48 protein-coding genes (1 of these 48 cut by a window edge) are annotated in these 56,593 nt (G+C 71.3%); 19 read left to right on the top strand and 29 right to left on the bottom strand.

Annotated elements, in window-relative coordinates:
- From SZ60_RS06655 to SZ60_RS06610, 10 genes are all read right to left on the bottom strand, one after another.
- Positions 1 to 422: the 5' end (the start) of an alpha-hydroxy acid oxidase gene (locus SZ60_RS06655; RefSeq protein WP_043594750.1), read on the bottom strand. The gene continues 817 nt to the left of window position 1, outside the view; only the first 422 of its 1,239 coding nucleotides appear in the window; its start codon is at positions 420 to 422; its stop codon lies beyond the left edge, outside the window.
- Positions 423 to 459: 37 nt separating this feature from the next.
- Positions 460 to 1,998: a rhamnulokinase family protein gene (locus SZ60_RS06650; protein WP_043594749.1), complete on the bottom strand. Its 1,539-nt coding sequence runs from the start codon at positions 1,996 to 1,998 to the stop codon at positions 460 to 462.
- Between the two features lie 26 nt (positions 1,999 to 2,024).
- Positions 2,025 to 4,070 (bottom strand): bifunctional rhamnulose-1-phosphate aldolase/short-chain dehydrogenase, encoded by a 2,046-nt coding sequence (locus SZ60_RS06645; protein WP_043594748.1) that lies wholly within the window; start codon positions 4,068 to 4,070, stop codon positions 2,025 to 2,027.
- Positions 4,071 to 4,117: 47 nt separating this feature from the next.
- Positions 4,118 to 5,281: an L-rhamnose isomerase gene (gene rhaI / locus SZ60_RS06640; protein WP_043594746.1), complete on the bottom strand. Its 1,164-nt coding sequence runs from the start codon at positions 5,279 to 5,281 to the stop codon at positions 4,118 to 4,120.
- Positions 5,278 to 5,688, bottom strand: coding sequence for an L-rhamnose mutarotase (locus tag SZ60_RS06635; protein ID WP_043594745.1), 411 nt, complete (start codon positions 5,686 to 5,688; stop codon positions 5,278 to 5,280). Before SZ60_RS06635 ends, rhaI begins: the two co-directional genes overlap by 4 nt.
- Positions 5,685 to 7,190, bottom strand: a complete 1,506-nt coding sequence (locus SZ60_RS06630) for an L-fucose/L-arabinose isomerase family protein (RefSeq protein ID WP_082059928.1) — start codon at positions 7,188 to 7,190, stop codon at positions 5,685 to 5,687. The genes SZ60_RS06635 and SZ60_RS06630 overlap by 4 nt, the downstream gene beginning before the upstream one ends.
- A gap of 113 nt (positions 7,191 to 7,303) precedes the next feature.
- Entirely contained in the window at positions 7,304 to 8,368 is a 1,065-nt protein-coding gene (gene rhaS, locus SZ60_RS06625; RefSeq protein ID WP_043594744.1) for a rhamnose ABC transporter substrate-binding protein, read from the bottom strand.
- Positions 8,369 to 8,423: 55 nt separating this feature from the next.
- On the bottom strand, positions 8,424 to 9,554 hold the full coding sequence (locus SZ60_RS06620) for an ABC transporter permease (RefSeq protein WP_082059927.1): 1,131 nt from the start codon (positions 9,552 to 9,554) through the stop codon (positions 8,424 to 8,426).
- Positions 9,547 to 10,572 carry an ABC transporter permease gene (locus tag SZ60_RS06615; RefSeq protein ID WP_043594742.1) on the bottom strand — a complete coding sequence of 342 codons (1,026 nt, stop codon included), beginning with the start codon at positions 10,570 to 10,572 and terminating at the stop codon, positions 9,547 to 9,549. Before SZ60_RS06615 ends, SZ60_RS06620 begins: the two co-directional genes overlap by 8 nt.
- Positions 10,569 to 12,197 carry a sugar ABC transporter ATP-binding protein gene (locus SZ60_RS06610; RefSeq protein ID WP_082059926.1) on the bottom strand — a complete coding sequence of 543 codons (1,629 nt, stop codon included), beginning with the start codon at positions 12,195 to 12,197 and terminating at the stop codon, positions 10,569 to 10,571. Before SZ60_RS06610 ends, SZ60_RS06615 begins: the two co-directional genes overlap by 4 nt.
- Positions 12,198 to 12,437: 240 nt before the next feature.
- Here SZ60_RS06610 and SZ60_RS06605 point away from each other — a divergent pair, with 240 nt between their 5' ends.
- Positions 12,438 to 13,466 (top strand): LacI family DNA-binding transcriptional regulator, encoded by a 1,029-nt coding sequence (locus SZ60_RS06605; RefSeq protein ID WP_043594779.1) that lies wholly within the window; start codon positions 12,438 to 12,440, stop codon positions 13,464 to 13,466.
- A 29-nt stretch (positions 13,467 to 13,495) separates the two neighbouring features.
- On the opposite strand, the gene SZ60_RS06600 is transcribed toward SZ60_RS06605, so the two are convergent.
- From SZ60_RS06600 to SZ60_RS06585, 4 genes are all read right to left on the bottom strand, one after another.
- Positions 13,496 to 16,087, bottom strand: coding sequence for a glycoside hydrolase family 78 protein (locus SZ60_RS06600; RefSeq protein ID WP_043594741.1), 2,592 nt, complete (start codon positions 16,085 to 16,087; stop codon positions 13,496 to 13,498).
- Positions 16,088 to 16,089: 2 nt separating this feature from the next.
- A complete protein-coding gene (locus SZ60_RS06595; protein ID WP_043594740.1) occupies positions 16,090 to 16,995 on the bottom strand; it encodes a carbohydrate ABC transporter permease in 906 nt (301 codons plus the stop codon).
- 3 nt (positions 16,996 to 16,998) lie between these two features.
- Complete coding sequence (locus tag SZ60_RS06590; protein WP_043594739.1) at positions 16,999 to 17,883, bottom strand: carbohydrate ABC transporter permease; 885 nt, start codon at positions 17,881 to 17,883, stop codon at positions 16,999 to 17,001.
- Positions 17,884 to 17,967: 84 nt separating this feature from the next.
- Positions 17,968 to 19,248 carry an ABC transporter substrate-binding protein gene (locus SZ60_RS06585; RefSeq protein WP_043594778.1) on the bottom strand — a complete coding sequence of 427 codons (1,281 nt, stop codon included), beginning with the start codon at positions 19,246 to 19,248 and terminating at the stop codon, positions 17,968 to 17,970.
- A 116-nt stretch (positions 19,249 to 19,364) separates the two neighbouring features.
- On the opposite strand from SZ60_RS06585, the gene SZ60_RS06580 reads away from it, so the two are divergent.
- Positions 19,365 to 20,399: a LacI family DNA-binding transcriptional regulator gene (locus tag SZ60_RS06580; protein ID WP_052505216.1), complete on the top strand. Its 1,035-nt coding sequence runs from the start codon at positions 19,365 to 19,367 to the stop codon at positions 20,397 to 20,399.
- A gap of 264 nt (positions 20,400 to 20,663) precedes the next feature.
- Here the strand turns inward: SZ60_RS06580 and SZ60_RS06575 are convergent, their stop codons facing one another.
- Together SZ60_RS06575 and SZ60_RS06570 are read right to left on the bottom strand one after the other, a co-directional pair.
- The gene (locus SZ60_RS06575) at positions 20,664 to 22,595 is read right to left on the bottom strand and encodes a phosphoenolpyruvate carboxykinase (GTP) (RefSeq protein ID WP_082059925.1); all 1,932 of its coding nucleotides are present in this window, start codon (positions 22,593 to 22,595) and stop codon (positions 20,664 to 20,666) included.
- Positions 22,592 to 24,184, bottom strand: coding sequence for a glyceraldehyde-3-phosphate dehydrogenase (locus SZ60_RS06570; RefSeq protein WP_082059924.1), 1,593 nt, complete (start codon positions 24,182 to 24,184; stop codon positions 22,592 to 22,594). Before SZ60_RS06570 ends, SZ60_RS06575 begins: the two co-directional genes overlap by 4 nt.
- Positions 24,185 to 24,319: 135 nt before the next feature.
- Here SZ60_RS06570 and SZ60_RS06565 point away from each other — a divergent pair, with 135 nt between their 5' ends.
- Positions 24,320 to 25,753 carry a helix-turn-helix domain-containing protein gene (locus SZ60_RS06565; protein WP_043594737.1) on the top strand — a complete coding sequence of 478 codons (1,434 nt, stop codon included), beginning with the start codon at positions 24,320 to 24,322 and terminating at the stop codon, positions 25,751 to 25,753.
- Positions 25,743 to 26,195, top strand: a complete 453-nt coding sequence (locus SZ60_RS06560; protein WP_043594736.1) for a DUF6314 family protein — start codon at positions 25,743 to 25,745, stop codon at positions 26,193 to 26,195. Before SZ60_RS06565 ends, SZ60_RS06560 begins: the two co-directional genes overlap by 11 nt.
- A gap of 106 nt (positions 26,196 to 26,301) precedes the next feature.
- Here the strand turns inward: SZ60_RS06560 and SZ60_RS06555 are convergent, their stop codons facing one another.
- Entirely contained in the window at positions 26,302 to 26,550 is a 249-nt protein-coding gene (locus SZ60_RS06555) for a glutaredoxin domain-containing protein (protein WP_043594734.1), read from the bottom strand.
- 235 nt (positions 26,551 to 26,785) lie between these two features.
- Here SZ60_RS06555 and SZ60_RS06550 point away from each other — a divergent pair, with 235 nt between their 5' ends.
- From SZ60_RS06550 to SZ60_RS06540, 3 genes are all read left to right on the top strand, one after another.
- Positions 26,786 to 28,300 carry an MFS transporter gene (locus SZ60_RS06550; RefSeq protein ID WP_052505215.1) on the top strand — a complete coding sequence of 505 codons (1,515 nt, stop codon included), beginning with the start codon at positions 26,786 to 26,788 and terminating at the stop codon, positions 28,298 to 28,300.
- A gap of 290 nt (positions 28,301 to 28,590) precedes the next feature.
- Entirely contained in the window at positions 28,591 to 34,026 is a 5,436-nt protein-coding gene (locus tag SZ60_RS16400) for an S-layer family protein (protein ID WP_052505214.1), read from the top strand.
- 303 nt (positions 34,027 to 34,329) lie between these two features.
- Positions 34,330 to 35,283: a nuclear transport factor 2 family protein gene (locus tag SZ60_RS06540; protein ID WP_043594733.1), complete on the top strand. Its 954-nt coding sequence runs from the start codon at positions 34,330 to 34,332 to the stop codon at positions 35,281 to 35,283.
- Here the strand turns inward: SZ60_RS06540 and SZ60_RS06535 are convergent.
- Positions 35,280 to 35,804 carry a VanZ family protein gene (locus tag SZ60_RS06535; protein ID WP_052505213.1) on the bottom strand — a complete coding sequence of 175 codons (525 nt, stop codon included), beginning with the start codon at positions 35,802 to 35,804 and terminating at the stop codon, positions 35,280 to 35,282. The two genes, SZ60_RS06540 and SZ60_RS06535, sit on opposite strands and share 4 nt — an antisense overlap.
- A 188-nt stretch (positions 35,805 to 35,992) precedes the next feature.
- Positions 35,993 to 36,400, bottom strand: coding sequence for an ATP-dependent DNA ligase (locus tag SZ60_RS06530; RefSeq protein WP_192119052.1), 408 nt, complete (start codon positions 36,398 to 36,400; stop codon positions 35,993 to 35,995).
- 446 nt (positions 36,401 to 36,846) lie between these two features.
- Between SZ60_RS06530 and SZ60_RS06525 the strand changes: the two genes are divergently transcribed.
- Entirely contained in the window at positions 36,847 to 37,656 is an 810-nt protein-coding gene (locus SZ60_RS06525; RefSeq protein ID WP_043594732.1) for a formate/nitrite transporter family protein, read from the top strand.
- Positions 37,657 to 37,800: 144 nt separating this feature from the next.
- A complete protein-coding gene (locus SZ60_RS06520; RefSeq protein WP_043594730.1) occupies positions 37,801 to 38,067 on the top strand; it encodes a hypothetical protein in 267 nt (88 codons plus the stop codon).
- Positions 38,068 to 38,395: 328 nt separating this feature from the next.
- Here the strand turns inward: SZ60_RS06520 and SZ60_RS06515 are convergent, their stop codons facing one another.
- Entirely contained in the window at positions 38,396 to 39,523 is a 1,128-nt protein-coding gene (locus SZ60_RS06515) for an FAD-dependent monooxygenase (protein WP_043594729.1), read from the bottom strand.
- Positions 39,524 to 39,636: 113 nt separating this feature from the next.
- Between SZ60_RS06515 and SZ60_RS17430 the strand changes: the two genes are divergently transcribed.
- Complete coding sequence (locus SZ60_RS17430; RefSeq protein ID WP_197073519.1) at positions 39,637 to 40,278, top strand: TetR/AcrR family transcriptional regulator; 642 nt, start codon at positions 39,637 to 39,639, stop codon at positions 40,276 to 40,278.
- A gap of 22 nt (positions 40,279 to 40,300) precedes the next feature.
- Here SZ60_RS17430 and SZ60_RS06505 read toward each other — a convergent pair whose 3' ends face one another.
- Positions 40,301 to 40,990, bottom strand: a complete 690-nt coding sequence (locus SZ60_RS06505; protein WP_043594728.1) for a TetR/AcrR family transcriptional regulator — start codon at positions 40,988 to 40,990, stop codon at positions 40,301 to 40,303.
- A 135-nt stretch (positions 40,991 to 41,125) separates the two neighbouring features.
- Here SZ60_RS06505 and SZ60_RS06500 point away from each other — a divergent pair, with 135 nt between their 5' ends.
- Positions 41,126 to 41,992, top strand: coding sequence for an NAD(P)H-binding protein (locus SZ60_RS06500; RefSeq protein WP_043594726.1), 867 nt, complete (start codon positions 41,126 to 41,128; stop codon positions 41,990 to 41,992).
- A gap of 28 nt (positions 41,993 to 42,020) precedes the next feature.
- Here the strand turns inward: SZ60_RS06500 and SZ60_RS17145 are convergent, their stop codons facing one another.
- Entirely contained in the window at positions 42,021 to 42,245 is a 225-nt protein-coding gene (locus SZ60_RS17145; RefSeq protein WP_156155519.1) for a hypothetical protein, read from the bottom strand.
- A 57-nt stretch (positions 42,246 to 42,302) separates the two neighbouring features.
- On the opposite strand from SZ60_RS17145, the gene SZ60_RS17855 reads away from it, so the two are divergent.
- A complete protein-coding gene (locus SZ60_RS17855) occupies positions 42,303 to 42,791 on the top strand; it encodes an AbiV family abortive infection protein (RefSeq protein WP_369700696.1) in 489 nt (162 codons plus the stop codon).
- A gap of 490 nt (positions 42,792 to 43,281) precedes the next feature.
- Here the strand turns inward: SZ60_RS17855 and SZ60_RS06490 are convergent, their stop codons facing one another.
- The gene (locus SZ60_RS06490; protein WP_043594723.1) at positions 43,282 to 43,848 is read right to left on the bottom strand and encodes a recombinase family protein; all 567 of its coding nucleotides are present in this window, start codon (positions 43,846 to 43,848) and stop codon (positions 43,282 to 43,284) included.
- A 335-nt stretch (positions 43,849 to 44,183) separates the two neighbouring features.
- Between SZ60_RS06490 and SZ60_RS06485 the strand changes: the two genes are divergently transcribed.
- From SZ60_RS06485 to SZ60_RS06475, 3 genes are all read left to right on the top strand, one after another.
- The gene (locus tag SZ60_RS06485; RefSeq protein WP_043594722.1) at positions 44,184 to 44,570 is read left to right on the top strand and encodes an iron chaperone; all 387 of its coding nucleotides are present in this window, start codon (positions 44,184 to 44,186) and stop codon (positions 44,568 to 44,570) included.
- Between the two features lie 149 nt (positions 44,571 to 44,719).
- Complete coding sequence (locus SZ60_RS06480) at positions 44,720 to 45,025, top strand: DUF4190 domain-containing protein (RefSeq protein ID WP_043594720.1); 306 nt, start codon at positions 44,720 to 44,722, stop codon at positions 45,023 to 45,025.
- Positions 45,026 to 45,194: 169 nt separating this feature from the next.
- Entirely contained in the window at positions 45,195 to 46,094 is a 900-nt protein-coding gene (locus tag SZ60_RS06475; protein ID WP_043594718.1) for an SDR family oxidoreductase, read from the top strand.
- 81 nt (positions 46,095 to 46,175) lie between these two features.
- On the opposite strand, the gene SZ60_RS06470 is transcribed toward SZ60_RS06475, so the two are convergent.
- A complete protein-coding gene (locus tag SZ60_RS06470; RefSeq protein WP_082059922.1) occupies positions 46,176 to 48,665 on the bottom strand; it encodes an excinuclease ABC subunit UvrA in 2,490 nt (829 codons plus the stop codon).
- Positions 48,666 to 48,768: 103 nt separating this feature from the next.
- Here SZ60_RS06470 and SZ60_RS06465 point away from each other — a divergent pair, with 103 nt between their 5' ends.
- Positions 48,769 to 49,971, top strand: coding sequence for a hypothetical protein (locus SZ60_RS06465; RefSeq protein ID WP_043594767.1), 1,203 nt, complete (start codon positions 48,769 to 48,771; stop codon positions 49,969 to 49,971).
- A 295-nt stretch (positions 49,972 to 50,266) separates the two neighbouring features.
- Here SZ60_RS06465 and SZ60_RS06460 read toward each other — a convergent pair whose 3' ends face one another.
- The 3 genes from SZ60_RS06460 to SZ60_RS06450 form a co-directional block, all read right to left on the bottom strand.
- Entirely contained in the window at positions 50,267 to 50,812 is a 546-nt protein-coding gene (locus tag SZ60_RS06460) for a GIY-YIG nuclease family protein (protein ID WP_043594716.1), read from the bottom strand.
- 105 nt (positions 50,813 to 50,917) lie between these two features.
- A complete protein-coding gene (locus SZ60_RS06455; RefSeq protein ID WP_137848241.1) occupies positions 50,918 to 51,151 on the bottom strand; it encodes a PLDc N-terminal domain-containing protein in 234 nt (77 codons plus the stop codon).
- Between the two features lie 33 nt (positions 51,152 to 51,184).
- Complete coding sequence (locus SZ60_RS06450; RefSeq protein WP_043594766.1) at positions 51,185 to 51,928, bottom strand: SDR family oxidoreductase; 744 nt, start codon at positions 51,926 to 51,928, stop codon at positions 51,185 to 51,187.
- A 173-nt stretch (positions 51,929 to 52,101) separates the two neighbouring features.
- On the opposite strand from SZ60_RS06450, the gene SZ60_RS06445 reads away from it, so the two are divergent.
- Together SZ60_RS06445 and SZ60_RS06440 are read left to right on the top strand one after the other, a co-directional pair.
- Entirely contained in the window at positions 52,102 to 52,947 is an 846-nt protein-coding gene (locus SZ60_RS06445) for a helix-turn-helix transcriptional regulator (protein WP_043594713.1), read from the top strand.
- 77 nt (positions 52,948 to 53,024) lie between these two features.
- Positions 53,025 to 54,062, top strand: coding sequence for a Gfo/Idh/MocA family protein (locus tag SZ60_RS06440; RefSeq protein ID WP_082059921.1), 1,038 nt, complete (start codon positions 53,025 to 53,027; stop codon positions 54,060 to 54,062).
- 111 nt (positions 54,063 to 54,173) lie between these two features.
- Here SZ60_RS06440 and SZ60_RS16390 read toward each other — a convergent pair whose 3' ends face one another.
- Together SZ60_RS16390 and SZ60_RS06430 are read right to left on the bottom strand one after the other, a co-directional pair.
- The gene (locus SZ60_RS16390; protein WP_156155518.1) at positions 54,174 to 54,995 is read right to left on the bottom strand and encodes a hypothetical protein; all 822 of its coding nucleotides are present in this window, start codon (positions 54,993 to 54,995) and stop codon (positions 54,174 to 54,176) included.
- Complete coding sequence (locus SZ60_RS06430; RefSeq protein ID WP_043594763.1) at positions 54,988 to 55,497, bottom strand: RNA polymerase sigma factor; 510 nt, start codon at positions 55,495 to 55,497, stop codon at positions 54,988 to 54,990. The genes SZ60_RS16390 and SZ60_RS06430 overlap by 8 nt, the downstream gene beginning before the upstream one ends.
- A gap of 248 nt (positions 55,498 to 55,745) precedes the next feature.
- On the opposite strand from SZ60_RS06430, the gene SZ60_RS06425 reads away from it, so the two are divergent.
- Positions 55,746 to 56,489 (top strand): CHRD domain-containing protein, encoded by a 744-nt coding sequence (locus SZ60_RS06425; RefSeq protein WP_231567065.1) that lies wholly within the window; start codon positions 55,746 to 55,748, stop codon positions 56,487 to 56,489.
- Positions 56,490 to 56,593: the final 104 nt, after the last annotated feature.

The following is a 56,593-nucleotide window of genomic DNA, read 5'->3' as shown; positions in this document are numbered from 1 at the left end:
GCCGTGCCCATCGTCGACAGGCTGAACGGGATGCCCGCGGCGGCGGCCGCGGCGGCACCCGCCTTCTCGCCCTCGGTCTGCATCATGCGGGTGAAGCCGGTCGGTGCGATCCCGAACGGCTGCTCGACCCGCCTCCCGAGCACGTCCCACCCGGTGTCCACCGTCGCGACGTCGTGCAGGATCGCCGGGTTGAACTGCACGTCGCGGAACGCCTGTCGTGCGCGTCGCAGCGAGATCTCGGCCTCGGCGCTGCCGTCGGTGTAGTCGAACGCCGCCGTGGGCGTCCGCCGCTTCGCGATGCGCCGGAGGTCCTCGATCGTCAGCGCCTCGCGGAGGCGCTTCGCCTTGAGGTCGAAGGTGGGCTTCTTGAACTGCATGAGCGGCGCGAGGTCGTGGAACTTCGGCAGGCGGCGGTCGACCATGGGGACGGTCCTTCCGGGTCGGTGGGGAGGGAGGAGATCAGGAGGCGCGGGCGGCGGCCGAGGACGCTCCCGACCGCGGGCGGTACGTCACGGGGGCGGACGAAGCGGCCACGAGCGCGCGGAGCGACTCGAGGGAGGACGAGCGGTCGACGAGACCGGCGGCCCGCGCCTGGACGAGTACGTTGCCGAGGGCGGTCGCCTCGACGGGACCGGCGAGCACGGTGCGGCCGGTGCGGTCGGCGGTCAGCTGGCAGAGCAGCTCGTTCTGCGACCCGCCCCCGACGACGTGCACGGTGCGGACCGTGCGGCCCGAGAGCCGCTCGGCGTCCCGGAGGGTCGCCGCGTAGGCCGCCGCGAGAGACTCGAGGATGCTCCGCACCGTCTCGGCCCGGCCCCGCGGGGGCGCGACGTCGTGCTCGACGCACCACGTCTCGATGCGTGCGGGCATGTCGCCGGGCGGCGTGAAGCGGGTGTCGGTGGCGTCGAAGACCGGGACGGGCCGGGTGACGGCGGCCGCCTCGGCGAGGAGGGCGGCGAGGTCGCTGCTACGCTCGGCGGCCGAGGTCCCCGAGCGGCTCCAGGCACGCATCGACTCGCTGAGCAGCCAGAGGCCCGAGACGTTCTTGAGGAAGCGCACGCGGCCGTCGACGCCGCCCTCGTTCGTGAAGCCGGCAGCCCGCACCTCGTCGCCGAGGAGGGGCGACGGCAGCTCGAGACCGACGAGCGACCACGTGCCGCTCGAGACGTAGGCGGCGTCGTCGCCCGCGAGCGGCACGGCGACCACGGCCGAGGCGGTGTCGTGCGAGCCGACGGCCGTGACCCCGAGGGAGGCCGGCGCCCCGATCGCCGCGGCGACCGAGGGCAACAGCGCCCCGAGTGAGGCACCCGGGTCGACGAGGGGTGCGAACAGGTCGGTCGCGAGGCCGAGACGACCGAGCAGCTCGACGTCCCACTCCCCCGTCACGGGCGAGAGCAGCCCCGTCGTCGACGCGTTCGTGCGCTCGGTGACGGCGGTGCCGGTGAGCCACCACGAAACGAGGTCGGGCACGAGCAGGGCCCGATCGGCGGGCTCGAGCACCCCGGCGGCGCGGTCGGCCGCGAGCTGGAAGACCGTGTTGAACGGCAGGTGCTGCAGACCCGTGCGGGCGAAGAGCGCGGCGGGCGCCACGACGGCGTGCACGGCCTCCACGCCGGCCGCCGACCGCTCGTCCCGGTAGTGGTAGGGGGCGCCGAGCAGGCGTCCGTCGCGGAGCAGGCCGTAGTCGACCGCCCACGAGTCGACGCCGACCGAGGCCGTACCGGGTTCGTCGCGGAGTGCCTGCGCGAGCCCCGCGGTGACCGACCGCCAGAGCCCCGTGACGTCCCAGTGCAGACCGACCCGGCCCGCGCCTCCGGCACTCGTGCCCTGACCGACGGGCCGTCCCTCGGGCAGCGTGACCGGCTCGTTCGCGAAACGGGCGACGTGCTGCAGCCGCACGCTGTCGCGGTCGACGTGGCCGAGCACGACGCGCCCGCTCGTCGCGCCGAGGTCGACCGCGGCGACGACGCCACCCGCGACCGGCCTGGCGGGCCTCATCGCAGACGAGTTCATCGCAGACGGGTTCATCGCAGGAAGGCCGCGGCGACCCCCGCGTCGACCGGCACGTGCAGCCCGGTCGTGTGCGAGAAGTCGCTCGTGCAGATCGCGTAGACGGCGGCGGCGACGTTCTCGGGCACGACCTCGCGCTTGAGGATGGTGCGCTGGGCGTAGAACGCACCCAGATCCTTCTCGTCGACGCCGTAGGTCGCCGCACGGTTGGCGCCCCACCCGCTGGCGAAGATGCCCGAGCCGCGCACGACCCCGTCGGGGTTGATGCCGTTCACGCGGATGCCGTGCTCGCCGAGCTCGGCTGCGAGCAACCTGACCTGGTGGGCCTGGTCGGCCTTCGTGGCGCTGTAGGCGATGTTGTTCGGCCCGGCGAAGACCGAGTTCTTCGACGAGATGTAGACGATGTCGCCGCCGAGGCCCTGGTCGACGAGCACCCGCGCGGCGTTCTTCGCGACGAGGAACGAGCCCTTCGCCATGACGTCGTGCTGCAGGTCCCAGTCGGCCTCGGTCGTCTCGAACAGCGACTTCGACAGGCTGAGCCCGGCGTTGTTGACCACCAGGTCGAGCCCGCCGAACGCGAGCAGCACCTCGTCGATCGACGCTTTGACCGCGGCCTCGTCGCTGACGTCGGCCGCGACGCCGCGGGCCACGTCGGGGCCGCCGATCTCGGCGGCGGCGGCCTGCGCCGCAGCGAGGTCGAGGTCGGCGACGACGACGCACGCCCCTTCGGCGGCGAGGCGGGTGGCGATGGCCTTGCCGATGCCCGACGCCGCGCCCGTGACCAGCGCGACACGCGTCGCGAGGGGCTTCGGCGCGGGCATCCGCTGCAGCTTCGCCTCTTCGAGGGCCCAGTACTCGATGCGGAACTTCTCGGCCTCGTCGATCGGCGCATAGCTCGAGACGCCCTCGGCGCCGCGCATCACGTTGATCGCGTTGACGTAGAACTCGCCGGCCACGCGGGCGGTCTGGGCGTCCTTGCCGTACGAGAACATGCCGACGCCGGGCACCAGCACGATGAGCGGATCGGCCCCGCGGATGGCCGGGCTGTCGGCTGTCGCGTGGCGGTCGTAGTAGGCCTGGTAGTCGAGGCGGTACCGCTCGTGCAGTTCGCGCAGTCGGACGATCGACTCGTCGATGCCGGCATCGGCGGGCAGGTCGAGCAGCAGCGGCGTAACCTTCGTGCGCAGGAAGTGGTCGGGGCAGCTGGTGCCGAGGGCGGCCAGGCGAGGGTGCTCGGCGCTGGACAGGAAGTCGAGCACCTCGGCACTGTCGGTGAACGAGCCGACCTGGGGCTTGTCGGTCGAGACGAGCCCGCGCAGCACGGGGGCCAGTGCCGCCGCCTTCGCCCGGCGTTCGGCCTGCGGCAACGCGGTGTAGCCGTCGAGCTCGGGGCCGAACGGTTCGGGCCGCGAGTGCCGGTCGAGATGGGCCTGCGCGGTCTCGATGATCCACAGCGAGTTGCGCTCGGCTTCGTCGCTCGTGTCGCCCCACGCGGTGATGCCGTGACCGCCCAGGATGGTGCCCCGCGCCTCCGGGTGGGCTGCCTTGACGGCGGCGATGTCGGCGCCGAGCTGCCAGCCCGGCCGACGCCACGGCACCCAGACGACGGCACCGCCGAAGATCTCGGCGGTCAGGCGCTCGCCGTCGGCGGCGGTCGCGATCGCGATGCCGGCGTCGGGGTGCAGGTGGTCGACGTGGGCCGCGTCGACCAGCCCGTGCATGGCCGTGTCGATCGAGGGTGCCGCGCCGCCCTTGCCGTGCAGGGCGTAGTCGAAGGCGGCCACCATCTCGTCCTCGTGCTCGACCCCGCGGTACACGGTCGCGAGGCCGCGCAGCCGGTCGAGGCGCAGCACCGCGAGACCCGGCTCGGTCAACGTGCCGAGGTCGCCGCCGCTGCCCTTGACCCAGAGCAGCTCGACCGGCTCGCCCGTCGCCGGGTCGGTCGCGGTGCCCTTGGCCGAGGTGTTGCCGCCCGCGTAGTTGGTGTTGACCGGGTCGGCGCCGAGGCGGTTGCTGCGTGCGATCAGGTCGGCGGGGGTGGTGGTGCTCGTGGTGGTCATCACTCGTTCTCTCTGGGACGTCGGTGGTCGGTGCGGGGTGCGGCGGCTCAGGTCCAGCTGAGCTGCTTGCCGCCGACGCGCTCGGCGGCGAGGCGTTCGGGCGTGCCGCTCGCGAGGTAGGCGGCCATCGGGTCGCGGGGCAGGCCGCGCGACTCGCGCCAGTCGGCGAGGGCCGGGCGGACGTCGGTGTAGAACGCGTCCATCAGCACGGCGTTCGCGCCGAGCACGTCGTGGGAGGCGCGGGCGGAGTCGAGCGCCGGACGGTCGACGAGCAGGGCGCGCGCCGTCATCTCTTGCACGTTCAGGACGCTGCGGATCTGGCCGGGGATCTTGTCCTCGACGTTGTGGCACTGGTCGAGCATGAACTGCACCGGCGAGCCGACGTCGAGTCCGCCGCCGTCGACGACCTCGAACAGGATGCGGAACAGCTGGAACGGGTCGGCCGCCCCGACGATCAGGTCGTCGTCGGCGTAGAAGCGAGAGTTGAAGTCGAACGAGCCGAGCTTGCCGAGGCGCAGCAGCTGCATGACGATGAACTCGATGTTGGTGCCCGGGGCGTGGTGGCCGGTGTCGAGGCAGGTCAGCGCCCGGTCGCCGAGGGCGCTCACCTGGGCGTAGCTCGTGCCCCAGTCGGGCACGTCGGTGTGGTAGAACGCCGGCTCGAAGAACTTGTACTCGAGCACGAGCCGCTGCTCGTCGCCGAGGCCGGCGTAGATCTCGGCGAGCGACTCGGCCAGGTGGTCCTGCCGCTGGCGCAGGCTGTCCTGCCCGGGGTAGTTCGTGCCGTCGGCGAGCCAGATCTTGAGGTCGCGCGAGCCCGTCTCGTGCATGATCTCGAGGCAGCGCAGGTGGTGGTCGACCGCCTTGCGGCGGACGGCCGCGTCGCTGTGCGCCAGGCTGCCGAACTTGTAGGCGTCGTCCTGGAACGTGTTGGAGTTCACCGTGCCGAGCGAGACGCCGAGCCCGGCCGCGTACGAGCGCAGGGCGCCGAAGTCGTCGACCTCGTCCCACGGGATGTGCAGCGCCACGCTCGGTGCCAGGCCGGTGTACTCGTGCACGCGGGCGGCGTCGGCGATCTTCTCCTCGGGCGTGCGCGGGGTGCCCGGCGTGCCGAACACCTTGAACCGCGTGCCCGAGTTGCCGAAGGCCCAGCTGGGCAGCTCGATGGCCTGGCGCTCGAGCGTCGGGGCGATGGACTCGAAGGTGGTCATGATGCTTCTTCCGTCGTGGTGGTGTGCGTGTGCGGGGTGCGGTAGCGGCCACCGCCGGCGAGGCCGAGTTGGGCCTCGAGGTTGAAGACCTGCGTCAGCAGCTCGAAGCCCTCGTCGGGCGGGGTGCCGTCGAGCGAGGAGAAGAACTCGGCCATCGAGGCCTGCCAGCGGGCGTTGACGTCGGTGCGGGCCATGGCGGCCTGGGCGGAGTCGAGCGAGAGCGCCTCGACGTAGCCGACCAGCAGCCCGTCGGGTGAGGCGAAGAGCGAGTACGAGTGCCACCCACTGTCGTGCAACGCCTGCAGCATCTCGGGCCAGACCTCGGCGTGACGTCGCGCGTACTCGGTCAGGCGGTCCGGAGACACCTGCAGGCGGAAGGCGTAGCGCTCGTGGCCGTCGGCGGTCATGCCGGCTTCTCCGTCGGTCCGAGGCTGCGGGCGAACCCGTCGGCGTCGTCGAACGGAGCCGAGACGTGCCGGTGATCGATGCCGAGCAGAGAGGCGGCCGCGGCGACCTCGCGGGCGACGTGCCCGACGCAGAGCCCCCAGTGGTGCCCGATGCCGGTGCGCGACCACTGGTCGACCCACTCACCGGGGTCGCCGCCGAAGTCGACGCGCGAGGTCGTGTTGCCGATCGCGAGCAAGGGTCCGGGGACGACCTCGCCCTCGCTCGTGACGAAGGACAGCGCCCCGTCGCGGTCCTGCCCGAGGCCGAACGTCGTGACGGGCCCCGGTTGCACGTCGAACTCGACGCTGACCCCGTAGCCGCGCTTGCCGTGGAAGACGCCGAGACCGCGGAGGATCGGCCGCGACGACGAGATCGCGAGGTGCGCCGGACCGTCGTGCCCCATCTCGACCACGTCGTCGTCGAAGTTGATCGCCTGGATCTCGGTGAACGAGCCGCCGACCCCGAGGGCCTGCGCCGCGAGCATGGCGACCGACGTGCGGAGTTCGTACTCCCCCACCGCGGGCAGCCCGCGGGCGTTGAGCAGGGAGGCCCCGAGGATCATCCCGGCCCCGAGCCGCTCGTGCTGCTCGCCCTCGAGCCCCCGGTGGTAGTAGGCGAGCGAGTCGAGGTCGAAGTCGGCCACCAGCCGGTCGAGCCCGACCGAGACGCGGGCGCCCCAGTCGAAGTCCTCCTGGTCGACCGACGCGTCGACCTCGAACACCTCGCGCGCCAGGCCGACCCGCTCGCGCACCTCGGCGTCGGTGACCGCGTCGACCCGTACCCGCAGGTCGTCGAACTCGAGGACCTCGACGTGCGAGCCGAAATGCGTGGAGAGCAGGGTCAGGTCGGTCGAGACGTCGAGCATGCCCGGGTACAGGTGGCCCATCAGGCCGTGTCGCGCCTCCCGCAGCCGGGCGCGGACGCCGGCGGCGTGCACCCAGCGCTCGATCCGGGCCCAGGCTCGTTCGCTGCGCAGGTGTCCGGTCACCGAGCGGAACTCGATGCCGGCCCGGCGGAACACGTTGGCGACCTCGGGCACCGGGCACTGACCGCAGTAGGCCAGCCAGAGGCCCGTGTCGAAGCGGTCGTGGTCCATCTTCTCGCTCGGCTGCAGGTCGATCGCGAGCACGGGCACACCGGTCCGCTGCGCGATCGGCAACACCATGGACGAGGTCAGGTAGGTGGTGAGGAAGACGACGATCAGGTCGCAGTCGGCCGTGCGCAGCGTGTCGGCCGCGACCCGCGCCTCCTGGGCGTCCGAGATGAATCCGGTGTCGACCACCTCGGCGTCGAGGCCGCCGAAGCGGTCGACGACGTAGCGGGTGGATTCCTGCAACTGGGGCAGCAGCCCGGGGAACTGCGGCCAGTAGGTGCCGAGCCCGCCGGCCACCAGACCCACGCGCGTGCGACGGCGGCGGAAGGGGGGCAGCAGGTCGCCGACCGGCGAGGCGGTGGTGCTCATGGGTGATCGCTCCGATGCGACGGCGCCGAGGAGGCGCGGGTCCGGTGTCGAGGGAGGGTGCCCGGAGGCGGCGGGTCGGGTGGTGACCCCGCCGCCCCGGTCACCGATGACGACTAGAAGTCGTAGTCGTCGATGTTGTCGGCGGTGAACTCGGTCGGCGGTCCGACGATCACGATGCCGTCGGCGCCGACGGTGCGCTCGCCGAGGTCGCCCGCGGTGAACGTGTCACCCTCTTCGCCGGTGATGGTGCCGTCGACGAGTGCCTGTCCGGCGTAGGCCGCGACCTCGCCGAGCTGGGCAGGGTCCCACAGGGCGAACGCCGTGACGGTGCCGTCCTTGACGAACTCGCGCATCTCGTTGGGCAGGCCGAGGCCGGTCAGGGCGACCTTGCCCTTGTACTCGGACGTCGACAGGTAGCGGGCCGTGGCGGCGATGCCGACCGTGGTGGGCGAGATGATGCCCTTCAGGTCGGGGTTGGCCTGCAGCAGGCCCTGCGCCTCCTGGAAGGACTTGGCGTCGTCGTCGTCGCCGTACACGGTGCTCACGATGGTGATGCCCGCGTAGTCGGGGTTGGTGTCGACCTCTTCCTGGATGTACTTGATCCACTCGTTCTGGTTCGTGGCGTTCGCCGTCGCGGAGAGGATCGCGATGTCGCCCTGTCCGCCGATCTGTTCGCTCATCTGACGGATCTGGATGAGGGCGACGTCCTTGGCCTCGACCTGGCTGACGAACACGTCGCGGTAGTCGGGGTTGGTGTCGGAGTCGAACGCGACGATCTTCGCCCCACCGTCACGCGCCTCCTTCAGGGCCGGCCCGACCGCGTCGGGGTCGTTCGCCGCGATGACGATCACGTTCGTGCCCTGCTGCGTCAGCGTGTTGAGGAAGGTCACCTGCGACGAAGCACTGGCCTCGAGCGGACCGACGACGCTGTAGTCGTAGCCGATCGCCTTCGAGGCCTCCTCGCCGCCGCCGAGCACGACGTCGGTGTACGGGTTGTTGAGCTGCTTCGGCACGAACGCGATCGACTCGGTGCCGCCCGAGCCGGAGCCCGAGCTCGCGTCGTCGCTGCCGGCCGTCAGGGCGCAGCCCGAGGCGACGAGCGTGACGGTGGCGAGGGCGGCGACGGTGGCGGCGGCGCGCCTCAGGGTGCGGCCGCGGGGGAAGGTGGGGAACTCCATCGTTCTGTCCTTTGCTGTGGGTGGGAATCGGGTGGCGGTGGGCGGGAGGGAACGGTCAGGAGTGCGCGGCCGAGGCCGCCAGCACGTCCCTGGCTGCTCGTCGCGCCCGGGATCTCTCCCGGGCGACGGCGATCAGGCTCGGGGTGACGACGCTGCCGACGAGCAGCAGACCGGTCACCACGTTGAGGACGACGTCGCTGATGCCGCCGAGCCGCAGCGCGTAGCTGATGCTCGAGATGATCAGCACGCCGGCGACGACGCCCGGGATCGACCCGCGCCCGCCGAAGATCGAGACGCCGCCGAGCAGCACCGCGGCGATGACGGCCAGCTCGATGCCGGTGGCGTTGTCGCTGCGGGCGCTCGAGTAGCGCAGCGTCCAGTAGATGCCGACCAGGGCCGAGACGACGCCGGTGGCGACGAACATCCAGAACTTGGCCCGACCGACGTGGACTCCGACGAAGCTCGCGGCCTCGGTGCTGAAACCGATCGCGGGCAGGGCCCGGCCGAACGAGCTCTTGTGCAGCAGCACCCCGAAGAACACGATGATCGCGAGCACGCCGACCATGACCGTGGGGATGCCCGTGCCGCCGAGCTTCGACGTGAAGAACGACGTGAGGGCGGGCGGGAAGTTCGCGACCGCGTTGTCGCCGATCACCACGAGGGCGAGACCGCGGTAGAGCGCCAGGGTGCCGATCGTCACCGCCAGGCTCGGCAGCCCCACCGTGGTGACGAGGGCACCGTTGACGGCACCGCACACCACGCCGATCAGCACGCAGACGACGAAGATCTCGGGGATGCCCCAGCCCGCGGCCCAGAGCACGCCCATCACGGCACTGGTCAAGCCCGCCGTGCTGGCCACCGAGAGGTCGATCTCGCCGGTGATGATCACGAGGGCCATCGGCATCGCGATCATCAGGATCGGGATCGCGTCGAGCAGCAGGAACCCCGTGGTCTGCACGCTGGCGAACCGCGGCACCGTCAGGGCGCAGACCAGCAGCGTCGCGAGCAGCGCGTAGACCATGATCGCGCCGCGACCGGTCAGCAGCCGACGCCGGCGCAGCACCTTCTCGGCCGCCGACTCGGTGTCTCGCGCACCCGAGGGCGGACGCGACGAGGAGGCGCGGGTGGCGTCGACGGCGGGAGCCCCCGTCACCGAGGCGGTCGTGGTGGTGGTCCGGTCAGGCATTGGTGGCCTCGCTCGTGCGCAGTCGTCGGGCGGTGCGGATCGAGGCGATCCGTTCGACGAGGATGGCGGTCAGGATGAGGATGCCGACGATGGCCTGCTGCCAGAACTTGTCGACGCCCAGGGCGGTGAGGCTGCTCGTGATGGTCGTCAGCAGCACGGCGCCGATCGCCGCACCGACGACGCTGCCCGAGCCGCCGAAGATCGCGATGCCGCCGACGACGGCCGCCGCGACGATGTCGAGTTCGAGGCCCGTACCGGTCGTCGCCCCCACCGAGTTGAAGCGCGAGGCGTAGAGCACGCCCGCCAGTCCGGTCAGCGTGCCGTTCAGCACGAAGGCCGTCAGCACGCGCTTGCTCACCTTGATGCCGAACAGGCGGGCAGCCTGGTCGTCGGAGCCGATCGCGTAGAGGTCGCGGCCGGGGCGGGTGCGAGCCAGGAAGATCGCGACGAGCACGACGACGACCACGGCGATGATCGTGATGATCGGGATGCCCAGCACCGTGTCGACCGACAGACGACCGAAGGCCGCGGGGCGGTCGCCGGCGAAGTACTGCTGCCCGCCGGCCCAGGCGTTGTTGAGGCCGCGGTAGATGTAGAGCATGCCGAGGGTGATCACCAGCGAGGGCACCCGCGCCACCGTCACCAGGAACCCGTTGACGGCCCCGAGCAGGGCACCGATCGCGAGCCCGATGAGGAACACGAACACGAGGGGGATGCCCGGCGCGGCGTTGAACACCGTGCCCGTGGCGAAGGCCACGAGACCGAGGATCGAGCCGACCGAGAGGTCGATGTTGTTCGTGATGATGACGGTGCCGAGACCGACGGCCATGATCACCGTGATCGTCGCGTTGAGCATGAGGTCTTTCACGCCCTGCGGCGACACGAACAGCGGGTTGGCGATCGTCGTGACGATCACCAGCACGATCAGGGCCGAGGCGACGGGCACCTCGCGCTGCTTGACCAACGACGCGAACGGGCTGCGGCCCGTCGTGGGGGCGAGGGCGTGGGACGTGGTCATCGGGCAGCCTCCGTGGTCGGGGTCGGGGTGGCGGTGCCGGTCGGGATGGCGGTGCCGGTCGGGTCGGCGGTGCCGGTCGGGGCGTGCTCGGTCAGGTCGGTCGCACCCGAACCGGTGGCCGCGTGCATCACGCGCTCGGCGGTGGCCTCCGCCCGGTCGAGCGTCGCGGTGAGGCGGCCCTCGTGCATGACGAGCACGCGATCGGCCATGCCGAGCACCTCGGGCAGCTCGGACGAGATCATCAACACGGCGATGCCACGCCCGGCGAGGTCGCTGATGAGCCGGTGCACCTCGCTCTTCGTGCCGACGTCGATGCCGCGGGTCGGCTCGTCGACGATCAGGAAGGTGGGATCGGTCGCCAGCCATTTGGCCAGCACGACCTTCTGCTGGTTGCCGCCCGACAGGGTCGACACGGGCAACTCTCGGCTGCCGGTCTTCACCTGGAGGCGTGACGACCAGTCGGCCGCCGCCTCGCGCTCGCGGCGGGCACTGACGAGGCCGAACCGGCTGAGGGTCTTGCGCAGGGTGAGGGTCGTGTTGCGGCTGACCGACATGTCCATCACGAGCCCCTGCTTGCGGCGGTCCTCGGGCACGAAACCGATCCCGGCCGTGATCGACGCCATCGGGTCGCGCTTCGGCAGCGGACGCCCTGCGATCGTCACGCTGCCCGCGTCGTAGCGGTCGATGCCGAACACGGCCCGGGCGACCTCGGTCCGGCCCGCGCCGACGAGCCCGGCCAGGCCGACGATCTCGCCTGCCCGCACCTCGAACGAGACGTCGTGGAAGACGCCCTGCCGCGTCAGACCGTCGACGCTGACGACGGTGTCGCCGACCCGCGCATCCTGCTTGGGGAAGAGCTGGTCGACGTCGCGCCCGACCATCGCGCGGACGATCTCGGCGGTCGTGACATCGCCGGTGGCGTGCTCCGAGATGAAGGCGCCGTCGCGCATGACCGTGATGCGGTCGCTCAGGCCGAAGACCTCGTCGAAGCGGTGGGAGATGAACAGGATCGCGCTGCCGCGGTCGCGCAGTGCCCGGGCGACGCCGAACAACCGCTCGACCTCGACCCCGCTCAGAGCGGCCGTCGGCTCGTCCATGATCAGCACCTTGGCGTCGAGCGAGATGGCCTTGGCGATCTCGATGATCTGCTGGTCGGCGATCGAGAGGCCCTCGGCGACGCGGTCGGGGTCGATCGGCACGCCGAGACGCTCGAACAGGGCGCGGGCGTCGGCACGCATGGCGGCCCGGTCGATGAACCCGAAGCGCGAGGTGGGCTGGCGCCCGACGAAGATGTTCTCGGCCACGGTCAGGTCGGGGAAGAGCGTGGGCTCCTGGTAGATGACGCTGACGCCCGCAGCCTTGCTCTCGGCCGGGCTGCGGAACACGATCGGGTGCCCGTCGAAGAGGAAGTCACCACTGTCGGGCTGGTGCACGCCGGCGAGGATCTTGACCATCGTCGACTTGCCCGCGCCGTTCTCGCCGACCAGCGCGTTGATCTCGCCGGCCCGGAGCTGCACGCTACCGCTGGCCAGGGCGACCACGGCACCGAAGGTCTTCCGTGCCCCGCGCAGTTCGAGGACGGGAGCCGTCGGCGAGAAGCCGGGGGGCGTCGGGTCGATCGTCATCGATCGTTCTCCTCATCGAGAAATGAATCGTTTCAAAGTGGGTCGGGGACGACACTAAGGGCAGGGCCGGACGGCGTCAAGCACCAGTTCCGTCACGGGCGCGTCGCACCCCGACGGCGCTGCCCCGACGCGGCGGCACCGCCCGCCCCGACGGCGCCGCCGCCTAGACTCGGCCCGGTCGGCCCGGTGTCGACCCCCCGGCCGTCGGCCGGCGCGAACGGCCACGATCAGGAGGCGCGGGTGGAGTCGGTCAGCATCCGCGACGTCGCGACGACGGCGGGGGTCTCGGTCGGGACCGTGTCGAACGTGCTGAACCACCCGGCCAAGGTGAGCCCGGCCACCGTCGACCGGGTGCACGCGGCCATCGACCAGCTCGGTTTCGTCCGCAACGACGCCGCCCGCCAGCTGAGAGCCGGCGCCAGCCGCGCCGTCGGGCTGATCATCCTCGACGGCAGCAACCCGTTCTTCAGCGACCTGGCACGGGGCGCCGAGACCGCTGCCGAACAGGCCGGTCGGGTCGTACTGCTCGGCAACAGCGACCAGCAAGGACAGCGCGAGGCGCATTACCTCGACCTGTTCGAGCAGAACCGCGTGCTCGGCATCCTCATCTCTCCCGTGGGCGACGTGACCGAACGCCTCGCGAGGTTGCGTCGGCGCGGCACGCCCGCCGTCCTCGTCGACCGGCAGGCAGGGCTGACCCCGTTCTCCTCCGTCTCGGTGGACGACGTGCGAGGGGGACACCTCGCCGTCGAGCACCTCGTCGAGATCGGAAGACGGCGTCTCGCGTTCGTGGGTGGGCCCCTCGGCCTGCAACAGGTCGCGGACCGCCTCGACGGCGCCCGGGCGGCCGCGCGGTCGGCGGATGCCGAGGTCACCCTCGAGGTCGTCGAGGTGCCCGGCCTCACCGTCGAACACGGGCGGGCCGCAGCCGCCGAGCTGATGGCGAGGCCCAGGACGGAACGCCCGGACGGCATCTTCGCCGCGAACGACCTCGTGGCGATGGGCGTCCTGCAGTCACTCGTGATGCTCGGCGACCTCCGGGTGCCCGGCGACGTGGCACTGATCGGTTACGACGACATCGACTTCGCCCGGGCCGCCGTCGTGCCCCTGAGCTCCATCCGCCAACCCAGCACCCTCATCGGTCGGACCGCCATGGACATCCTCCAGGACGAGATCGACGACCCGACCCGCGAACCACGCCGCGTCGTCTTCGCGCCCGAGCTGGTGGTCCGGGCGAGCACCGTGCCCGGGTCCCCGCCGACGTCCTGACGGCGGGGCCCGACCTCGACCTCGACGGGTCAGGCCGTGCCGACCTCCTCGGCGACCGGGCAGGTCAGCTCGTGACGCCCGTGCCCGACCTCGAGAACGGTCCCGTCCGGCAACGAGACCTCCCCGGTGGTCCCCACGGGCAGCGTCACCGTCAGGTGGAACGCCTCGCCCGCCAGTCGCCAGGCCGCCGAGACCTCGCCGTACGGCGAGAGGTGTCGGCCGGACGCGTGCGTGAGCCCCCCGCCCGGGCGTGGAGCGAACCTCACGCGTCGCCACCCGGGCGCCGCGGGCGCGAGGCCTGCGACGGTCGCGTGCATCCAGTCGGCCACGGCACCGAGCGCGTAATGGTTGAAGCTCGTCATCTCTCCGGGATTGACCGTTCCGTCGGGCAGCATGCTGTCCCAGCGCTCCCAGATCGTCGTGCCACCCATGTCCACCGTGTACAGCCACGAGGGGCACGAGCGCTCGAGCACCAGGTCGTAGGCCCGGTCCACGTGCCCCGCCCCGGTCAAGGCCGGAGCCACGACGGGTGTCCCCGCGAAACCCGTGGCGATGCGGTTGCCGGCGGCGGTGACGAGCTCGGCGAGACGGTCGCCGGCCGTCCGGGCATCGTCTCCTCGGACGAGCCCGAACTCGAGGGCGAGGCCGAGGGCGGTCTGCGCATCGCTCGTCGTGCGACCCCGGCCGTCGGTGTAGCGACCGACGAACGCGACCCGCACCTCGTCGGCGACGGTGTCGTAGTGGGTCGCGTCGGCGGTCCTCCCGAGGACCCGTGCGGTCATCGCGAGGTGCCGGGTCGACCAGTAGAGATAGGCCGTCGCGACCAGGTGGCGGTCGGTCAGCGCGTCGGCCGGGTCGTCCGGAGGCGCAGCGGGGTCGAGCCAGTCGCCGAGTTGGAAGCCCTCGTCCCAGATCCGGTCCTCACCGGCCCTCGAGACGATCAGGTCGACCCAGGCCTTGGCGGAGTCCCACTGGCGAGCCAGTACCCCCGCGTCGCCGAAGCGCTCGTAGAGGGTCCAGGGCGTCAGCACCGCGGCGTCACCCCAGACGGCCCCCGGCTCGATCGGCTCCCACGAGGGGCCGCCGGGGATGCGCGGCACGAACCAGGGCACCGTGCCGTCGGGAAGCTGGTCGACGGCGAGGTCCTGCAGCCAGGAGCCGAGCATGCCCGAGCAGTCGTACAGGAAGGAGGCGGTGGGCGCGAAGACCTGGATGTCACCCGTCCAGCCGAGTCGTTCGTCCCGCTGGGGACAGTCCGTCGGGATGTCGACGAAGTTGCCCCGGGTGCTCCAGAGCACGTTCTCGTGGAGACGTTCGAGACCGGGGTCGGAACACGAGAACCAGCCCGTGCGCTCCATGTCGGTGTGCAGCACGCGGGCGACCACCGCGGTCGGATCGAACTCACCCGGCCAGCCCTCGATCTCGGCGTATCGGAAGCCGTGGACGGTGAAGCGGGGCTCCCAGGTGACCGGCCCGTCACCGCGCAGCGTGACGACGTCCTCGGCGGCGGCCAGCCGCAGGGTGCGTCGGTAGAGCTCCCCGTCCTGCAGCACCTCGGCGTGACGCAGGGTCACGACCCGACCCGCCTCGCCGTCGACCGTGATGCGGAGTCGACCGACGAGGTTCTGCCCGAAGTCGAGCACGACGGTGCCCCGGGGGGTGATCCGGTGCGCCACGGGGGTCAGCTCGTCGGTGCAGCGCACCGGGGGCTGCTCGGGCGCGACGAGAGTCCGGGGGTCGCGCTCCCCCACGGTCACAGGGGTCCATCCCCGGCCGTCGCCCCCGACGGAGGACCATGCGTCATCGTCGAGGCGGAGGTCGTGGCGCTCACCGTCGTAGAGCCCACTGAACGAGATCGGACTCGCTTGCGCCTCCCACCGGTCGTCCGTCGCGACGACCACGCGCCTTCCGTCGGCGAGTTCGACCTCGAGCTGGGCCAGGAACGCGAGATCGGTCCCGTAGAGGTCGTGGTACCCGCCGTTGAAGCCGAGTCGTCCCCGGTACCAGCCGTCGCCGAGCCACGCCCCGAGGACGTTCTCGCCGGCGACCAGGAGGTCGGTGACGTCGTGGGTGCGGTACCGCAGGCGGCTGCCGTAGGAGGTCCATCCCGGCGAGAGTTCGTCCGAGCCGACCCGTGTGCCGTTCAGTTCGGCCTCGAACACACCGTGGGCCGTGGCGTAGAGCCGGGCCGAGACGACATCGCCGTCGAGCTCGAACGAGCGCCGGACCCGGGCGGGCCGCCGGTCGGTACCCGCCTCCTCGTCCCACGAGCCGCCCACCGGCCGGGCCTGCCAGTCGGACGGTGCCAGGAGGCCGGCCTCGAGGGCCGTCGAGGCGCTCCACGGCGACACCGAGCCATCGGCGCCCGAGACCCGGACGCGCACCTGGACACGCTGCCTCGATGCGAGGTCGGCGAAGGGCCAGGGCACGAGCACCTGATCGCGCGTCGAGATGACGGCCGTGGCCACTCGTCGCGCACCGGACTCGAGGGCGATCTCGACGGACTCCTGTCGCCAGCCGGTCGGCCCGTCGAGCTGCCAGCTCAGACGGGGACGCGGAGTGCCGAGACCCAGGGCCTCACGAGTGTGCTCGACGCGGAGGTCGATGACCGTCGTGCTCATCGTCATCCCTTGACCGCCCCTGCGGTCAGACCCGTCTGCACTTGCTTGTTGAGGAACAGGTAGATCACGAGGATCGCCCCGACGTTGAGGCAGATGGCTGCGAAGAGCGGTCCGTACTGCACCGATCCGAACTGGCCCGTGAAGTTCAGCAGGCCGACCTGCAGCGTGCGGAGCGAACCCGAATTGGTGAAGGTCAGCGCGATCAGAAGGTCGTTCCAGAGCATGAAGAACTGCACCAGCCCGACGGTGAAGAGCGCATTCCGCACCATGGGCAGCCCGACGAGGAAGAACGACCGGATGAGTCCGGCGCCGTCGAGGGTCGCTGCCTCGAAGATCTCGCGGGGGACGGCGCGGAAGAACGTCGCCATGAGGAAGACCGCCAGAGGCAGGCTCGTCGCGGTGTACGTGATGAGCAGCGGCCACAGTGTGCCGGTGAGGCCGAGACGAAAGTACGCCGCGAACAGCGGCAACAGGATCATCTGGGTCGGCACCATGATGCCGGCGAGGAACGTGATGAGGATCGCCCCGCGTCCCTTCCACACGAGGACCTCGAGGGCGAAGCCGGCCATCGAGCCGAAGAGCAGCACGAGCAGCAACGACGGGAAGACCGTCAGGACGGAGTTGAGCGCGTACTGCGCGAAGTTGCCCTGAGTCCAGGCGAAAACGTAGTTGTCGAGATTCCATTGCCGGGGCAGGGCCCAGACGGGCTGTTCGAGGAACTCGGTCTGCGTCTTGAACGAGCCGAGCAGCATCCAGACGAGCGGCCCCAGGACGATGACGAGGAGGAACGCCACGAGCACGCCGCTGACGACCTGCCCGAGGCGTCGTCGCGGGGCCCGACGCCGACGCGGTGCGGGACGACGGAGGGGCGTGGCCGCGGGAGGGAGGGAGGTGTCGACTGAGGTCATCGGTCAGTCCTTCGTGAGGTCGCGTCGATTGGCGCGGAAGATGAAGACGGTCACCAGCAGCGACACGATCGTGAGCAGGAACGCGACGGTGCTGCCGTAGCCGTACTGGCCGAAACGGAACGACGTGTCGAACATGTAGATCGTCAGGGGGCTGGTCGACGTGCCCGGGCCGCCGTTGGTGAGGGCGAGGATGCTGTCGAAGACCTTCAAGGTGCCGTTGGCGGAGAAGATCAACGACGAGACGAGCACGGGCAGCGAGAGGGGCAGGACGATCCGACGGACCAGGCCGAAGCCGGACGCGCCGTCGATGCGGGCCGACTCGAAGACCTCTTCCGGGATGTCGAGCAGACCGGCGTAGAGGAGGACGCCGTAGAACCCCATCGACCGCCAGACGTCCATGACGATGATGACGAGGAAGGCCGTCCCTCCGTCCCCGAACCAGTCGACCGATGACAGCCCGACCGCTTCGAGGGCGGTGTTGACGAGACCGTTCTGAGGGGCGATCGCGAACATCTGCTGGAAGAGCAGCGCGACGGCGACGGTTGGCAGGACGACGGGGAAGAAGACCAGCGTGCGGACGGCGCTCGACCATCTCCGCAGCACGAAGACGTAGAGCAGCGACAGCAGGTAGCCGAAGCCGACCTGCAACACGGTCATCAGCACGGCGTACCGGATCGTCACGAGCAGGGCGTCTCGGACGCGCGCGTCGGAGACGAGCCGGACGTAGTTGTCGAACCCGGAGAACGTGAACCCCGTGATGGCGTTGCCGGTGGTGAAGGTGTAACCGAACGAGGCGACGATCGGGACGAGCATGACGACGGAATAGATGAGCAGGGCGGGACCGATGAGGATCAGGGTCGCGCGCCGGTCGCCGAGCAGGGGATTCATGAGTGGCCTTCGGGACGAGGGGCGGATCGGGTCGGGCGCGACGGGACGGGGACGCGGCCGACGCGCCCCCGTCCCGTCGGGACGTCAGCCCAGGTCGCCCTGGACGAGCGTCATGAACTCCTCGGCCGTGATGGCGCCGGTGACGAGCTGCGCCGCGTTCTGCTGGGAGGTGGTCGTCGCCTGCGTGCTGAAGTACGCCTCGAACCACGGGATGGTGGTGTCGGTCGCCGCGATCCGGTCACGGACCTCGGTCGTCAGCGCGTTGCTCGCAGCGTCGCCCGAGACGGTGAAACCCGAGATCCGGCTGCTGTCCTCGAGTGCCACCTGACCGTAGTTCTCGGCGATGCAGGCGATCCACGCCTTGCTGTCGTCGTTCAGCACGCTCGGGTTGACGGTGAACGGCAGACCGACGTTGGCCACGAGCTGGCTGCTGTCCCCGTCGCCGCCGTCGACGTCGGGGAACGGGAGGTAGCCGATGGAGTCCTCGCCGATCTGGTTCGCCGTGTCGTCGGCGAAGTTGCTCAGGACCCAGCTACCCATGTAGAGCATGGGCGAGCTGCCGTTGAGGAACTGGTTGATCGACGTGTCGTAGTCGATCGAGCCGACGCCCTCGCCGAAGTAACCGGAGGCACCGAGGTCGGCGACCTGTTGGGCAGCGGCGACGTATTCGGGGTCGGTGAGGTCGGCGTCGCCGTCGGCGACGGCCTGCAGGGCGTCGGGTCCGAGCTCGCGCTCGATGAGGTTGCCGACCAGGCGGGTCAGCGGCCAGCCCTGCTCGCCACTCGCGGCGAAGGGGGTCAGACCGGCGTCCTGGAAGGTGCCGGCCGCGGCGACGACGTCGTCCCAGCTCTCGGGGACGCCCACACCGTTCTCTGTGAACAGGTCCTTGTTGTACCAGATGCCCTCGATGTTGTACTCGGTCGGCAGTACCAGGAACTCACCGTCGTAGAGCGACTCGACGGTCGACCGCGCGGCGGGCTCGATCGAGTCGGCCACGCCCAGCTCGTCGAAGAGCTCGTCGAAGTGGGCGACGAAGCCGGCGTCGTCGAGCTGCTGGACGAGCTCGTTCGTGTCGACGGCGTACATGACGGGCAGTCCGCCCTGTCCGGCGAGGAGCTGGACCTGCTGGTTCAGGTTGGTCTGCGGAACGGTCTCGACCTTGAGCGGCATGGCCTCGTTCTCCGCCGCGCAGGCGCCTTCGGCGAGAGTCTGAAGCGTTGCAGGGACGACCTCGTTCTCGACATTGCCGAGGACGGTGAACTCGGTGGCGGCCTGACCCGATCCTCCACCGGAACATGCGGCGAGACCAGCGATGGTGAGGCTGGCGACGGCGAAGGCGGCAGCACGGCGTGAGGTGCGGGACATCATTCCTCCTTGAATGGTGAGCGCTTCAAATAGTTGAAGCGCTTCATAATCAACCGAGAGGTTCGCGCTTGTCAACCGCGAGTTCCGTCGAGCCGAGAGCTAAGCTCGACGACACCATGAGCACCTCGTCCCCTCCGTCGTCGCGACGCCCCCCGGTCATGGCGGACGTCGCGCGGCTGGCGGGTGTGTCTCTCGGCACCGTGTCGAACGTGATCAACTCCCCGTCGAGGGTCAAGCCGATCACCCGGCGGCGCGTCGAGGACGCCATCGACTCGCTCGGGTTCGTCCCGAACAGCTCGGCTCGCACCCTCGCGGCCGGACGGGGCACCCTGGTCGGCTTCGTCGCCGTCGACCTGGGCAACTCGTACTTCCTCGACATCGCCCGCGGTGTCGAACGCGAGGCGGATCTCAGCGGCCAGGCCGTCCTGCTGGGCAACTCCGACGTCGACATCGACAAACAGACGGGCTACCTCCACCTCTTCGAACGCGCCCAGGCGGCAGGCATCGTGCTCGCGCCCTTCGACGGCCCGTTGGACGAGGCGCGCAGGCTGCGTCGCCGGGGCCTGCGCGTCGTCTACGTCAACTGGCCCGGCGAGGCCGACGAGAGTTGTGGCGTGGTCGTGGACGAAGTGCTCGGCGGTCGACTCGCGGCGCGACACCTCATCGAGCAAGGACGTCGAGACCTCGTCTTCGTCGGGGGGCCGCTCGACTTGACGGCAGTCAGACACCGGTTCGAGGGCGCCTCCGCGGCCGCCCGTGAGGCCCGGGTCCCCCTTCGACTCCTGCCGACGACGGCGCTCACCGTCCGCGCAGGCCTCGCCGTCGGTGACGACCTGCTCGCGCAGGGTGCCCCACCCAGGCCTGACGGCATCGTCGCCGCGTCCGACGCCCTGGCGTCCGGGATCGTGCAGTCACTTCTGCTCGGTGGCGTGCGAGTACCCGCCGACGTCTCGATCACGGGCTACGACGACAACCACTTCGCGCAGAGCACGGCGATGCCCTTGACGACCGTCGGACAGCCAGGGGTCGAGATGGGCGTCCAGGCGATGCGCCTGCTTCGCGACGAGCTCGAGAACCCGCAGACCCACCAGCACGTGTCACGCATCCTGCCGCCCCGACTGATACCCCGCGAGAGCTCCCACCACGGCTGAGCACGACTGCGGCGGAGATGCCCTCGAGACCCTCGTCATGCACGGCACCGCGTCTCGTGCACTGCACCGCGACTCGTCGGGGTGCGGTGCACGAGACGCGGTGTGGTGCGAGGGGGCCCCGCGTCCCCACGACGCGGAGCCCCGGCCCCGTCACCCGCTGATCACGGGCGACGGGAGTCGTCGGGCCCGGCGAGACGTCACGACGCGCCGCTCAGGTGTGGACGTGAGCGGCCTGTCGTGACTCCTCGGCAGGCGTGCGGGCGGCTACGCGGCCTCGAGCCGGGCGCGCAGGGCGGCCAGCTCGTGGCGCAGCGCGTCCGGCAGGGTCGAGCCGAAGCGGTCGAAGAACTCGTCGGTGAGGTCGCACTCGGCGAGCCACGCGTCCGTGGGCACCGCGAACGACTCGGCCAGCGCCTCCTCGGTGAGGTCGAGACCGGTCAGGTCGAGGGCTCCCGGTGCGGGGGCGAGGCCGAGCGGCGTCTCGACGGCGTCGGCGGTGCCCGCCAGGCGACCCGCGATCCAGGCGATCACCCGCGAGTTCTCGCCGAAGCCGGGCCAGAGGAACGAGCCGTCGGCCCCCTTGCGGAACCAGTTGACCTGGAACACCTGCGGCGCCCGATCGCCGAGCTCCGCCCCGAGCCGCAGCCAGTGCGCGAAGTAGTCGCCCATGTCGTAGCCGCAGAACGGCAGCATGGCGAACGGGTCGCGCCGCAGCTCGCCGACGACGCCCTCGGCCGCCGCGGTCTGCTCGGACGCCACCGTCGCGCCCACGAACACGCCGTGCCGCCACGACCGCGCCTCGGTCACGAGCGGCACGTTCGTCGCCCGTCGCCCGCCGAAGACGATCGCGTCGAGCGGTACGCCGTCGAACGCATCCCAATCGGAGCTGAGCGAGGGGCACTGCTCGGCCGGCGCGGTGAAGCGCGAGTTCGGGTGGGCGGCCGGGGACGAGGAGGCGCGGGTCCAGTCGTTCCCCTGCCAGTCGGTCAGGTGCGCGGGCGCCTCGTCGGTCAGCCCCTCCCACCAGACGTCGCCGTCGTCGGTCAGCGCCACGTTGGTGAAGATCGTGTTCGCGTGCAGGGTGCGGACGGCCATGGGGTTCGACGCCTCACCCGTGCCGGGGGCCACCCCGAAGAAGCCGGTCTCGGGGTTCATCGCCCACAGGCGACCGTCGGCGCCGGGCTTCATCCAGGTGATGTCGTCGCCGAGGGTCTCGACCCGCCAGCCGGGCAGGGTGGGCTGCATCATCGCGAGGTTGGTCTTGCCGCAGGCCGAGGGGAACGCCGCGGCGACGTGGACGGCCCGCCCCTCGGGACTGGTGACCTTGATCAGCAGCATGTGCTCGGCGAGCCAGCCCTCGTCGCGCCCCATCGTCGACGCGATGCGCAGCGCGAAGCACTTCTTGGCCAGCAGCGCGTTGCCGCCGTAGCCCGAGCCGAACGACCAGATCTCGCGCGTCTCGGGGAACTGGGTGATGTACTTCGTCTCGTTGCACGGCCACGCCACGTCGTCACGCGCGGTGCCGTCGGCGTCGCGCAGGGGGTAGCCGACGCTGTGCACGCCGCGCACGAACGGCACGTCTCCGTCGGCACCGCCGAACGCGGCCAGCGGCTCGGAACCGACGCGCGCCATGATGCGCAGGTTGAGCACGGCGTAGGCCGAGTCGGTCAGCTGCACGCCGAGCTGCGACAACGGGCCGCCGACCGGGCCCATGCTGAACGGCACGACGAACATCGTGCGCCCGCGCATCGAGCCGGCGAAGAACGGCCGGAGCTCGCGCCTCATGGCCCCGGCCTCGCGCCAGTTGTTGGTGGGGCCGGCGCCCGCGGGATCGGTGGTGCAGATGAAGGTGCGGTCCTCGACGCGGGCGACGTCGCCGGGGTCGGTCCGGGCGAGGTGGCTGCCGGGACGCAGGTCGGGGTTCAGCGGGATCAGCGCCCCGGTCGCGACGAGGTCGGCCGTCAGCCGCTCGGCCTCGGCGTCCGAGCCGTCGATCCACTGCACACCGTCGGGCTCGAGCAGGTCGACCTGCTCGGCGACCCACGCGACCAGGGTGCGGGGCGCCCACGACGGGGCGGGCACGTGGCGGCGCCGCGCGGCCCGCGCCCAGTCGGTCGTGGGTGCCGGAGGCGGAGCCGAGGAGGCGCGGGTCGCGTCGCCGAGGACGCCGGGGTCGAGGGGTCGGGTGGTGATCATCGCGTGGCCTCCAGGGTCAGGTCGAGCAGGTCGTCGGTCGGTGCTGAGGTGGCTCGGGCTGGACGGGGCAGGGACGGGGGCGTTCCTCCGGCGAGGTGCTCGAGCAGGCGGACGACCTGGCAGCTGTAGCCGAACTCGTTGTCGTACCAGACGTAGAGCACGACCCGGCGGCCCGAGCCGTGGTCGCCCGCCCCGTCGCCGTCCCCGTCCCCGGACACGACCGTCGCGAGCCCGTCCACGACGCCCGCGTGGCGCGAGCCGACGAAGTCCGTCGACGCGACCTCGGGCGACTCGACGTAGTCGATCTGGCGGCGCAGGGGCGAGTCGAGCGAGGCCCGACGCAGGTGCGCGTTGAGCTCGGCACGGTCGACGGGCGTCCTCAGCCGCAGGTTGAGCACCGCGACCGAGACGTCCGCCGTGGGCACGCGGATCGCGCTTCCGGTCAGGCGCCCGGCGAGCTGCGGCAACGCCTTGGCGACGGCCTTCGCCGCACCCGTCTCGGTCAGCACCATGTTGAGCGACGCCGACCGACCCCGCCGGTCGCCGGGGTGGAAGTTGTCCGTCAGGTTCTGGTCGTTCGTCACCGCGTGCACGGTCTCGACGTGTCCCGACTCGACGCCCCAGCGGTCGTCGAGCACGGCCAGCACCGGCGTGATCGCGTTCGTCGTGCAGGACGCCGCGGCGACCACGACGTCGTCGCCCGCCGTCTCGTGGTTCACGCCGAACACGACGTTCGGGATCGCGCCCTTCCCGGGGGCCGTGAGCAGCACGCGTGACGTGCCCCGCGCCTCCAGGTGTCGTCGCAGCGACGGCTCGTCGCGCCACCGGCCCGTGTTGTCGACGACGATCGCGTCGCGGATTCCGAACCGCTCGTAGTCGACCGTCGCGGGGTCGTCCGAGTAGATCACCTGGATCGTCGTGCCGTTCGCCACGATCGTGTCGGCCACCTCGTCGACGACGATCGTGCCCGCGAACGGGCCGTGGATCGAGTCGCGCCGCAGCAAGCTGGCCCGCTTGACGAGGTCGTCGGCCGACCCCCGACGCACGACGACCGCCCGGAGCCGCGCACCGCCGCGCTCGCCGGCGTGCTCGATCAGCAGCCGTGCGACGAGTCGACCGATGCGGCCGAAGCCGTAGAGCACGACGTCGCGGGGCGGGGGCCCACCGTCGCCGCGGCGTCCGACCACCTCGGCGAGTTCGGCGTTCACGACGTCGACGAGCGACCTCTCGGGCAGCTCGACGAGGGCGGCCCGGTGCCGGGCGCTCAGCCGGGCGAGGTCGATCGACGCCGGGCCGAGCTCGAGGCCGTCGAGCAGCTGCAGCACCTTCAGGGTCTCGACGGGATCGAGCACGTGGTCGTCGAGCTGGCGGGCGAAACGGTGCAGCTTGAGCACGCCGACCGGCGACCGGTCGAGGAGGCTGCGTCCGTGGATCGACACGACCACGCCGTCTCGACGCCACAGCCGACCGATCACCGGGATCATCGCCTCGGCGAGCGCCACTCGCCCGGCCCACTCGTCCTGGCGGTCGTCGTACCGGGCGGTGGTGTCGTCGAGCGGTTCCGTCGCGGCGGTGGGGGCCGGTGCCATGTTCTCTTCTCTCGTCGTCGAAAGGGGTGTTTCTCCACGATGAGCGCCCACACCCTTGATCTGCAGATGCCCAATGCGTAAAGATCGGGTGTTCTTTCGCCCTCGTCAAAGACGACCTCCCGAGAGGGGTGCCCCGTGGTCGACGCCGACCCCCTGCTGCTCGGCCAGGCGGTGCGGCACGCCCGCACGACCCGGGGCCTGACCCTCGATCAGCTCGCGGCTCGGGTCGAGGTCAGCGCCAGTCAGCTCTCGCTCGTCGAGACGGGTCGTCGCGAACCCAAGATCGGTCTGGTCCGAGCGCTGTCGGACGCCCTCGACGTGCCCCTCGCGACGTTGCTGGCCGCCGAGCCGCCGAGCGAGCGGGCGGCCCTCGAGATCGAGCTGGCGCAGGCGCAGCGCGGGTCGCTGTACCGCTCTCTCGGCCTGCCCGACGTGAAGGCGAACAAGGGCATGAGCACGCCGGTGCTGCAGACGATCCTCGGGCTGCACCGCGAGCTCGCCCGTCGGCACAGCGAGGCCAGCGCCACCCCCGAGGAGGCGCGGCGGGCGAACACCGAGCTGCGGCTCTGGATGCGCGGGCGCGACTCCCACCTGCCGTACGTCGAGGAGGCGGCGGCCGACCTGCTCGGCACCGTGGGCCACACCTCGGGCGCCCTGTCGCACAGCAGCGTGAGCCGCATGGCCCGGAGCCTCGGGCTCGAGATCATGCACGTCTCGGACCTGCCGCACTCGGCCCGCTCGGTGATCGACCTGGCCAACGGGCGCATCTATCTGCCACCGGCCTCGATCCCGGGCGGTCACGGCCTGCGGGCGCTGGCCCTGCAGGCGATGGCGCACCGTCTGCTCGGCCACGAACGACCCTCGACCTACGCCGAGTTCCTCAAGCAGCGGCTCGAGATCAACTACTTCTCGTCGGCCTGCCTCATGCCGCTCAGGGCAGCGGTCGAGTCACTGCAGAAGGCCAAGGCACAACGCGACCTCTCGGTCGAGGACTTCCGCGACGGCTTCGGCGTCACCCACGAGGCGGCGGCGATGCGCATGAGCAACCTGCTGACCTCGCACCTCGGCATCCGCATGCACTTCCTGCGGGTGACGGGCGACGGAGCGATCGCCAAGGCGGCCGAGAACGACGGGCTGCCCCTGCCGACCGACGTCACCGGGGCCGTCGAGGGCCAGCTGGTCTGCCGGCACTGGGCCGCCCGCACGGCGTTCGCCCGGACGAACCGCACCACCGAGCACTACCAGTACGACGACACCCCGGCCGGCACCTTCTGGTCGGCGTCGCAGACCGGCACGACCGAGCACGACGAGTTCTCGATCACGGTGGGCGTGCCGTTCGCCGACGCGAAGTGGTTCCGCGGACGCGACACCGAGCGTCGCGAGACCTCGACCTGCCCGGACGAGTCGTGCTGCCGTCGTCCCCCGGCAGGGCTCACGGCGAGGTGGCGCGACGCGGCCTGGCCCAGCGCCCGCCTGCACGCGCACGTGCTGGCACCGTTGCCGTCCGGCACCTTCCCCGGCGTCGAGGACACCGAGGTCTACGAGTTCCTCGACCGGCATGCCGGCTGAGACGCTGGCGCTGCTGCTCGGCCGATGGGCCGTCACGCGCGACATCGACGACCACCGCACCGGCGAGCACGCCCGGTTCGACGGGACGGCGACCATCGAGGAGGCGCGGGCGGGTTCCGACCTCGTGGCGACCTACGACGAGGCCGGCGAGCTCGTCGTGGCCGACCGGCGGACACCCGCCACCCGGCGGCTCGACTATGCGTCCCGGGGTGACGGGTCGCTCGACCTGCGCTTCGCCGACGGCCGGCACTTCGTCGACCTCGACCTGCGGTCGGGGGCCTGGGAGGCGCACCACCCGTGCGCCCCGGACAGCTACCTGGTCGAGACCCGGGTGCTCTCGCCGACGTCGTTCGAGGAGCGGTGGACGGTGCGCGGCCCGGCGAAGTCGTACGACGCCCTCACCACGTACGAGCGCGTCGCCGGGCATCCCGCCACGAAGTGAACAACCCGCCACACGTTCGCGTGGCGTGTTGTTCACTTCGTGGCGGGATGGAGGGTCGGCGCGTGGCGCGGCGCGGAGGCGCGTGGCGGGGCGACGCGATGCCGGGCTAGAGCTTGGCGGCGAGCTCGGCGTCGGTCGGCTCGACCAGGTGGCTGCCGTCGGGGAAGACCACGACCGGGATCTGCGTACGACCGCTGACGGCGTAGGCACGATCGGCACCGTCGGCGACGGCCTCGAGGTCGACGTAGTCGTAGGCCACACCCTCGCGGTCGAGCAGCGCCTTCGAGCGGCGGCAGTCACGGCACCACTCGGCGCCGAACATCAGGATGCGGTCGGGGGCGGTGTCGGTGCTCATGGCGACCAGGGTACGCGCGGTGACGGGGCGCGGACACGCGACCCGCGCCTCCTCGTCCTCGACGGGCCGCGAAGAGCGCCCGCTCGCCGCGAGCGAACGTCGTTCGGTTTCTCGTTCGGGGGCCTTGCGAGCCCCCGGGGGTGGCATGTCACACTGGATGAGCGCCCTCGTCGTGGAGTGGCAATCCCCCCAATCCACCCGCCAGCAGCATGGCCCGCGACGAGTGTGCTGCATCGTGCAGACCGGGGTCGACCACGAGTCGGCCGCCGACGTCCACGGTGCCCCCGACGAGATCATCGTCATGCGCACGCGCCACGGGCCCGGAGGCAATCCCGTGACCGACACCCTTCAGCGTCCGCCCGAGACCTCGAGCACGCCCGCCGTGCGCACGCCCGCCGTGCGCACGCCCGCCGCCGCGTCTCCCCCGCGCTCGTCGTCGACGCCTGCGCGCGACACCCGCCCCACGCCCCAGCCGCACCGCCTGACCCCCTCGGGCGTCGTCGGCATCGCCGTGCTCGGCCTCGCGACGTTCTTCGCCATCACGACCGAGTTGAGCCCGGTCGGCCTGCTCTCGACGATGAGCACCGACCTCGGCGTGAGCGAGGCGCGCATGGGCGTCGTCGTCACGGTCTACGCCGTGGCCGTCGCCGCGCTCGCCCTGCCGCTCACCTGGGCCACCGCCCGCTTCCCCCGCAAGGCCGTGCTCGTCACGACCCTGGTCGGCTACACGGCCTCGAACCTGATGGTCGCGCTCGCCCCGAGCTTCGGCGTGTTGCTGACCGGCCGCGTGGTCGGCGGCATCGCGCACGCCCTCTTCTTCTCGGTGGCGTCGGCCTACGCGACGCGCATCGTGCCACCGCGCCTGGCCGGCCGGGCGATCGCGTTCGTCTACTCGGGCAGCTCGCTGGGCTTCGTCGTGGGCGTGCCGCTCGCGACGACGGTCGGCGACCAGCTCGGCTGGCGTCCCGCCGTGGGCGCGGTCGCCGTCGCCACCGCGGTGCTGGCCGTCGTGGCCGCGCTGTTCCTGCCGCACGTCCAGGGCGAATCGTCGCCGCACGTCGGCTCGGTACGGTCGTGGGCGCGCTCGGGGCTGCTCGCCGTGGTCGTGGCCGACCTCATGCTCTTCGCCGGCCACTACGTCGTCTACACCTTCATCGGCCCGTACCTGACCGGGGCCGGCCTCGGCGAGGACCTCGTCGGCGGCGCCCTGCTCGTGCTCGGCGGCACGGGCGTGGTCGGCCTGCTCGCGGCCGGCGCGTTCGTCGACCGGGCGCCTCGGCAGACCCTGATCGTCGCGGTCGCGGTGATGATCGGCGCCCTCGCGGCCCTGCCGTTGGTGCACGGCTCGCTCGTCGGCACCTTCGTCGTCGCCGGCCTGTGGATGGCCGCGAACGGCACGACCGGCACCCTCTTCATGGCCGCCGCGATCCGCACGGGCGGTGTCAGCCCCGACATCGCCGGCGCGCTGATCAACGCCGGCTCGAACGTCGGCATCGCCGCGGGTGCCGCGATCGGCGGGCAGGTCTACGGGATGTCGGGCCTCGCCACGGTGCCGTTCGCGGCCGCGGCGATCGTCGCGATCAGCCTCGTCGTGATCGTCGCGGGCCGACGCGGGTTCCCGCTGACCGGTCACGCCCAGGCGAACCTGTCGACCTCGTCGCTCGCGGTGATCACCTCGTCGGTCGCGGTCGTCACGACGTCGATCCCGACCGTCGGCCAGGGCCGTCGCGGGCGTCGCCCCCGCCGCTAGGACACCAGGAGGCGCGGGTCGCGTCCTCGGCACCGCGACCCGCCCTCGACCCGCCCCTGACCCGCCCCTTTGTACCCCGATGTCCCCCACAAGGCGGACGAAATCACCCCTGCTCTGGGGACTCCACTCGACAGGCAAGAAGCTTTATTGTCGAAACATCCACTTCCGTGGAGCCCCCGTTCCCGTCGGGGGCGACACGCGGGCGCCTGAACCCCCGCGTGTCGAGCAGGACCGACGTCCGACCGGATCCGACCCGGCCGGACGCCCCCACCCGAGGACATCACCAGCCCATGTCGCTTCTCCGCGCCTCCGTGCGCCCCCGCCGTCGTGCCCTCTCGTTCGCGGCCTTCGCCACCGCCTCCGTGCTCGCGGCCGTCGCCGTGACGCAGGCCGTCGCGCCGGCACCGGCGCACGCCGCCGCAGCGCTCTCGTGCGACCAGAACACGATCTACGCGACGGCCGGCCAGGGCCAGTTCGTCGCGATCAACGTCGCCGCGAACACGGTGTCCGACGTGATCGCCGGGTCGGCCACGCCGTTCTCGCCCGCGAACAACGGTCTCGGCGTCGGACGCAACGGCCTCGACGCCTACGCCTTCACCAACGGCCAGGCGAACAACTCGAACGGCAACACGCTCGCGCGCTACGACTCGGCGGCCGGTGCGGTCACGACCGTCGCCAACGCCAACCCGTCGGGCGCCCCCGCCTCGACGCTGCGCGGTGCGGTCAACCCGGTCACCGGCATCTACTACTACGCGACCGGTGGCGACCCGGCCACGATCTCGGCCTACGACCCCAAGACCGGTGACAAGATCGGCGTCGTCGGTCGCATCCCCGGCCTGCAAGCCGGCAACGGCGACTTCGCCTTCAGCACGCAGGGGCTGCTTTTCGTCGTGGCGAGCAACGCGGTCTACCGCCTCAACGACGAGACGATCCCGACCACGGCCGGCACCACCTCGCTCGCCGCCACCAAGCTGACCGACCTGCCCACCGGCACCAACAGCCCGGGCATCGCGTTCTCGTCCGACGGCTACCTCTACGTCTCGTCCGGCATGCAGATCATCAAGCTCGACTCGAGCTCGGGTGCCGAGGTCAGCCGCATGACCACGCCGGCGATCAGCAACATCGCCTCGTACACCGACCTCGCGAGCTGCAACTACGCCAACACCCTGGCCGGCAAGGCGGACGTCGTCGGCCGGTGGAAGTCGAGCGACCAGTTCGCCCTCAAGGTCGACGGCGGAAACCTGTCGTCGCCCTCCACCGCGACGACCTCGGGCACCGCGAAGGGCGTGCAGGCCCAGAAGGCCGGCGCCGCACTCGCCATCCCCGCGCGCACGTACACCGTCTCGCAGTCGGCGGGCAACAGCACGACGCGCCTGGCCGACTACTCGACGACGTACCGCTGTGCGAACGTCAACGACGACGCGACCGTCGCCTCGGGTTCGGGCAACACCGCTCAGTTCACGTTCCCGGCCGCGACCAGCGCCGACGGCACCGACGTCGTCTGCACGTTCACGAACACCGTGGCCGCCGCGTCGGCCGCAGCCTCCGACGACACCGGGACCACCGCCTCCGGCACCACCCTGACGGTCGGCGCACCCGGCGTCCTCGCCAACGACGCGGGGACCGACCTGACCGTCACGTCGAACACGCAGCCGGCGAACGGCCAGGCCACCGTCGCGGCCGACGGCTCGTACACCTACACGCCCGCGAAGGGCTTCTCGGGCACCGACACCTTCCAGTACACGACGACCGACGGAGGCGGTGGCACGTCGACCTCGACGGTCACGATCACCGTCACCCCGGCCAGCAGCGACGACGTCGCGACGGCTCGCGCCGGCCAGGCCCTCGTGGTCGACGCCTCCTCGGGCGTGCTGACGAACGACTCCGGCACCGGGCTGAACGCCGCCGTCGCGACCGGACCCTCGCACGGCTCCCTCGTGCTCGGCCGTGACGGCTCGTTCCGGTACGTCCCCGCGGACGGCTTCTCGGGCACCGACACGTTCACCTACACGGCGACCGACGCCGAAGGCCGGAGCACCACGAGCACCGTGACGCTCACCGTGCTGCCCACCGCCGTCGACGACACGGCCACCGCGGTCGCGGGCACCCCGACGACCATCACCGGCAGCGCCCTGACCGCGAACGACGACGGCATCGACCTGGAGGTCACCGCCGTCTCGACGCCGGGCCACGGCACCGCGTCGGTCACCCCCGCGGGCGACGTGATCTACACGCCGGCGAACGACTTCTCGGGCACCGACACCTTCGACTACACCGTCACCGACGGCAAGGGCGGCACCGACACCGGCACGGTGACCGTGACCGTCGCGCCGCGCGCCTCGGCCGACACCGCCGACGCCGTCGCGGGCTCGCCCCTCGACGTGCCCGCCGGGCGTGGACTGCTCAGCAACGACGGGGGCAGCGGTCCCCTCGAGGCCGCGCTCGCCACGGGCCCGACGAACGGCACCGTCGTCGTCAACCCCGACGGCTCGTACGTCTACACGCCGGCGAAGGGCTTCTCGGGCACCGACACCTTCACCTACACGCTGACCGACGCGAACGGCGTGACGAGCACCGGCACCGCCACCGTCGCCGTCGCCCCGAAGGCCGTCGACGACACCGTCACCGTCGTCGCGGGTGGCAACGCGCACGTCGACGGTCCCGGCGTCCTCGGCAACGACCTCGGCACCGGCCTCAGCGCCGCGATCGTGACCGGCCCGCAGCACGGCACCGCGACCCTCGCCCCGAACGGCGAGTTCGACTACACGCCGACACCGGGCTTCTCGGGCACCGACACGGTGACCTACGAAGTCACCGACGCCGCCGGCCGCACCGCGACGGCGACGGTGACGATCACCGTCAAGCCCGTGGCCGTCGACGACCAGGCGACCACGCCGAACGGCACCACGGTGACCACGACCGCCTCGGCCGGACTACTCGCCAACGACCTCGGCACCGGACTGCGCGTGACCGACCACGGCACCCCCGCGCACGGCACCGTGACCGTCGACGCCGACGGCACCTGGAGCTACACGCCGGACGCCGGCACCTCGGGCACCGACTCGTTCGAGTACCAGGTGACGGACGCCGCGGGGCAGACCGCGACGGCTCGCGCCTGGGTCATCGTCGGCGACCTGGCCATGGCCGACCAGGGCACCGCGACCGCCGGCCGCGACCTGACCGTGCCGGCGAAGGCCGGCCTGCTCTCGAACGACCGCGGCACCGGCCTGACGGCCGTGCTGGACGGAGCCCCGCGTCACGGCGACGTGACCGTCGCGAAGGACGGCTCGTACGTCTACACCCCGGCGAAGGGCTTCTCGGGCACCGACGACTTCACGTACACCGCGACCGACGCCGAGAAGCAGACGAGCACGGGCATCGTGACGATCGTCGTCCTGCCCGACGCCGTCGACGACACGACCTCGACGAAGGCCGGCACGACGGTCACCGTCGCGGCGCCCGGCGTGCTCGGCAACGACCTCGGCACCGACCTGCGAGCCGAGATCGTCGACGCCCCGGCCCACGGCACCGCCACGATCGCCGCCGGCGGCACGATCAGCTACACGCCCGTCGACGGCTTCTCGGGCACCGACCAGCTGACCTACCGCGCCACCGACGCGTCCGGCGGATCGGATGTCGCCACGGTGACGATCCACGTCGGACCGATCGTCGTCGACGACACCCCCGCCGGAGGCACGACCGCCGACCAGCCCCTCGTGGTGGACGCCGACCACGGCGTGCTCGCGAACGACAAAGGCACCGGGCTGACCGCCGCCGTCACCGACCAGCCGAAGGCGGGCACGGTCACGATGGCACCCGACGGCTCGTACACCTACACGCCGAAGCCCGGCACCTCGGGCAAGGACTCCTTCGGCTACGAGGTCACGGACGGCAACGGTCAGACCGGCACGGGCACCGTCACGATCGTGGTCAGCCCCAAGGCCACCCCCGACGTCGCCACGGTCGCCGCCGGTGACCGCGTCACGGTCGCCGCACCGGGTGTGCTCGGCAACGACGTCGGGACCGGCCTGACGGTCACCGCGGTGACCCCGGCCGCGCACGGCACGGCCACGATCGCGCCGGAAGGAACCGTCGACTACACGCCGGCCCCCGGCTTCTCGGGAGACGACATCGTCGTCTACACGGTCGCCGACCGTGACGGCGGCAGCGCCACGGCGACGGTCACCGTCACGGTGACGCCCCGCGCCCTCGACGACCGCTACTCGACGCCTGCCGGCACCGCGCTCTCGGTACCCGCCCCGGGCCTCCTGGTGAACGACCTCGGCACCGGCCTGACCGTGACGGGCGCCGGCACCCCGGCGCACGGCACGATCGACACCCGGTCGAACGGGTCGTTCGTCTACACGCCGGTCGCCGGTTTCTCGGGCACCGACCGGGTCGAGTACACCGTGACCGATTCGGCCGGCCGGTCGACGAAGGCCACCGCGACCATCGTCGTCGGCGCCCTGGCCGTCGACGACGCCGGCAGCACCCGCGCCGGCACCCCGCTCACCGTCGACGCCGCACACGGCGTGCTCTCGAACGACTCGGGCAGCTCGCTGACGGCGGCACTCGACGCCGCGCCCACGCACGGCACGGTCGACCTCGCTCGCGACGGCTCGTACGTCTACACGCCGAAGACCGGCTTCTCGGGCACCGACGCGTTCACCTACACGGCGACCGACGGTGAAGGGCAGACCCGCACGGGCACCGTCACTCTCACGGTGCTGCCGACCGCGATCGACGACTCAGCCTCGACGCCGGCCGACACGACGCTGACCGTCGCCGCCCCAGGGGTGTCGGGCAACGACCTCGGCACCGGCCTGCGCGTCACCTCGACGGGCCTCGCGGCTCACGGCACGGCGACCATCGACCCCAGCGGACGCTTGGTCTACACGCCGGACGCCGGGTTCTCCGGGAAGGACGCCGTGACCTACACGGTGACCGACCGCGACGGCGGCACCGCGACCGCCACGGTCAGCATCACCGTGCGCGTCAAGGCCGTGGCCGACTCGGGCAGGACGATCGCCGGCAAACGACTCGTCTCGGGCAGGGTCGGCGGCGTGATGCGCAACGACGACGGTTCGGCCCTCTGGGTCGCCCTGGCGTCCGAGCCGTCGCACGGCACCGTGGCACTCGACCTCGACGGATCGTACGACTACATGCCCCGTGCCGGCTTCGTCGGGGTCGACACCTTCGACTACACGGCGACCGACGAGGCCGGACAGACCGCCCGGGCGACCGTCACCATCACGGTGCTGGGCGCGGCCGTCGCGGTCGACGACCAGCAGCGCGGCACCACCGACCACGCGGTCACCGTCGACGTCACGACGAACGACGCCCCCACCGAGGGAGCGACCTTCGACCGCGGCACCGTCGTGATCGTCGACCCGGCCACCGGTGACGGGGTCAGCGCGCTGACCGTGCCCGGGCAGGGCACCTGGACGGTCGTCGACGGCTCCGTGGTCTTCACCCCCGCGAAGGGCTTCGACTCGAAGGCGTCGGTGCAGTACCGCGTGACCGACACGGCCGGCGAGACGGTCCAGGCGGTCGTCACGGTGTCGTTCCCGATGATCCTGTCGGCGACGCAGCTGGCCTTCACCGGCAGCGCGTCGGTGCTCGGCATCGCCGCCATGGCCCTGCTCGGGGTCGCGCTCGGCCTGGCGCTCTCGCGTCGCGGCCGTCGCGTGGTCGGCCCGATCCGAGGCCGTCGCCGGGCCGAGTAGCCCCCGACGTGCCGACGTCCCCGTCCGCCCGCCCCTCCTGCCGAGGGGACGGGCAGGCGGGGACGTCGGTCGTGAAGGAGGCGCGGTGCCGGTCCCCCCGGACGGCGACGTGTGTGAGCACGACTCACGTCGGACACGCCGCAGGGACGCGAACGACGGCGCCACGATCCTGCGCGGTCGGCCCAGGCGGTTCCACGATTCCGACCTCCACGTGAGTGGCTTACGAGAAAGTGCGTACCTGCCGGCGACGGGGCTTCCTGCGATGCTGCGATCACCCGCCGACCACACGAGCAGGAGAACACCATGACGAACGACCCGACCACGCGAAACCCCTCCCGTCGCCTCGCCCGCGGCACGGCCGTCCTCGCCGGAGTAGCCCTCCTCACCGGACTCGGCGTCGCCACGCCGGCATCCGCTGCTCCCGGGACGACACCGAAGCCGACCGTGACAGCCGCCCCGGACCGACGGGACACCACCACCGAACACCGCAACGCCTGCGCCGTGCGGACGCTCATCACCACGACCTTCGCCGATCCCGACAGCACGTCCTCCCAGCAGCTCGCGGCGAGATCCGTCTCACCGAGCGCCGTCGCGCACGGAGCAGGGACCACCGCCGGGCCGGAGGGACTCCTCGCCCAGTTCTCGGCGGACCGCACGCGCGTCCCGGGGGCCCACGCCGTGATCAAGCGCGTCGCAGCCGACGGCGACCTCGTCGCGGTGCACTGGCAGATCACACCGGACCCGCGCGACGAACGACGCGGCGACGCCGCCGTCGACCTGTTCCGCCTCGAGCACGGCCGGATCGTCGAGCGCTGGTCGCTCGAGCAGCCCGTTCCGACCGGCACACCGGCCAGCGGGAACACGAACACCATGTTCAGCGACCTCTACCGGCCGGCACGTCCGACCGCCGCGCCGTCGGAACGCCAGGAAGAACGCAATCGCGTCCTGGCCGTGTCGGCGTACGACACGCTGTTCCGGGACCACGACCCGTCGATCCTCGACCGCGCCTTCGACCCCGCGTACCTGCAGCACAACCCGGTCGCTCCGAACGGGACCGCGGCGCTGAAGCGGCTGTTCGGCAGCGGCCCGCAGTTCCCGGCGCAGCAGTCCGTCATCTCGCTCTCCGACGGCGACATCGTGTGGACCTTCTCCCAGGCGGTCGGCGCGAAGCCCGGGGACCCGCTGCTCGCCGCCGACCTGTTCCGCGTCGACGACGGCCTCATCCGCGAGCACTGGGACGTGGTCCCCACCGACTAGTCGCCCGAGGGAGCGTCGCGCACCGGGCGTGCGGCCTCGCGTCGGGTGCGGCTCCGATGCCAGGTGAGGGCACTCGCCGCGAGCACGCCCCCCACGACGGCCCCGATGGTGTTGGTGATCCAGTCACTCGTGTCACAGGCCCGACCGATCACCACCACCAGCGCCTGGATCGCCTCGACGGCACCCGACAGCGCGACGGCACCGAGCACCGCCGCCACCGGTCGTCGCCAGAGCACCCCCGCGAGGAACGAGACCGGAACGAACAGGAGGATGTTCGCAGTCGACTCCCCCGCAGTGGGTGCGAGGTACGGCAGGCCCGGGTTGCACGTGATGCTCGGGTAAGGCGCGCCGTCCGGGTACAGCGTGAGCCCCATGACGGTGAGTACCGCCAGGCCGAGGAGAGCGCCGGTCGTCCGTGGGCGTCCCGCGAGCCACACTCCGACGAACGGACCGGCGACCACGACGCCGATCAGGACCGAGAAGGCGAGCCACGGCACCAGGGCCAGCACGGTCGAGAGCACGGACCGAGACTAGGACACGTCGGATCAGCTGAGCGCGGGGCGGGACGGAGCCGCGGTGGAACCTCGGTACGGCTCGGTGTCCCCGAGGGCCGCTCTCAGGATCACCGGCCGGGACGGAACGAGGGGGCCGGATGACGGACACGGCGTCGGTGACGTCGAGCACGCACGTGACGTGGGAGCCCTGCGAGCTAGGCGCGATGCGGCGGTCGCGCCGCCCTCGTCTTCGACGGCTCGGGACGGTCGGTGGCCCAGTCGACGTGCGTGCCGGAACCTCCGGGGAGGTGGGTCGCAGGGTCGTGATCGGGCTCTGCTTCGGGATAGAGGCCGCGGCCTGACGACGCACTGGCGTAGAGCGCCGCGAGCCAGGTGGGGTTGATGTCGACCGTTCGACTGCCGGCGAACTTGAACCGGAGGCTGATCTGCGGAGAGAGCCAGACGGTCGACCGGCCGTCGCCGGTCTCGATCGGTTCCTTCCACGAGAACATGAACGACTCGTTCTGACGGAACTTGTTGACGATGACGATCTGGAGGTGGGCGAGGAGGCGGTCCTCGACCTTGAACTCGAGGACGTCGCCGTCGTAGACGATGTATCCCATGGCTGCTCCGAGACGGAGAACGCCCGACGGTGCTGACAGCAGGGTCTGGGCTGTGGTGATGTGCGGATCTCACTGCGCACTGCGCCGGCCGTCTTCGCGGCGCCACACGTGGTGACGAGACCACATCGGTGATGCGTCCGCTCGGCTCTCCTCGAGACCTGACACTAGACCGCTGCCGGGGGAAGGGCGACAGGGTCCCGACCCGAACGGGACCCTGTCGCCGGCAGCTCACACCGAACCCGACGGGTGCAGCCGCTCACTTGAGGACCTGAACCACCCTCAAGGCACGTCGAGCCTGCTCCTCGGCCCGTGATCCACGACAGATATGGACTTAAGCCGAACCTTTTGGTACCAGCGGTGCTCGAGGGAGCAGCGTCACACGCGATCCACTTCGCCTCTACTGTTCACCCCGAGGACGAGACTCGTCTCCAGGGAAGGAACGAGCGATGAGCGAACGACGTCGGCGAGAACTGGGCGAGTCGGACGAACCCCTCGAGGACGAACTCGACGAATCGTTCGACGCAACCGTGGAAGAGGGTGCCGAACGCCTGCACCGCACACTCCGCACCACGCTCATCACGGGCTTCTTCGGAGGCCTCGAGGTCGGTCTGGGCATCATGGCGATGCTCGCCGTGCTGACCGAGACGGGCAGCCACCTTCTGGCGGGCCTGGCGTTCAGCATCGGGTTCCTCGCCCTGCTCCTGGCGCACTCGGAGCTCTTCACCGAGAACTTCCTCCTGCCGATCGCCGCACTCGCGGCGAAGGAGGGCACGTTCCTGCAACTCCTCAAGCTCTGGGGCGCCACGTTGGTCGCCAACCTCGCCGGCGGGTGGATCTTCATGTGGCTCGTCGTCCAGGCCTTCCCCGAATGGCACACGACCCTCGACGAGTCGGCTCACCACTTCGTGGACGCTCCGTTCTCATTGCAGACCGTGATCCTGGCCGTCCTCGGCGGCAGCACGATCACGCTGATGACCCGCATGCAGCACGGAACCACCTCCGAGCCCGCGAAGATCGCGGCCGCCGTCGCCGGGGCCTTCCTCTTGGCCGGTCTGCAGCTGTTCCACTCGATCCTCGATTCGCTCCTCATCTTCGGGGCCATCCAGGCGGGCAGTGACGTCACCTACGCCCAGTGGGCAGGGTGGTTCGGCTACACGCTGCTCTTCAACATCCTCGGGGGGCTCGTGCTCGTCACCTCGCTGCGGCTGCTCCGCACGAAGGAGCTCTTCTCGAAGGCGCGGGACGAGAACGAGTAGGGAGGCGCCGGGGCGCGGATTCTCCTCGGCCGGACCTCGCCGTCGCACCGGACCGTGACGGCGCGCTCGACCGTCGCGCACCTCCTTGAACCATCTCGGCACTCGACGTACGGTGAAAGTGCCGATGACGTCGAGGGAGTGAGCATGGACGAGGACACGGAACACCCGAGAGGTCGACTCCGACTGCAACGACCGACCTTTCGCGGGTCCTCCGTCGGCTGGGGAATCGGTGCGTTCTTCTGGCTCGTCTGCGCGGTCCAGGCTCTGGTCGGGGTGGTGCAGAACGGGGGCACGTCCGTCGTCGGGGCCCTGGTCCTGGCCGGGCTGACCGTCCTGGCGGCGGTCTGCATCATCGGCACGGTCGCGACGATCCGGCACCCCCGTCCGGCACCGCCCGCCACGGACGCCTGACGGGTTCCCCGCGGTTCTGCGGGACGAGCGACTTACTGCCTGTCGGCTGTCGGCTGTCGACTGTCGGTGGATCGAGGGCGCTGCCGACACGTGGTCGATGCTCCGATCAGCGGAATGTCGGGGCAACCGACGCACTCTGTCGGCCCGGCAAGACCTGTTCTCCCCCGGTCAGCGTGTCGTCCTGGTCGGCGATCGGATCGAGACGGGGAGCCAAGCGATCGCCGCCACCGCCCCTCCGACTCACCGGAACACAGCCCGGCAGGCGATCGACCACCGGACGCCGCGTCGCTGATGGACAGCGAGTTCTCCTCTGTGGGGTGATCGCTGCTCAGTGCCCGAGCAGCATGTCGTTGCGGGCCCGGATCTGTTCGTCGGTAGCGGGGAAGTAGCTGCTGACGCCGAAGTGTTCGGCGTCGTGCTGGATCTTCTCGACGATCGGCCGGAGTGCGCGTTCGTACTCGACGAACGCCTGCTCGACGTCGCCGTCAGCAGCTCGGAAAGCGTCGTGGTGGGCAGTGGCGCCGATGATGGCGAGTGATCCACCCATGCCCGCGGCAGGTGATGCGCAGTAGCCGGCGTCGCCGACGAGCGCGATGCGTCCGGACGTCCACGCCGGCATCTTGATCTGACTGAGCTTGTCGAAGTAGAAGGTGTCGACGTTGACTGCCTCGTCGATGTGGTCTGAGAACGGTGCGCCAGCCTGCAGCAGGTGCTCTCGGAGGATGCGCTTCTGCTGGTCGACGTCGTGGTGGTCGTAGGGGATCTCGTGCTCGGATCGGAAGCCGAGCACGAGGTCGGTCGTGGTGTCGTAGGAGTTCACCAGCATCGTCACGCCGGGCGCGTTGGTGATCTGGGTCGTCTGGCGGTCGATGACGAGGTGGTCGAGGGTGGCGACGGAGAAGTACGTCTGCAGGAAGTGGGTGTGGAGCGCTTCCTGGCCAAAGCGCAGTCGTCGCACCGCCGAGTGGTTGCCGTCGCACCCGATCACCATCGTGAAGTCCCGCTCTGTGCCGTTGCGGAAGACCACGTGGACACTGTCCTCGTCGGGCTCGGTCAGCGACCTGATGGAGTTGCCCCACAGCATCTCGACTTCCCCCTCCGTCGCGGCGGCGAGGATGTCGAGCAGATCGTCTCGGTGGATCTCGTAGCCGTCGCCGGCCGAGTCGTCCGTAGGCGGTTCCGGGTCCATCCGCGCGATGAGTTCTCCCTCCGGTGTCGTGAACTTGGTCACGCGAGGAACGAGCGCCTTCGCTCGGATCTCCTCGAGCAGGCCCATCCGTTCGACGATCGCGATGGTGTCGTCGCGGATGTCGACGGGGGTGCCGCCGCGCTTCAACCCGGATCCGCTCTCGACGATCGTGACCTCGTAACCGAGCCGACGCATCCACAACGCTGTCGCGAGACCCGCGAAGCTCGCTCCCGAGATCAACACCTGTTCCTGCGTGCGCGTGTTCATCGATCGTCCTCGTTTCCCGGCTCCTGCCCAACTTATAGTTACCCAAACATTCTGGTGAGGCCGACAGTAGCAGAAACTTTGGGTCACTTTATGTTTCGTGGCAGACTGGTGCCATGGAGCAAGCGAGCATGGGTGCCGGATCAGGGCTCCGAGAACGCAAGAAGCGAGAGACCCGCGAGCGTCTGGGCGATGTGGCGGCTCGGCTCTTCGCGGAGCACGGGTACGACGAAGTGTCCGTCGCGGACATCGCGGTCGCCGCGGGCGTGTCGGAGCCGACGGTCTACAACTACTTCCCGACCAAGCCCGACCTCGTCTTCGACCGAGCAGACGACGTGCTCGAGAAGATCCGGGGTGCGATCTCCCGGCGAGACCCCCAGCAGTCACCCGCCGATGCCCTGCGCTCCCTCATCCTCGAGGACATCGATCGGTACGTCGAGGACGACGAGGGATTGGCCAAGGGCGAGTTCCCCGCGCAGTGTCGGCTCAGTGCGCTGCTCCGACGTCGGGCCCTGGAGTTCTACGACGACGTCACGACCGTGGTGGCAGCTGAACTCGCAGGTACGGGACCGAACGCGATGTCCGAGCGGGCGTACGCGGCCGCGCTCGTCTCGGTGGTGCAGCAGACCACCGCGAGCATCGGCGATGCGGTCCTGTCGGATGCTCATCGGGGAGACACTCGCGAGCGTCTGGACGGCGCGGCCACGGCGACCCTCGACCACTTGTCGACCTGGTGGCACAGGGAGCACGCCACCTGAACGCGTCTCGGCAGACCACCCCTTACCGGGCGGTCGGCACGGAGATGATCCGGTCGAGCCATTCCCCGAGAAGGCGTCGCTCGGGGTCGCTTAGCTGGTTGAGCTCGGGAGCGACGGCGCGGAACGCGACGGCTGCAGCTAAATGACCTGACCGAGCCGCCACAGGCGCATCCGTCAGGATCTGCGCCAGGACGCCCTCGAACACGGCATCCGCCAGCCCGGGATCACGCTCGATAGGAGGCGTGGCAAGGATCGTCGTGATGACGCCCACTCCCGCCGATTGGATGAGTCCGACCGCTCGCGCCTCCGGCACCGCGAGGCGCCCGGCGGCGGCGACCCGGCGGACACGAGCAACAAGGACGTCCTTGCCCAGGCGAGCAGCAGGCGAGCCCGCGACACGACGCGAGTCGCTGAGCAAAGCGAAGAGAGCCGGGTTCTCGAGACCGAACTCGACCTGACGACGCCACCCGTCGCAGAGCTCCTCCACTGGATCGACATCCGCCGCGGCAGCGGCAGCCACGGTCGAGGCCTTGTCCGCGACAAAGGACGCCATGACGTGCTCAGCAACGGCCTCGAGCAAGCCGTCCTTGTCACCGAAAAGCCGGTAGATCGCGGGGGCCTGGACGCCAGCGGCCTGCGCCACGCCCCGCGTCGTAACAGCGCCCGGGCCCTGCTCACGGAGGAACCGGGCAGCGACCTCGACGATGCGCATCCGTGTGTCGACAGGAACGGTTTCGTCAGTCACAGAATCAACGATACCGCCCTCTTGCTATCGGCGTGATTCCGACGATACTCTTGCGAGCGTTCCGCTGATATCTGGTCGCGGTTCGACGAGAGGCCCACCTCCATGATCATCATCACCGGCGCCACGGGCGCCCTGAACGGCTCCACCGTCGAGCACCTCCTGAAAACCCTTCCCGCATCCGAGATCGCCATCGTCGCCCGCGACGCGGCCAAGGCTGTCCACTTCGCGGAGCGCGGAGTCGAGGTGCGGATGGGCGACTACGCCGACCCTGCGTCCCTGCCCGCCGCCTTCGCCGGAGCAGACCAGCTCCTCCTCGTCTCGGCGAGCGACCCGCACGACGACGCCGTCGCACTGCACCGCAACGCCGTCGAAGCAGCAGTGGTTGCCGGTGTCGGCCGGGTCCTCTACACGAGCCACCAGGGAGCGGCACCCGACACCCCCTTCGGACCGGGCCGCGACCACGCGGCCACCGAACGGCTGCTCGCCGAATCGGGACTGGCCTGGACGTCGCTTCGCAACGGCTTCTACGCGCACAGCCTGACCTGGTTCCTCGGCGACTGGCGCGAGACGGGCGTCATCACGGTCCCTGCCGACGGGCCCGTGTCGTGGACCGCCCGGGAAGACGCGGCCGAAGCCGCCGCGCACATCTTGCTGTCGGACGGCGACTACGACGGGCCGACGACCCTGACCGCCCCCGCGGCTCCCACGTTCGCGGACGTCGCAGCGATCGCTGCCGACGTCGCCGGGCGACCAGTCGAGACCGTGGTGCTCGGGGACGACAACTGGGTCGCACACCAGGTGTCCTCGGGGCAGCCGGAGTTCATGGCACGCTTCATGCTCGACATGTACCGCGCCGCCGCCGGCGGGTTCTTTGCCGGCACCGACCCCTTGCTGGGCAAGGTCCTCAGTCGCGAGCCCGCGTCCGTCCGCGACCTGCTTACTGCGCAGCTCGCGACGACCGGCCACTAAGAAACATCTCGTCCCACAGGCCGATCGTCTATCGGGCACCACGATCGAGGTCCGCGTCGCTTCGTCGACGAACGATTCGAAGTGTCAGGCGCCAGCAGACGAGGTACACGAGAAGCCCGGCAGGCATGGCAATCCACTGTGGGGCACCAGCAAAGACGAGCAGGACGACCACGACGACCGCCGCGATCAGCGAGCCGATCAGGACAACGCTCTGCGCGTTCCGAAGACGCTTTTCCGGCCTGGTGATCCCCATAGGAGCAGGTTAGTCAGGGTACCCAGTAGGCGATCCCTTTCCGAACAATTCGTGACGATGCCTGGCTGTATTGTCAGCCCGAGCGACAGCCATCTCCATCGCGTCGTCGCTTGCGACAGAGAATGGGGCATGCCAACTCGCGAGCTGCCGCCCCTCAGCCCAGAGCAAGTCGTTGCCGTCCAAGACGCCCTGTTGGCTAACGCGAATCAGCTTTTGACCGCTGCGACGAACCTTCTCGAGTCCAACGTTCCCCTTGCCCGGTCCCTTGCGATCCTTGCGCTCGAGGAATCAGGGAAGGCGATTGCCCTACACGATCGTCGCGTCGCCATTGCGTACGCCACGGAAGGCGAACCTTTCGTGACGGCTGACCTTCAGGAACTCTGGAGTTCACACGACAAGAAGCTCTCTCTCGTGCACCAGTTCCTGGCCGAGGAACGGTACTGGTTCGGCGAAGAACCTCCAGACCCCGAGGAGAACACCCAAGCTCTCGGAGCAATTCGCGCTTGGTCGCGCCGTCAAGACCGCGCGAAACAACGCGGCTTCTAAGTAGATCTGGACAAGGTTGGCAACGTCCTTGACCCAGCTGCAACAACTGACGAACACGCCCTTCGCATCGTCATCGCACAGGTGCACCAAATCGGTTGGCAGCTTCGACTTGGAGAGCACATCGAAGCCAAACGCCAGGCCGAGGAAGAACACGGTGTGGCTCCAGCGGAAAGTGACGAGATAGAAAGCTTCCGAACGTTGCTCGCGCGATCATCCAGGGTGGAGTCCGACTTGATCGAGCGAATGCTGACCTCGATGCAAGAAGGCACGCCTGGGCGCACGCTAAACAACTCGCCATACCGAATACGCCTGCCCAGTAACTCATTCGATCACCTTGGACGTCGGGGCTACGAAGCGGAGACACGCGAACTACACCTGCTACGCAAAGAACTCGACGCGGAAAACGTGTCAGACGAGCACCCCCCGAGTTAGGAACAACGTGGGGCGTCCCCACGCGACCATCAGCGCGCTGTTGACTAGTCGCCCGCCTTCACGGGGCCGCACGCTGGATGGCTCGGTAGACGGTCGAGCGGGCGACGCCGAACAGCTCCGCGATCTCGCTCGTCGTGTGCGCGCCGGTGCGGTGCAGCTGCACGAGGTGCTTCTCCTGCGACGGGGTGAGCTTGGGCTTTCGGCCGCGGAGCTTGCCGGCGGCCTTGGCGATCGCCATCCCCTCGCGGGTTCGGGCACGGATTAGGTCCGCCTCGAACTCGGCGACCATGCCGAGGACGTTGAACAGGAGCCGGCCGACGGGGTCGGTGGGGTCGTAGACCGCTCCCCCGAGGTTGAGCGAGACGCCCTTCTTCGTCAGCTCGTCGGCGATGTCGGTCGCGTCGCGCAGCGAGCGGGCGAGGCGGTCGAGCTTGGTGACGACCAGGACGTCGCCGGAGCGGCACGCGGCCAGCGCTTCTCGGAGCCCGGGCCGGGCTCGAGTGGTCCCCGAGAGACCGTGGTCAACGTGGACGTGTTGATCATCAACACCCAGTGTTGCGAGACCGTCACGTTGTGCTGCGAGGTCTTGTCCCGAGGTCGACACGCGGGCGTATCCGATGAGCATCCGACGACTGTAGCGTTTAGACCCCCGTCACCGGGCATTTTTGCGGGACAGGCATACGCGAATCCGCAGGCCAGGCGCCACGTGACCTCGCATGGCCGAAAAGGGCTCGAGAAGGTGTCCCGATGAACGACCGTCCATCGACCACCAGCAGAACCGGCTCCCACGAACTCGTCCGTCGAAAGCGAGGGGAGCGCCGCCTTTTGGCCGGCGACGTACGCAGCAGGTCCGGATGCGCCCCGAGCGAGCGGTCCAGCGCAGACGAGCGCTCGACCCGGGGGCTGGCGCCCGCGCTCGTTCCGTCGCACACTGGTGCCCAGCGAACGAGAGGACTCGTCATGAGCGACAGCGTGGTCGATCAGTACATCGCGGGGTTCCCGCCCGAGAAGCGCGAAGCCCTCGAACGGGTGCGACGGGCCATCCACTCCGGGTGCGCCGGAGGCGTCGAGAGCCTCCGGTACGGCATGCCGGCCATCCGTTTCGACGAGGGGCAGACGCTCTACTTCGCGGCCTGGACCCGCCACCTCGGCATCTACCCCGTCCCCCGGTTCGACGAAGCCCTCGAAGGCGACGTCTCACCCCACCGACGCGCCAAGGACACCGTCGCCTTCGGCTGGGGCCGCCCCGTCCCCGACCAACTCGTCGAACGGATCAGCCACGCCATCGCGTGCGGCACGGCGACGACGGTGGACGCGCCTCCTCCGGCTTTCGCGGTCACCCGCTGACGGGCCCCCGCACTCCGCCGACGACCCGCCGCGCCCGCCACCGCTCCTTGCGCCGCGTCGGGTCGCGCCGGCCGACCGCGCGGCCCTCACACCCCGAAAGTCGCTAGCGTCGACGAGAAAAGCTCACCCCGATTCCGAGGAGACCCGACATGACCGACGCCACCCCTTACCCCGGCCCCGGCCCCGGCGCCACCGGCCCCGCCACGACGACGAAGAAGACGATGGGCGTCCTGTCGCTCGTCTTCGGCATCGTCAGCATCGTCTTCTGCTTGTTCCTGCCCGTCCTGTGGATCTTGCTGGCCATCGCGGCCGTCGTGCTCGGCTTCATGTCGCGCAAGCGCGAGCCCGCCGCCCGCACCATGGCGACGGTCGGCATCGTGCTCGGCTTCGTCGGCATCCTGGCCAACATCGGCTCGATGATCGCCGGCGCGCTGATCATGACCCAGGGCCTCTGACCCGCACGACGACCCGGACGAGTGGTCGCCGATCGTCCTCCGCCACCACGGCGAGCACGATCCGCGGCCACTCGTCCGCTGCGTCCGGGCCCGTACCCCGAACCCGCCGCTTCGGCGGAGGCGGTCCGGCGTAGCGTCCAGGGCACCCCAGAACCAGAGAGGACCCCGCATGACCCGCGACCAGTACACCTTCGCCGACCCGCGCACGCTCTACCCCACGATCAGCCCCGAGGTGCAGCACCAGGACGAGCCCGGCCTGCAGTCGCAGATGACTCCCGTCCCCGACCTCGGCGAGGAGACCTACCGCGGCACGGGACGCCTGCAGGGTCGCAAGGCCCTCATCACGGGTGCCGACTCGGGCATCGGCGCCGCCGTCGCGATCGCCTACGGCCGCGAGGGTGCCGACGTCGCCCTGAACTACCTGCCGAGCGAACAGTCCGACGCCGACCACGTCATCGCGCTGATCGAGGCCGCGGGGCAGAAGGCCGTGGCGATCCCCGGGGACCTGACCAGCGCCTCCTTCTGTCGTGAACTCGTCCAGAAGGCGGTCGACGGACTCGGCGGCCTCGACGCCGTCGTCAACGTCGCCGGCAAGCAGGTCTGGCACGAGGACATCGCCGACATCACCGACGAGCAGTTCGACCTGACCTTCCGCACCAACGTCTACGCGCCGTTCTGGATCGTCAAGGCCGCCGTGCCGCACCTCGCCCCCGGCTCGACGATCATCAACACCGCCTCGGCCGAGGCCCACACGCCCGCGCCCGACCGCCTCGACTACGCCGCCACCAAGGGTGCGGTCAACAACCTGTCGAAGGGCATGGCGCAGCAGCTCATCACGAAGGGCATCCGCGTCAACGTCGTCGCGCCCGGCCCGACCTGGACCGTGCTGCAGGTGACCGACGGCGTCGACCCCGAGTCGCTGCCCGAGTTCGGCTCGAGCGAGGCCCCGCTCGGCCGCGCCGGCCAGCCCGCCGAGCAGGCTCCGGCCTACGTGTTCCTCGCGTCGGCCGAGTCGAGCTTCGTCGCGGGTGAGACGCTCAACGTCAACGGCGGCATGGTCTCGCCGTAGCCCGACCGACGACGACACCGAGGAGGCGCGGGTCGGCTGCACCGCGCCTCCTCGGTTCTCGGCGTCCCGGCTCTCGCCGGGTCAGGCGGGCAGCGCCGCCGCGAGGTACGGCGCGGTGCGGCTGCCGGTCGCCCCGGCCACCTGCTCGGGCGTGCCGACGGCGAGCACGCGTCCCCCCGCATCCCCTCCCCCGGGACCGAGGTCGATCACGTGGTCGGACGCCGCCACGACACCCATGTGGTGCTCGACCACGACGACGGTGTTGCCCGCGTCGACCAGCAGTTGCAGCTGCGTGACGAGCAGCTCGACGTCGGCCGGGTGCAGCCCCGTGGTGGGCTCGTCGAGCAGGTAGAGCGTGTGGCCCGACCGTGCCCGCTGCAGTTCGGTCGCGAGCTTGATGCGCTGCGCCTCGCCGCCCGAGAGTTCGGTGGCCGGCTGACCGAGTCTCAGGTAGCCGAGCCCGACCTGCCGCAACGTCTCGAGGGCCCGTGAGGCGCTGGTCACCTCGGCGAGGAACGTCGCCGCCTCGTCGACCGTCATCGCGAGCACGTCCGCCACGGTCGCGTCGTGCCAGGTGACCTCGAGCGTCTCGGCGTTGTAGCGGGCTCCGTGGCACTCGGGGCAGGGCGAGTAGCTGCCGGGCAGGAAGAGCAGCTCGACCGAGACGAACCCCTCGCCCTGGCAGACCTCGCAGCGGCCCCCGGCGACGTTGAACGAGAAGCGTCCGGCGCCGTAGCCCCGGGCACGCGCCTCGTCGGTCGCGGCGAAGGCCTGGCGCACGGCGTCGAACAGTCCCGTGTACGTCGCGAGGTTCGACCGCGGGGTCCGGCCGATCGGCTTCTGGTCGACCTGCACGACGCGGTCGACCCGCGCGTGGCTCGTCGCCGTCTCGGCCAGCACGCCGCCGACCAGGGTCGACTTGCCCGAGCCCGACACCCCCGTGACCGCGGTCAGCACGCCGAGCGGCAGGTCGACGTCGACGCCGTCGAGGTTGTGCCGGATGACGCCGCGCAGTTCGAGGGTGGCGGTCGGTTCGCGGCGGACGGGCGCCCCGCCCCGGGCGCGACCGTCGGCGGAGGGGTCGAGGAACCGCCTCGTGACGGAGTCGGTGACCCCGGCGAGCCCGGCGACGGGCCCGCTGTAGAGCACCGCGCCTCCTTGGCTTCCGGCCCCCGGGCCGACGTCGACGACCCAGTCGGCACGACGCACGATGCTCATGTCGTGCTCGACGACGAACACCGAGTTGCCGCTGGCCCGCAGCCGTTCGAGCACCTCGACGAGGGACTCGGCGTCGGCGGGGTGCAGGCCGGCGCTCGGCTCGTCGAGCACGTAGACGACGCCGAACAGGCCCGAGCGCAGCTGCGTCGCGATGCGGAGCCGCTGCATCTCGCCCGGCGACAGGGTCGGCGTCGCGCGGCCGAGGCTGAGGTAGCCGAGCCCGAGGTCGTCGAGCACGGTCGTCCGCGCCAGCAGGTCGGCGGCGATGCGGACGGCGACCTCGGTGACCTCGCCCGAGGACGCGTTCGACACAGCGGCCGACGCGCTCGTCAGGGTCGCCGTCGGCCGCAGGACGTCGCCCAGCTCGGCGATCGGCAGGGCGTTCAGCTCGGCGATCGTGCGACCGGCGAAGGTCACGGCGAGCGCCGCCCGGGTGAGGCCACTGCCGCCGCAGAGCGAGCAGGGCCCGCTCTCGACGTACTGCAGCACCTTGGTGCGCTGGGTCTCGCTCTGCGAGTCGGCGAGGGTGTGCATGACGAAGGCGCGGGCGCTCCAGAAGCGGCCCTTGTACGGCTTGGCGACGCGGTCGCGTTGAGGGGTCACCTCGACCACGGGCTGCTCGTCGGTGTAGAGCAGCCAGTCGCGATCGGCCTGCGGCAGGTCACGCCAGGGGCGGTCGATGTCGTAGCCGAGCACGCTCGTGACGTCGCGGAGGTTCTTGCCCTGCCAGGCTCCCGGCCAGGCGGTGATCGCGCCGTCGCGGATGCTCAGGCCGGGGTCGTGGACGGCCGACGCCTCGGTCACCTCGTGCGCGATGCCGAGCCCGTGGCAGCGCGGGCAGGCCCCGGCGACGGTGTTCGGTGAGAACGAGTCCGACTCGAGCCGGTCGGCCCCCGCGGGGTAGCTGCCGGCCCGCGAGTAGAGCATCCGCATCGAGTTCGACAGGGTGGTCAGGGTGCCGACGGTCGACCGCGAGCTCGGGGCGCCGCGGCGCTGCTGCAGGGCGACGGCCGGGGGCAGGCCGGTGATCTCGTCGACGTGCGGGGCGCCGCCCTGGGCGATCAGCCGCCGCGCGTAGGGGGCAACCGACTCGAAGAAGCGGCGCTGCGCCTCGGCGAAGATCGTGCCGAAGGCCAACGACGACTTGCCCGACCCCGAGACGCCGGTGAAGGCGACGATGCTGTCGCGCGGGACGTCGACGTCGACCGCGCGCAGGTTGTTCTCGCGGGCGCCGCGGACGCGGACGAAACCGCGGGCGTGGACGTCGGCGGGGGTGTCGGCGGGGGTGTCGGTCGCCGGGGTGGGCACGTCGATCGCGGGCGTGGGCACGTCGGGAGGTGCGGTGTCGGGCATTCGGTCGATGCTACGGGTGTCGGCGGCGGTCGGGCCGGGTCGGGCCGGCTCGGCTCGGGCCGGCCGGAGCGCGAGTGTCGGTGGCCCGTCGTAGCGTGTGCGCGTGCCCGAGCCGATCGCCGCCTGGTGGGCGCGACGCCGGACGTCGCGCGGCCTCGCCGTGCCCTACCCGGTGGGCAGCTATCGCGAGGCCTGGGCGTCGTACCCGGTGCTCGTGCGGCAGTACCGGCCCGAACACAACGGCGGCATCGTGCTCAGCCAGATCCCGCCCGCGGCCGACGTGTGGCTGTGCTGGCTCTGCGACGCGGGCCACGTGTTCGTCGCCACCCCCGACGAACAGCGGCATCGCCCCGGGCGCGAGCGACGCCGGTCGTCGTGGTGCCCCGAGTGCAGCGAACTCGCCGCGCCGCGCGCGCTGCCGATGCGGCCGCCGATGGCGCCGGCGGCGGTCGTCCGGGCGCAGGCCGAGGGCATGCCGGCGCAGGGCGCGAGCGCACCGGCGCAGGACTCGCCGGCACCGGGTCAGTCCTGGGCGGCACCGGCTCAGGCCTGGGCGGCCCAGAGCGCAGGAGGCGCGGTGCCGACGGCCCCGTCACCCCCGCCCCGGCGTCGCCGCGGCTCGAGCACGGGCCTGCCCTCGACGACTCCGCGCGCGGATGCGAGCCGCAGTCCCGAGCCCTCCCGCGCGTCCCCCGCGGAGGGCGCCTCCCCGCCCACCGAGGTCGCCCGCACCGAGCGTCCCTCCCCGCCCGCCGAGGCCGCCCGGACCGAGCCCGCGTCTCCGCCGACCCGTGCCTCGCGGCCGACCCGCGCCTCCCGACCGTCCCGCGCCTCCCGGCCGGTGTGTGACAAGACGCCGGCGCTGCCGACCGGCACACCCTTCGTCAGCGCGTGTGCCCCGAAGCCGGCGTCGGCGGTCGAGGCCGAACTGCGGGCAGAACTGACGGCCCGGCTCGAGTTCGAGCCCGGCCTGAACGCGGTGCGCGTGGGGCGTCCGTTCTTCGACCACGTCGAGGTGTGGCCGGACATCGTGCTGAGCGAACTGCGGGTCGCGATCGAGTACGACTCGACGGGGCGGCACGGGCTCGAACACGTCGGGCACCGCGAGACCGCCGACCGCCGCAAGGACGCCGCACTGCGGGCCGCCGGCTGGGAGGTCGTGCGGCTCCGGACCGGAAAGCTGCCCGCGCTCGGCCCCCACGACCTGCAGCTGTCGGGGCTGACGCGGCAGACGGTGCCCTTGCTGCTCGACGAGCTGCGTGCCATCCGCGGCCCGCTGCTCGTCGACGCCTACCTGCGCCGCTGAGCCCGCGCCCCGGGACGCCCCTGCCCGGAGTCTCCCGACCCGACCGCTCTCGTGCCCCCTGGTGTGCAAATCGCGACAACCCAAGGCAGACAAGCACTCCAGAGGGAATGCTGAGCGGCGTGTCGCACCCGCAGTGTCGGGATTGGTACGCAACCGGCCGGCGCCCCGGTCGGGTTCGGCCCGTCGCCAGCCGGCGCCCCGGTCGGGTTCGGCCCGTCGCCAGCCGGCACCCCGGTCGGGTTCGGCCCGTCGCCAGCCGGCACCCCGGCCGGGTTCCGCCCGTCGCCAGTCGGGCTCAGCCGCGCAGGGCCAGCGCCTCGCTGCGCCAGCGGGCGTAGCGCTGCCACGGGTCGTCGACGCCCTGCGCCAGGCCCGCGACGTGGGCGTCGAGCTCGGCGCTGTGCGCGAACCACTCGGTGCGGCCGAACCGGGACGCCGCGAACTGCCCGTGCCGCCGCCGTTCGACCAGGCGGTCGCCACGCTCGAAGGCCAGCAGCTCGTCGTGCCAGAGCGTGCCCAGCCGCTGTCGGGGGTTCGACGAGGTGCCGATCTTGATGCGGTCGTCGAAGCGGATGTAGTAGACGACGTCGATCCGCACGACCCCGATCTCGCCGTCAGGCACGTCGCCGTGACGCCACTCGCAGACAGCGCAGAGCCACCCCGACGGCCAGTGCACGCCGAGCCGCGACCCGCAGGCGAGGCAGGGGGACGGCAGCAGGTCGGTCACTCCCTCGCCCGACCCCTCGAGCGAGGCGGCCCAGTCGGCGGCGAGTGCGAGGTGCCGGTCACAGAGCGGCACGGGTGACGACGGGTCGACCGGACGACCGCAGGAGCGGTCCATCAGCCGACCCGCGCCTCCTCGGCAGGTGTCGTCGGGTCGGGGCGTCGGGCTGGTCACCCCCGCAGGCTAGGTGCGGCCACCGACACCCGGCCGGCCGGGCCCGGCTCAGTCCTGCTCGTGGTCGATGCGCAGCCCGAGCGGGTGCGGCCCGAGCAGCAGCCAGACCGCACCGGCACCGAGCGGGAAGAGGACGGCGGCGACCGTCCAGACCGTGCGCTCGAGTTGCGTCGTGTCGGCGCGACGTCGGACGGCACGCACGATGCTGACGACGATGACGAGGTACACGACGGCCACGACGATCGCCACCACCGCCGGACCCCAGTCACCCCATGTGCTCATCCACCCAGCCTAGGGTGCTGACCTCAGCCTGCCTCAGTGACCGCTGAGCCGCGCCAGCACCGCGTCGTAGCGCCCCTCGGCCTCGGCGTTGCGCAGGAACTTCACGCGCTCGACCAGGATCTCGTGGGCGTCGGGCTGTGCCTCGAGCAGGGCCATGGTCTCGTCGAGGTACTCGTCGAGCGGCATGGCCGACGGGTCGTCCTGCTGGCCGAGAAGGGTGGTCTGCACGGCCGGCGGCACGAGCTCGACGACCTGCACGCTCGTGTCGGCGAGCTGCACGCGGATGCCCTCGCTGAACGAGTGGATCGCGGCCTTGGTCGCGTTGTAGGTCGGCGTGATCGGCAGCGGCACGCTCGCGAGCCCCGACGACACGGTGACGATCGAGGCGGCGGGCTGCGTCTGCAGGAACGACGTCCACGCGGCGATCAGGCGGATCGGCCCGAGCAGGTTCGTCGTGACGATCGCCTCGGCGGTCGGGAGGAAGTCGCCGGTCGTGACGTCCTCGGTCTGCATGATGCCGGCCATCGCGATGACGACGTTCGTCTCGGGCCAACGACGCTGCACCTCGGCCGAGACGTCGACGACGGCCTGCGGGTCGGTGGTGTCGAGCTCGACGGCCTCGAGGCCGGGGTGGTCGCGGACGATCTCGTCGAGCAGGGCCCGCCGTCGGCCCGCCACGACGACGGTGTTGCCGGCGGCCTGCAGGCGCAGGGCGAGGCCCAGGCCGATGCCGGACGTGGCGCCGGGGATGAACACGGTGTTGCCGCTGATCTTCACGGTTGCTCCTTCGGGTGTGCCGCGCTCGGCGCGGCCGGTGGTGGTCGTCGCACCGACGTCGGTCGGGGGGACGACCACCACTCTGACCCGGGGAGGCGCGGTGCGGCAGAGAGCGCTCGTCCAGGGATCGGCGCTCCCTGGTTGGCGGGTGCCGCGGCTGACAGCATGGGGCCATGGACCGCGCCGACCTCGCCGACTTCCTCCGCCACCGCCGAGAGGCCCTGCGACCGTCCGACGTGGGGCTGCCCGAGGGCGTGCGGCGACGGACCGCCGGGTTGCGTCGTGAAGAGGTGGCGGGGCTCGTCGGCATGTCGACCGACTACTACGCGCGGCTCGAGCAGCAGCGTGGCCCGCAGCCGTCCGAGCAGATGCTCGTCGCCCTCACCCGGGGGCTGCGACTGAGCCTCGACGAGCGCGACCACCTCTACCGCCTGACCGGCCACCACCCGCCTCGCCGGACGCGCGGCGGCGACCACGTCAGTCCCGCGTTGCGGCGGGTGCTCGACCGGTTGGTCGACACCCCCGCGCTCGTCCTCAGCGACCTGGCCGAGACGCTCGCACAGAACCGCCTCGCGGTCGCCCTGCTCGGCGACCAGATGCGGCACGAGGGGCTGGCCCGCAGCGCGTTCCACCGGTGGTTCACCGACCCGGCCGAGCGCGCCTCCTACCCGGTCGAGGACCACGCGCACCAGCTCGAGCTGCAGGCCTCCGGGCTGCGGGCGGCGCTCAGCATGGCGGGCGGCGGAGGCCGACCGCGAGAACTCGTGGAGGCGCTGCTCGCGTCGAGCGAGGAGTTCGCGACGATCTGGGCTCGGCACGCCGTGCACCAACGCTTCGACGACCGCAAGACGCTGCTCCACCCCGAGCTCGGCCGGATCGAGGTCGACTGCCAGGCGCTCTTCACCGAGGACCAGTCGCAGACGCTGCTCGTGCTGACGGCGACGCCCGGGTCCGACGACGACGCCAAGCTGCGGTTGCTCGACGTGATCGGCGTGGGTCGGTTCGCCGAGCAGGGCTGAGAGCTCTCGACGCCCCGGCCTGCTCCGCACCCGCGAAGATGGACGCACGCACGACGACGTGACACCGAGGAGACCGCATGTCCACGCAGACCCCGAGCACCCCGACATTCCCCGCCTCGACGGCCGTCCCGTTGCGCGGCGGGCCGACCCTGCGCTGGGGCGTGATCGGCCCGGGCGAGATCGCCGGCGACTTCACCGACGCCCTTCATGCGCACACCGACCAGCGCGTGGTCGCCGTGGCCTCGCGCAGCCTCGACCGGGCCGAGGCGTTCGCCCGCACCCACGGCGTCGACACCGCGTACGGCGACCAGGAGGCGCTGGTCACCTCCCCCGACGTCGACGTCGTCTACGTGGCCACGCCCCACAGCCGGCACCTGCCGGACGCCTTGACCGCGATCCGTGCCGGCAAGCACGTCCTGATCGAGAAGCCGATGGCGACCAGCACGGCCGAGGCCGACGAGATCGTGGCCGCGGCGAGCGCCGCGGGCGTCCTCGCGATGGAGGCACTCTGGACGCGCTACCTGCCGCACACCACCGTCATCGCCGCGCTGCTCGACGACGGGGCGATCGGCGACGTGCGGCTCGCGACCGCCGACGTCGCCTGGGCCAACGACCTCTCGGCCGGCGGACGCATGACCGACCCGGCCCTCGGCGGCGGCGCGCTGCTCGACATCGGCGTCTACGCGTTCTGGTTCACCCAGTTCGCGACCGGTCACCCCGTCGAATGGCACGCCACCGGCTCGACCCGGGCCGACGGCGTCGACCTCGACGCGGCCGTCGTCACCCGCACGGCCGACGGGGTGCTCGCCACCGCGGCGACGAGCCTGCTCACGACGTCGCCCGGGCTCGGCACGATCTCGGGAACGACCGGGTCGATCCGCACCCTGCAGAACCTCGTCTTCCCCGCGACGTTCGAGCTGACGACCGATGCCGGGTCAGCGGTCTGGAACGACCCGACCGTCCCGACCGGCCGCCAGGGGCTCGCGTACCAGGCGACGGCCCTCGCGTCCTTCGTGGATGCCGGGTTGCGCGACTCACCCCTGCACTCCCTGGCCGACTCGAGGTCGCTGCTCGCGACGATCGAGGCGACCCGCGCCTCCTTGACCGTCGTCTGAGCCCGGCGAGACTTCACGAGTCGCGGCTCACGGCGCGACGGGAGCGGCACGTCGTGACATCTCGACGGACGAGAGCAGGAGGCGCGGGTCGGCCCGGCAGCGAGGCGCGGGTCAGCTCGTGACCGGCGGCACCGACGCGACGGCGATGTCGTGGCCGTCCGCGGCTCGGATCTCGACCGACGCGACGTCGGACCGCAGAACGGCGGCGTTCAGCCGGCAGTCGACGCGCACGTCGGACCCGAGGAATGCACCGGACTCGTATTCACGTCCGTCGTCCCCGACCACCACGACCGTGAACGCCGAGCCCGTCGGCAGGCCGTCGATGCTGAGGACGGTCTCGGTGCCCCAGGTGTGGGCGACGAGATCTCCGTCGAGGTCGACCCCGGCGGGCTGACCGACGAAGTCCACGTGCTCGACGGCGCCGAGGGTGCCGGCCGGGCCGGCCACCACCGTGTCGCGAGGCGTCGCGAGCAGGACTCCACCCCCGGCCCCGATCGCCAGGCACGCCGCGGCGGCGACGGCGATCAGCAGCGGACGACGACCCCGGCCCGACCGGGCCGTGGCGACGTGCGGACCGATGTGCGAGACCGCCGGGTCGTCTCCGACCCGTCCGACGGCGTCGACGCGCTCGCGCAGTCCGTCGCTCGGGGCGACATCGTCCCACCGGCCGAAGTCCGACAGCCCTCCGACGACGACGCCCAGCGACGCCAACTCGGCGTCGATCGACGGATCGGCAGCCCGCAGCGCGTCGAACTCGACGCGCTCGCTCGGCGAGAGGTCGTCCGCGAGCGCCGCGGCCGTCAATTCGTCGCGACGGGCGCCGGCGCCCCCGGTACCGGGGGCGCCCCCGATGCCGTCGGCGTCCCCGATGCCGTCGATGCCCCCGGTACCGGCGTGGTCACCGGCCCCCACCCCTGGCGTGCGGTCAGTCATCGGTCGTCTCCTGGTCGTCGAGGTGGGTGCGGAGGGCGCGCAGCGCGTGGAACACGCGGGTGCGGAGGGTCGCGACGGGCACGCCCGTGCGCTCGGAGACCTCGCGGTAGCTCAGGCCCTCGAGGTGGACGGCCACGACGGCCGCCCGGTGGTCGTCGCTCAGGCGGGCGAGCCCCTCGGCCATGCCCAGGCGCTCGAGCGGGTCGGCCACGGTCGCCACGGGGTCGGGGGCGTGCTCGAGCGGCACGACCGACGGCGTTCGCGTGCGTGCCCGGTACACGTCGAGCACGACGCGGCGCTCGATCGCGAACAGCCAGGTGCGGACGCTGCCACGGTCGGCGTCGAACGAGTCGCGGGCGCGCCAGGCCCGCACGAAGGTCTCTTGCACGCAGTCCTCGGCGAGCGCCCGGTCGCGGAGGGCGTTGACGGCGAAACCGAGCAACGACGATCCGTGTTCGACGAACGCGGCCCGGACGTCGAGACCGGACGACCCCTCGCTCATCGGGCTCCGATCTGCGACGCGGCCCGGGACGGGCCCCGCGCGACCCATGACGGCGATCATCCGCCTGCCCTCCAGCCTATCCACGCCGTTCGCGGATGCCGACGGGGTGTACGTCCGCCGCGCCTCCGGCGTTCATCGGGCCGGGCACGAACTTTCTCGCGACCGACGTGAACGCATCGGCTCCGCCCGACGTAGGCCCTGTCGAGCGGCACCCGCCCGGGCGCCGCCCCGTCGAGAGGACCCGGAGCATGCCGAAGATGACGCGCACGACCAAGAAGACCGCCATCCGCACCCTGACGATCGGTGGTGCCGCCGCGACCGCCGTCACCCTGTTCGGCGTGACGCCCGCGTTCGCCGAGACCGAGGTGCCCGAACCGTCGACCTTCACGAGCGCCTACACGGTGATGGCGACGCCCGACCAGGTCATCAACAACGACGGGGTCGCCACCCCGGGCGAGCCCGGTGCGACGGGGACGTTCGACTTCCGCGTCAACAGCGACACCGAGGTGATCTGCTACGACATCACCCTGCGCGGCGTGACCGGCGACTACCAGAGCCCGGCCAAGACCGCGACGCACATCCACGAGGCGGCGAAGGGCCAGGCCGGTCCGCCGCGCATCGCGTTCCCGAACCCGGTCGACCGCGGTGACGGCACGCGCACGAGCAGCGGCTGCCTGCAGGGACCGTTCACCACCGGCGTCATGAGCCCCGCCGGCGCCGACACGGGCACCGGCTTCAGCCTGAAGCAGCTCGAGGCGAACCCGGCCGGCTTCACGGGCGACTCGCACACGGCCTCGTTCGCGGCCGGCGTCGTCCGCGGCCAGCTGACGCAGGTGCCCGTCGGCGGCGTCGACACCGGACTCGGAGGCGCGGCCACCGAGAGCGCGTCGGCTGGCGGTCTCGGCCTCGCAGCCGGTGGTGCCGGGGCGCTGGCCCTGCTCGGTGCGGGTGCGTACGTCCTGACCCGTCGTCAGCGCGCGGCCCGGGCCTGACGTGCTCCGCTCCCTGACCCCGGCGGTCGTCGTCGCCGTCGTGCTGGCCCTGACCGGGTGCGCGGCGCCCGGGGCGGCCGCACCGACGGCGGCGCCGGCCCCGG

Source organism: Frigoribacterium sp. MEB024 (assembly GCF_000878135.1).
In the GTDB taxonomy this organism is placed as follows: Bacteria; Actinomycetota; Actinomycetes; order Actinomycetales; family Microbacteriaceae; genus Frigoribacterium.
This window is presented reverse-complemented; position numbering and strand designations above follow the sequence as displayed.

Excerpts from the sequence above, each read along its gene's own strand:
- SZ60_RS06650 (WP_043594749.1), bottom strand. The coding sequence starts at position 1,998 with ATGAGGCCCGCCAGGCCGGTCGCGGGTGGCGTCGTCGCCGCGGTCGAC.
- SZ60_RS06645 (WP_043594748.1), bottom strand. The coding sequence starts at position 4,070 with ATGACCACCACGAGCACCACCACCCCCGCCGACCTGATCGCACGCAGC.
- rhaI (WP_043594746.1), bottom strand. The coding sequence starts at position 5,281 with ATGACCACCTTCGAGTCCATCGCCCCGACGCTCGAGCGCCAGGCCATC.
- SZ60_RS06635 (WP_043594745.1), bottom strand. The coding sequence starts at position 5,688 with ATGACCGCCGACGGCCACGAGCGCTACGCCTTCCGCCTGCAGGTGTCT.
- SZ60_RS06630 (WP_082059928.1), bottom strand. The coding sequence starts at position 7,190 with ATGAGCACCACCGCCTCGCCGGTCGGCGACCTGCTGCCCCCCTTCCGC.
- rhaS (WP_043594744.1), bottom strand. The coding sequence starts at position 8,368 with ATGGAGTTCCCCACCTTCCCCCGCGGCCGCACCCTGAGGCGCGCCGCC.
- SZ60_RS06620 (WP_082059927.1), bottom strand. The coding sequence starts at position 9,554 with ATGCCTGACCGGACCACCACCACGACCGCCTCGGTGACGGGGGCTCCC.
- SZ60_RS06615 (WP_043594742.1), bottom strand. The coding sequence starts at position 10,572 with ATGACCACGTCCCACGCCCTCGCCCCCACGACGGGCCGCAGCCCGTTC.
- SZ60_RS06610 (WP_082059926.1), bottom strand. The coding sequence starts at position 12,197 with ATGACGATCGACCCGACGCCCCCCGGCTTCTCGCCGACGGCTCCCGTC.
- SZ60_RS06600 (WP_043594741.1), bottom strand. The coding sequence starts at position 16,087 with ATGAGCACGACGGTCATCGACCTCCGCGTCGAGCACACTCGTGAGGCC.
- SZ60_RS06595 (WP_043594740.1), bottom strand. The coding sequence starts at position 16,995 with ATGACCTCAGTCGACACCTCCCTCCCTCCCGCGGCCACGCCCCTCCGT.
- SZ60_RS06590 (WP_043594739.1), bottom strand. The coding sequence starts at position 17,883 with ATGAATCCCCTGCTCGGCGACCGGCGCGCGACCCTGATCCTCATCGGT.
- SZ60_RS06585 (WP_043594778.1), bottom strand. The coding sequence starts at position 19,248 with ATGTCCCGCACCTCACGCCGTGCTGCCGCCTTCGCCGTCGCCAGCCTC.
- SZ60_RS06580 (WP_052505216.1), top strand. The coding sequence starts at position 19,365 with ATGAGCACCTCGTCCCCTCCGTCGTCGCGACGCCCCCCGGTCATGGCG.
- SZ60_RS06575 (WP_082059925.1), bottom strand. The coding sequence starts at position 22,595 with ATGATCACCACCCGACCCCTCGACCCCGGCGTCCTCGGCGACGCGACC.
- SZ60_RS06570 (WP_082059924.1), bottom strand. The coding sequence starts at position 24,184 with ATGGCACCGGCCCCCACCGCCGCGACGGAACCGCTCGACGACACCACC.
- SZ60_RS06560 (WP_043594736.1), top strand. The coding sequence starts at position 25,743 with ATGCCGGCTGAGACGCTGGCGCTGCTGCTCGGCCGATGGGCCGTCACG.
- SZ60_RS06555 (WP_043594734.1), bottom strand. The coding sequence starts at position 26,550 with ATGAGCACCGACACCGCCCCCGACCGCATCCTGATGTTCGGCGCCGAG.
- SZ60_RS16400 (WP_052505214.1), top strand. The coding sequence starts at position 28,591 with ATGTCGCTTCTCCGCGCCTCCGTGCGCCCCCGCCGTCGTGCCCTCTCG.
- SZ60_RS06540 (WP_043594733.1), top strand. The coding sequence starts at position 34,330 with ATGACGAACGACCCGACCACGCGAAACCCCTCCCGTCGCCTCGCCCGC.
- SZ60_RS06530 (WP_192119052.1), bottom strand. The coding sequence starts at position 36,400 with ATGGGATACATCGTCTACGACGGCGACGTCCTCGAGTTCAAGGTCGAG.
- SZ60_RS06525 (WP_043594732.1), top strand. The coding sequence starts at position 36,847 with ATGAGCGAACGACGTCGGCGAGAACTGGGCGAGTCGGACGAACCCCTC.
- SZ60_RS06520 (WP_043594730.1), top strand. The coding sequence starts at position 37,801 with ATGGACGAGGACACGGAACACCCGAGAGGTCGACTCCGACTGCAACGA.
- SZ60_RS06515 (WP_043594729.1), bottom strand. The coding sequence starts at position 39,523 with ATGAACACGCGCACGCAGGAACAGGTGTTGATCTCGGGAGCGAGCTTC.
- SZ60_RS17430 (WP_197073519.1), top strand. The coding sequence starts at position 39,637 with ATGGAGCAAGCGAGCATGGGTGCCGGATCAGGGCTCCGAGAACGCAAG.
- SZ60_RS06505 (WP_043594728.1), bottom strand. The coding sequence starts at position 40,990 with ATGCGCATCGTCGAGGTCGCTGCCCGGTTCCTCCGTGAGCAGGGCCCG.
- SZ60_RS06500 (WP_043594726.1), top strand. The coding sequence starts at position 41,126 with ATGATCATCATCACCGGCGCCACGGGCGCCCTGAACGGCTCCACCGTC.
- SZ60_RS17145 (WP_156155519.1), bottom strand. The coding sequence starts at position 42,245 with ATGGGGATCACCAGGCCGGAAAAGCGTCTTCGGAACGCGCAGAGCGTT.
- SZ60_RS17855 (WP_369700696.1), top strand. The coding sequence starts at position 42,303 with ATGCCTGGCTGTATTGTCAGCCCGAGCGACAGCCATCTCCATCGCGTC.
- SZ60_RS06490 (WP_043594723.1), bottom strand. The coding sequence starts at position 43,848 with ATGCTCATCGGATACGCCCGCGTGTCGACCTCGGGACAAGACCTCGCA.
- SZ60_RS06485 (WP_043594722.1), top strand. The coding sequence starts at position 44,184 with ATGAGCGACAGCGTGGTCGATCAGTACATCGCGGGGTTCCCGCCCGAG.
- SZ60_RS06480 (WP_043594720.1), top strand. The coding sequence starts at position 44,720 with ATGACCGACGCCACCCCTTACCCCGGCCCCGGCCCCGGCGCCACCGGC.
- SZ60_RS06475 (WP_043594718.1), top strand. The coding sequence starts at position 45,195 with ATGACCCGCGACCAGTACACCTTCGCCGACCCGCGCACGCTCTACCCC.
- SZ60_RS06470 (WP_082059922.1), bottom strand. The coding sequence starts at position 48,665 with ATGCCCGACACCGCACCTCCCGACGTGCCCACGCCCGCGATCGACGTG.
- SZ60_RS06460 (WP_043594716.1), bottom strand. The coding sequence starts at position 50,812 with ATGGACCGCTCCTGCGGTCGTCCGGTCGACCCGTCGTCACCCGTGCCG.
- SZ60_RS06455 (WP_137848241.1), bottom strand. The coding sequence starts at position 51,151 with ATGAGCACATGGGGTGACTGGGGTCCGGCGGTGGTGGCGATCGTCGTG.
- SZ60_RS06445 (WP_043594713.1), top strand. The coding sequence starts at position 52,102 with ATGGACCGCGCCGACCTCGCCGACTTCCTCCGCCACCGCCGAGAGGCC.
- SZ60_RS06440 (WP_082059921.1), top strand. The coding sequence starts at position 53,025 with ATGTCCACGCAGACCCCGAGCACCCCGACATTCCCCGCCTCGACGGCC.
- SZ60_RS16390 (WP_156155518.1), bottom strand. The coding sequence starts at position 54,995 with ATGACTGACCGCACGCCAGGGGTGGGGGCCGGTGACCACGCCGGTACC.
- SZ60_RS06430 (WP_043594763.1), bottom strand. The coding sequence starts at position 55,497 with ATGAGCGAGGGGTCGTCCGGTCTCGACGTCCGGGCCGCGTTCGTCGAA.
- SZ60_RS06425 (WP_231567065.1), top strand. The coding sequence starts at position 55,746 with ATGCCGAAGATGACGCGCACGACCAAGAAGACCGCCATCCGCACCCTG.